General features: G+C 59.3%; 46 protein-coding genes. 26 read left to right on the top strand and 20 right to left on the bottom strand.

Going from position 1 to position 57,671, the window contains the following annotated elements:
• Positions 1 to 159: 159 nt before the first annotated feature.
• Positions 160 to 2,901 carry an aconitate hydratase AcnA gene (gene acnA / locus ACZRKZ_RS22315; protein ID WP_463982762.1) on the bottom strand — a complete coding sequence of 914 codons (2,742 nt, stop codon included), beginning with the start codon at positions 2,899 to 2,901 and terminating at the stop codon, positions 160 to 162.
• 192 nt (positions 2,902 to 3,093) lie between these two features.
• Here acnA and rlmM point away from each other — a divergent pair, with 192 nt between their 5' ends.
• Both rlmM and tusA read left to right on the top strand, forming a co-directional pair.
• Positions 3,094 to 4,167, top strand: coding sequence for a 23S rRNA (cytidine(2498)-2'-O)-methyltransferase RlmM (rlmM, locus tag ACZRKZ_RS22310; protein WP_133101613.1), 1,074 nt, complete (start codon positions 3,094 to 3,096; stop codon positions 4,165 to 4,167).
• 27 nt (positions 4,168 to 4,194) lie between these two features.
• Positions 4,195 to 4,446, top strand: a complete 252-nt coding sequence (gene tusA, locus ACZRKZ_RS22305; protein WP_133101612.1) for a sulfurtransferase TusA — start codon at positions 4,195 to 4,197, stop codon at positions 4,444 to 4,446.
• Here tusA and ACZRKZ_RS22300 read toward each other — a convergent pair.
• Entirely contained in the window at positions 4,443 to 5,843 is a 1,401-nt protein-coding gene (locus tag ACZRKZ_RS22300) for an MATE family efflux transporter (protein WP_463982761.1), read from the bottom strand. The genes tusA and ACZRKZ_RS22300 overlap by 4 nt on opposite strands.
• A 143-nt stretch (positions 5,844 to 5,986) precedes the next feature.
• Between ACZRKZ_RS22300 and pdxB the strand changes: the two genes are divergently transcribed.
• Positions 5,987 to 7,129 (top strand): 4-phosphoerythronate dehydrogenase PdxB, encoded by a 1,143-nt coding sequence (gene pdxB / locus ACZRKZ_RS22295; RefSeq protein WP_463982760.1) that lies wholly within the window; start codon positions 5,987 to 5,989, stop codon positions 7,127 to 7,129.
• A gap of 57 nt (positions 7,130 to 7,186) precedes the next feature.
• On the opposite strand, the gene ACZRKZ_RS22290 is transcribed toward pdxB, so the two are convergent.
• Positions 7,187 to 7,360 (bottom strand): PA1571 family protein, encoded by a 174-nt coding sequence (locus ACZRKZ_RS22290; RefSeq protein ID WP_463969954.1) that lies wholly within the window; start codon positions 7,358 to 7,360, stop codon positions 7,187 to 7,189.
• A gap of 245 nt (positions 7,361 to 7,605) precedes the next feature.
• On the opposite strand from ACZRKZ_RS22290, the gene ACZRKZ_RS22285 reads away from it, so the two are divergent.
• Positions 7,606 to 9,390: an ABC transporter transmembrane domain-containing protein gene (locus tag ACZRKZ_RS22285; protein WP_463982759.1), complete on the top strand. Its 1,785-nt coding sequence runs from the start codon at positions 7,606 to 7,608 to the stop codon at positions 9,388 to 9,390.
• Positions 9,391 to 9,480: 90 nt separating this feature from the next.
• Here ACZRKZ_RS22285 and ACZRKZ_RS22280 read toward each other — a convergent pair whose 3' ends face one another.
• Positions 9,481 to 11,409: a transglycosylase SLT domain-containing protein gene (locus ACZRKZ_RS22280; RefSeq protein WP_463969956.1), complete on the bottom strand. Its 1,929-nt coding sequence runs from the start codon at positions 11,407 to 11,409 to the stop codon at positions 9,481 to 9,483.
• Between the two features lie 212 nt (positions 11,410 to 11,621).
• Between ACZRKZ_RS22280 and ACZRKZ_RS22275 the strand changes: the two genes are divergently transcribed.
• Positions 11,622 to 13,532: an ATP-binding cassette domain-containing protein gene (locus tag ACZRKZ_RS22275; RefSeq protein ID WP_463969957.1), complete on the top strand. Its 1,911-nt coding sequence runs from the start codon at positions 11,622 to 11,624 to the stop codon at positions 13,530 to 13,532.
• Between the two features lie 150 nt (positions 13,533 to 13,682).
• Here ACZRKZ_RS22275 and ACZRKZ_RS22270 read toward each other — a convergent pair whose 3' ends face one another.
• Positions 13,683 to 14,120, bottom strand: coding sequence for a universal stress protein (locus ACZRKZ_RS22270; protein ID WP_149412886.1), 438 nt, complete (start codon positions 14,118 to 14,120; stop codon positions 13,683 to 13,685).
• Positions 14,121 to 14,224: 104 nt separating this feature from the next.
• Between ACZRKZ_RS22270 and ACZRKZ_RS22265 the strand changes: the two genes are divergently transcribed.
• The 7 genes from ACZRKZ_RS22265 (at position 14,225) to ACZRKZ_RS22235 (ending at position 22,630) form a co-directional block, all read left to right on the top strand.
• Positions 14,225 to 14,662, top strand: coding sequence for a hypothetical protein (locus ACZRKZ_RS22265; RefSeq protein ID WP_463969958.1), 438 nt, complete (start codon positions 14,225 to 14,227; stop codon positions 14,660 to 14,662).
• Between the two features lie 528 nt (positions 14,663 to 15,190).
• Positions 15,191 to 17,338 carry a fatty acid oxidation complex subunit alpha FadB gene (fadB, locus tag ACZRKZ_RS22260; protein WP_463982758.1) on the top strand — a complete coding sequence of 716 codons (2,148 nt, stop codon included), beginning with the start codon at positions 15,191 to 15,193 and terminating at the stop codon, positions 17,336 to 17,338.
• A 29-nt stretch (positions 17,339 to 17,367) separates the two neighbouring features.
• Positions 17,368 to 18,543 carry an acetyl-CoA C-acyltransferase FadA gene (gene fadA / locus ACZRKZ_RS22255; RefSeq protein WP_133101602.1) on the top strand — a complete coding sequence of 392 codons (1,176 nt, stop codon included), beginning with the start codon at positions 17,368 to 17,370 and terminating at the stop codon, positions 18,541 to 18,543.
• 98 nt (positions 18,544 to 18,641) lie between these two features.
• Positions 18,642 to 18,875, top strand: a complete 234-nt coding sequence (locus ACZRKZ_RS22250) for a DUF1653 domain-containing protein (protein WP_463982757.1) — start codon at positions 18,642 to 18,644, stop codon at positions 18,873 to 18,875.
• A 117-nt stretch (positions 18,876 to 18,992) separates the two neighbouring features.
• A complete protein-coding gene (gene topA, locus ACZRKZ_RS22245; protein ID WP_463982756.1) occupies positions 18,993 to 21,614 on the top strand; it encodes a type I DNA topoisomerase in 2,622 nt (873 codons plus the stop codon).
• Between the two features lie 128 nt (positions 21,615 to 21,742).
• Entirely contained in the window at positions 21,743 to 22,264 is a 522-nt protein-coding gene (locus ACZRKZ_RS22240; protein WP_463969962.1) for a DUF6586 family protein, read from the top strand.
• A gap of 132 nt (positions 22,265 to 22,396) precedes the next feature.
• Positions 22,397 to 22,630, top strand: a complete 234-nt coding sequence (locus ACZRKZ_RS22235) for a hypothetical protein (RefSeq protein WP_029300092.1) — start codon at positions 22,397 to 22,399, stop codon at positions 22,628 to 22,630.
• Positions 22,631 to 22,790: 160 nt separating this feature from the next.
• Here ACZRKZ_RS22235 and sulA read toward each other — a convergent pair whose 3' ends face one another.
• Positions 22,791 to 23,267 (bottom strand): SOS-induced cell division inhibitor SulA, encoded by a 477-nt coding sequence (gene sulA / locus ACZRKZ_RS22230; protein WP_463982755.1) that lies wholly within the window; start codon positions 23,265 to 23,267, stop codon positions 22,791 to 22,793.
• 10 nt (positions 23,268 to 23,277) lie between these two features.
• Entirely contained in the window at positions 23,278 to 23,886 is a 609-nt protein-coding gene (gene lexA, locus ACZRKZ_RS22225; RefSeq protein ID WP_003172575.1) for a transcriptional repressor LexA, read from the bottom strand.
• A 262-nt stretch (positions 23,887 to 24,148) separates the two neighbouring features.
• Here lexA and ACZRKZ_RS22220 point away from each other — a divergent pair, with 262 nt between their 5' ends.
• The 3 genes from ACZRKZ_RS22220 to ACZRKZ_RS22210 all read left to right on the top strand — a co-directional run bounded on the left by ACZRKZ_RS22220 (position 24,149) and on the right by ACZRKZ_RS22210 (position 29,547).
• The gene (locus ACZRKZ_RS22220) at positions 24,149 to 24,856 is read left to right on the top strand and encodes a TetR family transcriptional regulator (protein WP_133101596.1); all 708 of its coding nucleotides are present in this window, start codon (positions 24,149 to 24,151) and stop codon (positions 24,854 to 24,856) included.
• Between the two features lie 170 nt (positions 24,857 to 25,026).
• The gene (gene nagZ / locus ACZRKZ_RS22215) at positions 25,027 to 26,037 is read left to right on the top strand and encodes a beta-N-acetylhexosaminidase (RefSeq protein WP_149412894.1); all 1,011 of its coding nucleotides are present in this window, start codon (positions 25,027 to 25,029) and stop codon (positions 26,035 to 26,037) included.
• A gap of 213 nt (positions 26,038 to 26,250) precedes the next feature.
• A complete protein-coding gene (locus ACZRKZ_RS22210) occupies positions 26,251 to 29,547 on the top strand; it encodes a DEAD/DEAH box helicase (protein ID WP_463982754.1) in 3,297 nt (1,098 codons plus the stop codon).
• Between the two features lie 33 nt (positions 29,548 to 29,580).
• Here the strand turns inward: ACZRKZ_RS22210 and ACZRKZ_RS22205 are convergent, their stop codons facing one another.
• The 3 genes from ACZRKZ_RS22205 to mfd are packed head-to-tail and all read right to left on the bottom strand — an operon-like array spanning position 29,581 to position 36,313.
• The gene (locus ACZRKZ_RS22205) at positions 29,581 to 32,274 is read right to left on the bottom strand and encodes a DEAD/DEAH box helicase (RefSeq protein WP_463982753.1); all 2,694 of its coding nucleotides are present in this window, start codon (positions 32,272 to 32,274) and stop codon (positions 29,581 to 29,583) included.
• Positions 32,275 to 32,283: 9 nt separating this feature from the next.
• Positions 32,284 to 32,853, bottom strand: coding sequence for a CsiV family protein (locus tag ACZRKZ_RS22200; RefSeq protein ID WP_463969965.1), 570 nt, complete (start codon positions 32,851 to 32,853; stop codon positions 32,284 to 32,286).
• Positions 32,854 to 32,863: 10 nt separating this feature from the next.
• Positions 32,864 to 36,313 (bottom strand): transcription-repair coupling factor, encoded by a 3,450-nt coding sequence (gene mfd, locus ACZRKZ_RS22195; RefSeq protein ID WP_463982752.1) that lies wholly within the window; start codon positions 36,311 to 36,313, stop codon positions 32,864 to 32,866.
• Positions 36,314 to 36,653: 340 nt separating this feature from the next.
• Here mfd and ACZRKZ_RS22190 point away from each other — a divergent pair, with 340 nt between their 5' ends.
• A complete protein-coding gene (locus ACZRKZ_RS22190; RefSeq protein ID WP_463982751.1) occupies positions 36,654 to 38,117 on the top strand; it encodes a glyceraldehyde-3-phosphate dehydrogenase in 1,464 nt (487 codons plus the stop codon).
• Between the two features lie 64 nt (positions 38,118 to 38,181).
• On the opposite strand, the gene tcuC is transcribed toward ACZRKZ_RS22190, so the two are convergent.
• The gene (gene tcuC / locus ACZRKZ_RS22185; protein WP_463982750.1) at positions 38,182 to 39,471 is read right to left on the bottom strand and encodes a tricarballylate/proton symporter TcuC; all 1,290 of its coding nucleotides are present in this window, start codon (positions 39,469 to 39,471) and stop codon (positions 38,182 to 38,184) included.
• Between the two features lie 313 nt (positions 39,472 to 39,784).
• Between tcuC and ACZRKZ_RS22180 the strand changes: the two genes are divergently transcribed.
• Positions 39,785 to 40,756, top strand: a complete 972-nt coding sequence (locus ACZRKZ_RS22180) for an FAD:protein FMN transferase (protein ID WP_463982826.1) — start codon at positions 39,785 to 39,787, stop codon at positions 40,754 to 40,756.
• A 189-nt stretch (positions 40,757 to 40,945) separates the two neighbouring features.
• Positions 40,946 to 42,340, top strand: coding sequence for a Si-specific NAD(P)(+) transhydrogenase (sthA, locus tag ACZRKZ_RS22175; protein ID WP_463969969.1), 1,395 nt, complete (start codon positions 40,946 to 40,948; stop codon positions 42,338 to 42,340).
• Between the two features lie 42 nt (positions 42,341 to 42,382).
• On the opposite strand, the gene ACZRKZ_RS22170 is transcribed toward sthA, so the two are convergent.
• Entirely contained in the window at positions 42,383 to 43,105 is a 723-nt protein-coding gene (locus ACZRKZ_RS22170; protein ID WP_463982749.1) for a glycerophosphodiester phosphodiesterase, read from the bottom strand.
• A 66-nt stretch (positions 43,106 to 43,171) separates the two neighbouring features.
• Positions 43,172 to 43,756, bottom strand: a complete 585-nt coding sequence (locus tag ACZRKZ_RS22165) for a PilZ domain-containing protein (RefSeq protein WP_463969970.1) — start codon at positions 43,754 to 43,756, stop codon at positions 43,172 to 43,174.
• Between the two features lie 94 nt (positions 43,757 to 43,850).
• Here ACZRKZ_RS22165 and ACZRKZ_RS22160 point away from each other — a divergent pair, with 94 nt between their 5' ends.
• The 3 genes from ACZRKZ_RS22160 to ACZRKZ_RS22150 are packed head-to-tail and all read left to right on the top strand — an operon-like array spanning position 43,851 to position 47,096.
• Positions 43,851 to 45,101, top strand: a complete 1,251-nt coding sequence (locus tag ACZRKZ_RS22160) for a lipoprotein-releasing ABC transporter permease subunit (RefSeq protein ID WP_463982748.1) — start codon at positions 43,851 to 43,853, stop codon at positions 45,099 to 45,101.
• A 7-nt stretch (positions 45,102 to 45,108) separates the two neighbouring features.
• Complete coding sequence (lolD, locus tag ACZRKZ_RS22155; RefSeq protein WP_463982747.1) at positions 45,109 to 45,792, top strand: lipoprotein-releasing ABC transporter ATP-binding protein LolD; 684 nt, start codon at positions 45,109 to 45,111, stop codon at positions 45,790 to 45,792.
• Between the two features lie 59 nt (positions 45,793 to 45,851).
• Entirely contained in the window at positions 45,852 to 47,096 is a 1,245-nt protein-coding gene (locus ACZRKZ_RS22150) for a lipoprotein-releasing ABC transporter permease subunit (protein ID WP_350614572.1), read from the top strand.
• An 8-nt stretch (positions 47,097 to 47,104) separates the two neighbouring features.
• Here ACZRKZ_RS22150 and ACZRKZ_RS22145 read toward each other — a convergent pair whose 3' ends face one another.
• Positions 47,105 to 48,466, bottom strand: a complete 1,362-nt coding sequence (locus tag ACZRKZ_RS22145; protein WP_463982746.1) for a heavy metal sensor histidine kinase — start codon at positions 48,464 to 48,466, stop codon at positions 47,105 to 47,107.
• Entirely contained in the window at positions 48,466 to 49,146 is a 681-nt protein-coding gene (locus tag ACZRKZ_RS22140; RefSeq protein ID WP_463982745.1) for a heavy metal response regulator transcription factor, read from the bottom strand. Before ACZRKZ_RS22140 ends, ACZRKZ_RS22145 begins: the two co-directional genes overlap by 1 nt.
• A 157-nt stretch (positions 49,147 to 49,303) precedes the next feature.
• On the opposite strand from ACZRKZ_RS22140, the gene copI reads away from it, so the two are divergent.
• Positions 49,304 to 49,834 (top strand): copper-resistant cuproprotein CopI, encoded by a 531-nt coding sequence (gene copI / locus ACZRKZ_RS22135; protein ID WP_463982744.1) that lies wholly within the window; start codon positions 49,304 to 49,306, stop codon positions 49,832 to 49,834.
• 69 nt (positions 49,835 to 49,903) lie between these two features.
• Positions 49,904 to 50,734, top strand: a complete 831-nt coding sequence (gene queF / locus ACZRKZ_RS22130) for an NADPH-dependent 7-cyano-7-deazaguanine reductase QueF (protein ID WP_463969976.1) — start codon at positions 49,904 to 49,906, stop codon at positions 50,732 to 50,734.
• Between the two features lie 37 nt (positions 50,735 to 50,771).
• On the opposite strand, the gene ACZRKZ_RS22125 is transcribed toward queF, so the two are convergent.
• Together ACZRKZ_RS22125 and ACZRKZ_RS22120 are read right to left on the bottom strand one after the other, a co-directional pair.
• Entirely contained in the window at positions 50,772 to 51,035 is a 264-nt protein-coding gene (locus ACZRKZ_RS22125) for a DUF4404 family protein (protein WP_133101578.1), read from the bottom strand.
• Positions 51,036 to 51,157: 122 nt separating this feature from the next.
• Positions 51,158 to 51,769: an HAD family phosphatase gene (locus ACZRKZ_RS22120; RefSeq protein ID WP_463969977.1), complete on the bottom strand. Its 612-nt coding sequence runs from the start codon at positions 51,767 to 51,769 to the stop codon at positions 51,158 to 51,160.
• Between the two features lie 194 nt (positions 51,770 to 51,963).
• Between ACZRKZ_RS22120 and ACZRKZ_RS22115 the strand changes: the two genes are divergently transcribed.
• Positions 51,964 to 52,650: an MlaA family lipoprotein gene (locus tag ACZRKZ_RS22115; RefSeq protein WP_463969978.1), complete on the top strand. Its 687-nt coding sequence runs from the start codon at positions 51,964 to 51,966 to the stop codon at positions 52,648 to 52,650.
• A 59-nt stretch (positions 52,651 to 52,709) separates the two neighbouring features.
• Here ACZRKZ_RS22115 and ACZRKZ_RS22110 read toward each other — a convergent pair whose 3' ends face one another.
• Positions 52,710 to 53,009 (bottom strand): PilZ domain-containing protein, encoded by a 300-nt coding sequence (locus tag ACZRKZ_RS22110; RefSeq protein ID WP_133101575.1) that lies wholly within the window; start codon positions 53,007 to 53,009, stop codon positions 52,710 to 52,712.
• Positions 53,010 to 53,287: 278 nt separating this feature from the next.
• On the opposite strand from ACZRKZ_RS22110, the gene rssB reads away from it, so the two are divergent.
• Together rssB and rssC are read left to right on the top strand one after the other, a co-directional pair.
• Positions 53,288 to 54,469: a two-component system response regulator RssB gene (gene rssB, locus ACZRKZ_RS22105; protein ID WP_149412914.1), complete on the top strand. Its 1,182-nt coding sequence runs from the start codon at positions 53,288 to 53,290 to the stop codon at positions 54,467 to 54,469.
• Positions 54,469 to 54,951 (top strand): anti-sigma factor antagonist RssC, encoded by a 483-nt coding sequence (rssC, locus tag ACZRKZ_RS22100; RefSeq protein ID WP_133101573.1) that lies wholly within the window; start codon positions 54,469 to 54,471, stop codon positions 54,949 to 54,951. The genes rssB and rssC overlap by 1 nt, the downstream gene beginning before the upstream one ends.
• A 66-nt stretch (positions 54,952 to 55,017) precedes the next feature.
• Here rssC and tal read toward each other — a convergent pair whose 3' ends face one another.
• Both tal and dusA read right to left on the bottom strand, forming a co-directional pair.
• Positions 55,018 to 55,944 (bottom strand): transaldolase, encoded by a 927-nt coding sequence (gene tal, locus ACZRKZ_RS22095; protein WP_133101572.1) that lies wholly within the window; start codon positions 55,942 to 55,944, stop codon positions 55,018 to 55,020.
• Positions 55,945 to 56,270: 326 nt separating this feature from the next.
• Positions 56,271 to 57,257: a tRNA dihydrouridine(20/20a) synthase DusA gene (dusA, locus tag ACZRKZ_RS22090; protein ID WP_463982743.1), complete on the bottom strand. Its 987-nt coding sequence runs from the start codon at positions 57,255 to 57,257 to the stop codon at positions 56,271 to 56,273.
• Positions 57,258 to 57,671 lie beyond the last annotated feature (414 nt).

The raw sequence follows: 57,671 nt of genomic DNA, 5'->3' as shown, positions 1-57,671 counted from the left end.
CAGCCAGCAAGCATCGGATAGGCAAATAGTCCGAAATACAGCGGATTCAAGCCAAAAAGCGTGGCAATCGCCGCGCTATCCAGGCTTGAACCGACCGCCACTCACGGTAAAAGTGAAAACACCGCCTAAAAAGGCGGTGTTGTGTATAGAGCGTGTCAGTTACGAGGCAATCAACTGCCGCAACACATAGTGCAGAATCCCGCCCGCCTTGAAGTACTCGACTTCATTGAGGGTGTCGATCCGGCACAGCACGTCGACCTTCTCGCGGCTGCCATCTTCTCGGGTAATGACCAGCGTCAGGTTCATTCGTGGCTCAATCTGGGCATTGGTCAGCCCGAGAATGTCGATCTTCTCCTTACCGGTCAGCTTTAGCGCCTTACGGTTCTGGTCCAGCTTGAACTGCAACGGCAGCACGCCCATGCCCACCAGATTGGAACGGTGAATTCGTTCGAAACTCTCGGCAATCACCGCTTTGACCCCCAGCAGGTTGGTGCCCTTGGCTGCCCAGTCGCGGCTCGACCCAGTGCCGTATTCCTGACCGGCGATGACCACCAACGGCGTGCTGGAGGCCTGGTATTTCATGGCCGCATCGTAGATCGGCATTTTCTCCCCGGTAGGGATATAGATCGTATTGCCGCCTTCCTCCCCGCCGAGCATTTCGTTGCGGATGCGGATATTGGCGAAGGTGCCGCGCATCATCACTTCATGATTGCCCCGGCGGGAGCCGTAGGAGTTGAAGTCCCTGGGCTCGACGCCTTGCTCACGCAGGTAATCCCCGGCGGGGCTGTCGGTCTTGATATTACCGGCGGGGGAGATGTGGTCAGTGGTCACCGAGTCCCCGAGCAAGGCCAGGACGTTGGCGCCCTGGACGTCCTTGATCACCGGAAGCGGGCCGGCAATGTTGTCAAAGAACGGTGGATGCTGGATATAGGTGGAGTCCTTCTGCCACACGTAAGTCGCGGCTTGCGGCACTTCAATAGCTTGCCATTGTTCGTCACCGGCAAACACATCGGCGTATTCCTTGTGGAACATGCTTGTGCTGACCTGTGCCACGGCATCGGCAATTTCCTGGCTACTGGGCCAGATGTCCCGCAGGTACACCGGCTTGCCGTCTTTGCCTTCACCCAGCGGCTCACTGCTGATGTCAATCCGCACGCTGCCGGCCAGGGCGTAAGCAACTACTAAGGGCGGGGAGGCCAGCCAGTTGGTTTTTACCAGCGGGTGAACCCGGCCTTCGAAGTTACGGTTGCCCGAGAGTACCGAGGCCACGGTGAGGTCGGCTTTCTGGATGGCTTTTTCAATCGGTTCCGGCAACGGCCCGGAGTTGCCGATACAGGTGGTGCAACCGTAGCCCACCAAGGAAAAGCCCAGTTTGTCGAGGTACTGGGTCAAGCCGGCAGCGTTGTAGTAGTCGGTGACCACTTTGGAGCCTGGCGCCAGGGAACTTTTCACCCACGGTTTGCGTTTGAGACCTCTCTCGACTGCCTTTTTCGCCACCAGCCCGGCAGCCATCATCACGCTGGGGTTGGAGGTGTTGGTGCAGGAGGTAATCGCAGCGATCACCACCGCGCCGTTTTTCAGGCGATAGGTCTGGCCTTCGAAGTCGTAGTCTGTTTCACCGATCATATCGGCATTGCCTACGGCAACACCGCCGCCGCCTTCGCTTTCCAGGCGGCCTTCTTCCTTGTTCGTCGGTTTGAATTGCAGGTCGAGGAAGTCGCTGAAGGCTTGGCCGACATCAGGTAGCGATACCCTGTCCTGTGGGCGTTTCGGCCCGGCGAGGCTGGCTTCGACGCTGCCCATGTCCAGGGCCAGGCTGTCGGTGAACACGGGTTCCTGGCCGGCGATACGCCACAGGCCCTGGACCTTGCTGTAGGCCTCCACCAGTTTCACGGTTTCGGCGGGGCGACCGGACAGGCGCAAGTAGTCCAGGGTCACGTCGTCCACCGGGAAGAAGCCACAGGTGGCGCCATACTCCGGGGCCATGTTGGCGATGGTGGCACGGTCGGCCAGTGGCAGGTCGGCGAGGCCGTCACCATAGAACTCGACGAATTTACCCACTACGCCTTTCTTGCGCAGCATTTGCGTGACCGTCAGCACCAGGTCGGTGGCGGTGATGCCTTCCTTGAGCTTGCCGGTTAATTTGAAACCGATCACTTCCGGGATCAGCATCGACACCGGCTGGCCGAGCATCGCCGCTTCCGCTTCGATACCGCCCACGCCCCAGCCCAAAACGCCGAGGCCGTTGATCATGGTGGTGTGGGAGTCGGTGCCTACCAGAGTGTCGGGGAAGGCGTAGGTGCGGCCGTCCTCATCCTTGGTCCATACGGTGCGGCCGAGGTATTCCAGGTTGACCTGGTGGCAAATGCCAGTGCCCGGCGGGACGACCCTGAAGTTGTCGAAGGCACTTTGGCCCCAGCGCAGGAAGGCATAGCGCTCGCCGTTGCGCTGCATTTCAATGTCGACGTTCTGTTCAAAGGCGCTGGCACTGCCAAACTTGTCGACCATCACTGAGTGGTCGATCACCAGGTCCACCGGCGACAGCGGGTTGATGCGCTGCGGGTCACCGCCAGCCTTGGCCACGGCGGCGCGCATGGCGGCCAGGTCGACCACGGCGGGTACGCCGGTGAAGTCTTGCATCAGTACCCGTGCCGGGCGGTATTGAATCTCGCGGTCGGAGCGGCGCTCCTTGAGCCAGGCGGCCAGGGCCTTGAGGTCCGCCCCGGTGACGGTTTTTCCATCCTCCCAGCGCAGCAGGTTTTCCAGCAGCACTTTGAGGGACATAGGCAACTTGTCCAGATCACCCAGGCTCTTGGCGGCTTCGGGCAGGCTGAAGTAGTGGTAGGTCTTGTCGTCGATCTTTAAGGTTTTAAGGGTTTTCAGGCTATCAAGAGATGACATTGAAATGACTCCTTATGGTCCGCACGGCTACGGACCTGACGGGACGGGCAGAGCTTCTAACCTAGCCCTGTTTTAAGTAGCTGGCTAATTACTGGACTCTATTGAGAAGTCCAAGGTTCCGAAGTCGGCTATCATGCGCGCGTTTTCATGACAGGCATTGCGATAGCGCAAGCCGGTGATCCAGGAGAGTTGATGAACACCCTTTTTATGCACTGCCGGCCGGGATTTGAAGGCGAAGTCTGTTCCGAAATCTCGGAACACGCCGCGCGCCTGAACGTCTCGGGCTACGCCAAGGCCAAGACCGGCAGCGCCTGCGCCGAATTTGTCTGCACCGAAGAAGATGGCGCCAAGCGCCTGATGCACGGCCAGCGCTTTGCCGAGCTGATCTTCCCAAGGCAGTGGGCGCGCGGGGTGTTCATCGACCTGCCAGAAACCGATCGCATCAGCGTAATCCTTGCTCACATGCAAGGCTTCCCGTTGTGCGGCAGCCTGTGGCTGGAGATGGTCGATACCAATGATGGCAAGGAACTGTCGAACTTCTGTAAAAAATTCGAAGGCCACCTGCGCAAGGCGCTGATGGCCGCTGGCAAGCTGGTGGAAGACGCCAGCAAGCCGCGTTTGCTGCTGACCTTCAAGAGCGGCCGTGAAGTGTTCATGGGGTTGGCAGAGTCGAACAATTCGGCAATGTGGCCCATGGGTATTCCCCGCCTGAAGTTTCCCCGGGACGCGCCAAGCCGCTCGACCTTGAAGCTGGAAGAGGCTTGGCACCACTTTATCCCCCGGGATCAGTGGGACGAGCGCCTGCACAGCGACATGACCGGCGTCGACCTGGGCGCCGCGCCCGGCGGCTGGACCTGGCAACTGGTCAACCGCGGCATGCTGGTGACCGCCATCGACAACGGCCCTATGGCCGAAAGCCTGATGGACACCGGCCTGGTGCAGCATTTGATGGCCGACGGCTTCATCTACACGCCCAAGCAGCCGGTGGACTGGATGGTCTGCGATATCGTCGAGAAACCGGCGCGTAACGCAGCCTTGCTGGAAACCTGGATTGGCGAGGGGCATTGCCGTGAAGCGGTGGTCAACCTGAAGCTGCCGATGAAACAGCGTTATGCCGAAGTGAAGCGCTTGCTTGAACGCATCGAGGAAGGCTTCAAGGCACGCGGCATTCGCGTGGAGATCGGCTGCAAGCAGCTGTACCACGACCGTGAAGAAGTGACCTGCCATTTGCGCCGGTTGGATGTGAAGAAACCCAAGGCCCGGTAAACTGGCGGCCAGTTTCAGGAGTGAGTGATGAGCGACATTTTTGACACCGCCGTCGACGGTATCCTCGACGCCACCGGCCTCCACTGCCCGGAACCGGTAATGATGCTGCACCAGCACATCCGCGACCTGGCGCCTGGTGGTTTGCTCAAGGTCATCGCGACCGATCCCTCGACCCGTCGCGATATCCCCAAGTTCTGCGTGTTCCTCGACCATGAACTGGTGGACCAGCAGGAGCAGGCAGGCACCTACCTGTACTGGATTCGCAAGAAGTCCGTTTAAGCCCTGGCCTGCTCAAAACGAATCCGCTTGCGCGCACTGCGTGTCAGGCGGATCACCAGCATCACTGCGGCACAGCTCAACCCCACGATCAGCCCTTGCCACAAGCCGCTTGGACCACGGGCCTCGCCCAGCCAGTCCGTTAGCCCCAGCACGTAACCCACCGGCAGGCCTACGGCCCAATAAGCGAACAGGGTCAGGATCATGGTCACCCGTGTGTCCTGATAACCGCGCAAGGCGCCGGCGGCCGTGACCTGGATCGCATCGGAAAACTGGAACAGCGCAGAAAACACAATCAGCATCGCTGCTATCTGGATCACCATGGGGTCCGAGGTGTAGATGGTTGCGATCTGCTCGCGAAACAGCAACATCAGGCTGCAAGACACGCAGGCGTAGGCCAGTGCCGTGCCCATCCCCACGCCGGCGGCAAAGCGCGCTTCACGAGGCTCGCCACGGCCCAGGGCCTGGCCGACCCGTACGGTGACAGCCATGCTCAGGGAGTAGGGAATCATGAACACCAGGGAGCTGAAGTTCAGGGCGATCTGGTGCCCGGCCACCACTGTGGCGCCGAGACTGCCGATCAGCAGGGCGATCACCGCGAAGATGCTCGATTCGGCAAAAATCGCAATGCCAATGGGCAAGCCGATGTTCAGTACCCGCTTGATCACCGCCCATTGCGGCCAATCGAAGCGCTTGAACAACTCGCTCGACTGATAGACCGGCGCCCAGCGCGTCCAGGCGGCGAGGCCGAGCATCATCACCCACATCACGATCGCCGTGGCCCAGCCGCAACCGATGCCGCCCATTGCCGGTACGCCGAAATGCCCGTAGATGAACACATAGTTCAGTGGAATATTCAGCGCCAGCCCGCACAGGCCCATGACCATGCTCGGCCGCGTTCGTCCTAGGCCATCACTGAAGCAGCGCAGCACGTAATACAGTGCAATCGCTGGCATGCCCGAGGCGATACCGTGCAGGTAGCCCATGCTCGGTGTGATCAGTTCGGGGTCGACCTTCATGGCATGCAGGATCGGCTCGGCGCTGATCAGTAATAACAGTGCCGTGATCCCGACCACCAGCGCCAGCCACAGCGACTGACGCACCAGCGGCCCGATCTCGCGGTGATTGCCGGCGCCAAAGCGCTGGGCGACCTTCGGCGTGGTGGCCAGCAGGGTGCCGGTCATCAGCAGGTACACCGGAATCCAGATCGAGTTGCCCAAGGCCACCGCCGCCAGGTCTCTTGAGCTGACACGCCCGGCCATTACCGCATCGACAAAGCCCATGGCGGTAGTCGCCAGTTGCCCGATTATGATCGGTAGGGCCAGGGCCAGCAGGTTGCGCACTTCCAGGCGCACGCGGGCGGGACGGGTGAGGGCGGGGGTATCAGCGGCAGTGTTCACGTACGTAGTCCAGAAAGGGGGGGAGCGCAGGACGGCGCATTCTACGCCTTGACGCATCGGTCAGGAAAAAACCTGTGTTGTGGATTTGTAAACGGTCTACCTTCCCACCCCTGTACACTGCTGATCCGCGAAAGGAGCCTGCCATGCTGATTGTTGCCGACGAAAATATCCCGCTGCTCGACGCCTTCTTCGAAGCGTTTGGCGAGATCCGACGGGTGCCCGGCCGTTCCATTGACCGCGCCACCCTTGAGCAAGCGGATGTGCTGTTGGTGCGTTCGGTCACTAACGTCAACCGCGCGTTGCTACAAGGCACGCCGGTGCGCTTTGTCGGGACGTGCACCATTGGCACCGACCACCTGGACCTCGACTACTTCCAGCGGGCCGGCATCCAGTGGTCCAGCGCGCCGGGCTGCAATGCCCGTGGCGTGGTCGACTATGTGCTGGGCAGCCTGCTGACCTTGGCCGAGATCGAAGGAGTGGATCTGGCTCAACGCACCTACGGCGTAGTGGGTGCAGGTGAGGTTGGTGGGCGACTGGTCAAGGTTCTCAAGGGCCTGGGCTGGAATGTGCTGGTCTGCGACCCGCCACGGCAAATCGCCGAAGACGGTGATTTCGTCAGCCTGGAACAGATTGTCGAGCAGTGCGACGTCATCAGTCTGCACACGCCGCTGAGCAAGTCCGGCAATGGCTCCACTTGGCACCTGTTTGATCGTCAGCGTCTAAACCAACTCAAAACCGGCACTTGGCTGATCAATGCCAGCCGTGGTCCGGTGGTGGATAACGCGGCCCTCAAGGACGTGCTGCTGGAGCGCGAAGACCTGCAAGCGGTGCTGGATGTCTGGGAAGGCGAGCCACAGGTGGATGCCGAACTGGCCGACTTGTGTGTGTTGGCGACTCCGCACATTGCCGGTTATAGCCTCGATGGCAAGCAGCGCGGCACGGCCCAGATCTATCACGCGTTTTGTAAACATCTTGGGCAAGCACCGAGCATTCAGTTAAGCAACTTGCTGCCTGAGCCTTGGTTGGCTGAAGTCAGCCTCAATGCCAGCACCGATCCAACCCGGGCCTTGGCCATGTTGTGCCGCAGTGTCTACGACCCGCGCCGCGACGACGCGGATTTCCGTCGCAGCCTTGTGGGAACCGTGGAAGAGCAGCGCAAAGCGTTTGATCTGCTGCGCAAGCACTATCCTGAGCGTCGGGAGATTGATGGGTTGAAGGTGCGGATCAACGGGGAGTCGGCGCAGTTGGATGCTATCGTCACGGCACTCGGTGCGACGCTCTCCTGATATTCACGGCCATAAAAAACCGGCCCTATAGGCCGGTTCTGAAAGGGTGCGGGCGTATCAGCCTTGCTCGGCAGGCTTGACCAATTTTTGTTCCAGTTCTCGGCAAGCGTCCTGGATCATGTCTTCGGTAATCTGCACCTCGCGGCCTTGAGCGTCGATATACGAGCAAGGCAAATGCTGCGGTTGGCGGATCACTTCAATGTTGGTATCGCTGCTATTTTGCAAGGACATGGCCTGTCTCCTCATCAGGTTGTGTACCTACTCTAAGACCCCCGCATGACCGAGCTGTTACAGCGCCTTACAAGATCGGCGGTTCGAGTCCATAGTCCAGCAGAAGCCGCTACAGATTTCCAGCCGGACTTTAGACCGATAGCCTCTAGAAGCTATCGTTGATGAGCATAATTAACCTGACTCATTGTGATTTAGCCAAATTCCATTGAATTGCGGTGTAGGCTTGAGGCTGTATCCATCAGGTGATGTTCTCCATGCTCTCAGCCCGTCAACGCCGCGCCATTCGCCTGGCCAGCCGCTTTATCGCGCCTTATCGATGGCAGGCACTGGGTGCCTTGCTGGCGCTGGTTGTCACCGCTGGCATCACCTTATCCATGGGGCAGGGTATCCGCCTGTTGGTAGACCAGGGGTTCATGACCCAATCGCCCCATTTGCTCAACCAGTCCATCGGCTTGTTTATGATTCTGGTAGTGGGCCTGGCAGTGGGTACCTTTGCCCGCTTCTACCTGGTGTCATGGATCGGCGAGCGTTGCGTGGCGGACATTCGCCGACAGGTGTTCAACCACTTGATCTACCTGCATCCAGGCTTCTATGAAAACAATCGCAGCTCGGAAATCCAGTCGCGCCTGACCGCTGATACCACGTTGCTGCAATCGGTGATCGGTTCGTCGCTGTCCCTGTTCCTGCGCAATGCCTTAATGGTGATCGGTGGGATCGTGCTGCTGTTCATCACCAACCCCAAGCTCACCAGCATCGTGGTGGTGGCGCTGCCGTTGGTGCTGGCGCCGATTCTGATTTTCGGCCGCCGGGTGCGTAGCCTGTCGCGGTTGAGCCAGGACCGCATCGCTGATGTCGGCAGCTACGTGTCGGAAACCCTTGGGCAGATCAAAACCGTTCAGGCCTACAACCACCAGCGCCAGGACGAACAGCGCTTCGCCGTGACCGTGGAAGAGGCCTTCGATACCGCGCGCAAGCGCATTGTCCAGCGCGCCTGGCTCATCACCCTGGTGATCGTGCTGGTACTGGGCGCCGTGGGCGTGATGCTCTGGGTTGGTGGTATGGACGTGATCGCCGGGCGCATATCAGGCGGCGAGCTGGCGGCCTTTGTGTTTTACAGCCTGATTGTTGGTAGCGCCTTCGGCACCCTGAGCGAAGTGATCGGCGAGCTGCAACGGGCGGCCGGCGCGGCAGAGCGTATTGCCGAGTTGTTGCAGTCGAGCAATGAAATCCAGGCGCCCGCCAATGGCACCGTCAAACTGCCTGAGCGGGTAAGCGGTAGCCTGGCGTTGCAAGACCTGAGCTTTTCCTACCCGTCACGTCCAGATCGCTTTGCCATCGATGGCCTGAATCTGACCATCAATGCAGGTGAAACCCTGGCATTGGTAGGACCGTCCGGTGCCGGCAAATCAACCCTCTTCGACCTGCTGCTACGCTTCTACGATCCACAACAAGGTCGCGTTCTGCTGGAAGGCCACCCCCTTACCGAACTGGACCCGCTGGACCTGCGCCGCTGCTTCGCCCTGGTCTCCCAGAGCCCGGCGCTGTTCTTCGGCAGCGTCGAAGAAAACATCCGCTACGGCAACCCCTCTGCCACGTTTGCCCAAGTCGAAGAAGCTGCTCGTATCGCCCACGCCCACGACTTCATCCTGCAAATGCCTGATGGCTACCAGACTCATCTGGGCGACGGCGGCATGGGCCTTTCCGGCGGCCAGCGCCAACGTCTGGCTATCGCCCGCGCGCTGCTGGTGGACGCGCCTATCCTGCTGCTGGACGAAGCCACCAGCGCCCTTGATGCCCAGAGCGAACACTTGATCCAGCAAGCTTTGCCTCAATTGATGCAGGGTCGTACCACGCTGGTGATTGCTCATCGACTGGCCACCGTGAAAAACGCTGACCGGATTGCGGTGATGGATCAGGGCAAGTTGGTGGCGGTGGGGACGCATCAACAATTAATTGCCAGTAACCCTCTGTATGCGCGGTTGGCGGCGTTGCAGTTCAGTGATGGGGGCAGGGAGCCGCATACAGGTTAAATCGTCGGCCATAAAAAATGCCCGCATCTCTCAATGCGGGCATTTTCATTTCAGCTTGAAGTTCAAGGCTTGCTGCTTGCCGTTGCCTTCTTACTGATCATCAAAATACCGCTCATGCCAATCCACCAAAGGCTGTGGCGCATTGAGCTTTTGCCCGTAGATAACCGAATAAGACAGCACGTTCTGCACATACTGGCGGGTTTCGTCGAATGGAATGCTTTCCACCCACACGTCGAAACTCAGGTGGTCAGCGCCGCGCAGCCATTGGCGCACACGGCCGGGGCCTGCGTTGTAGGCGGCAGAAGCGAGGACGCGGTTGCCATTGAATTGGCTGTGAACCTGGCTGAGGTACGCAGCGCCGAGCTGGATGTTCTTGTCCGGGTCCAGCACTTGCTGCGGTGAGGCTAGCGGGATGCTGAACTTGCGCGCGGTTTCCTTGGCGGTGGCGGGCATCAGTTGCATCAGGCCGCTGGCGCCGACGCCGGAGCGGGCGTCGTCCATGAAGGCGCTTTCCTGGCGGGTGATGGCGAACACCCAGCTTGAGTGCAGCCCACGGACCTTGGCTTCACGCACCAGGGTGTCGCGGTGGGCCATGGGGAAGCGGATGTCCAGGTCGTCCCAGTATTGCGCCTGGCTGATGGTGCGGATCGCCGGGAAGTACCACTTCATGTCGTAAGCCAGTTTGGCCTGGGCGACCATTTCGTCACGGTTGAAGTGGCGGCTGACGTGGTACCACTCGCGGCGCCCATCGACGATCTGCCCGCGAGCGTAGAACTCCAGGGCGCGCCTCACTCCGGGGGTGTTACGGACCTTGTTGGCCAGCGCCTGGCTCATCACCAGCGGTTTGTTGTTCAGCTGATAGGGGGCTTGGGAGCGATCTGCCGCGAGGAAACCATAGAAGTCACGCTCGCGCGCCAGGCCTTTGTACAGCACCAGGGCTTGCGGGTTTTTCGGTTCGGCCAGCTCCAGGGCGCGGGCTTGCCAGTAGCGCCAGCGGTTGGTGGTGGCCAGGTCCTGGGGCAGTTTGCGAGTCAATTGATAAGCGTCTTCCCAGCGAGCGAGGCGCAACAGCAGCCGCAGGCGCCATTCGGAAACGGTGTTGTCCCGCAACTCCGGGTCGTATTTGGTCATCACGTCCAGGGCGCGAGGGTCGTAGCGTCGCGCTAGGGTCAAGCCGATTTCCCGGGCGATGGACACTTTTTCGTCACGGGAGAAATGCATGCTGGTGGCATACCCATCGAGCAAGGCCAAGGCCTTTTCGGGGTCCTGGCGTGCCAGGCGGCGAAGACCCAGGCCGACCGCGTCGGACATTGCCTCGGTCGTCGGCAGGAAGCGTGATGGGTTGCTGAGCAAATCAGGCTTTTGCGCGACGTCCACCATCAGTCGGCCTTGGGCGCCGAGGGTGGGCAGAGTTTTCACCAAGCTGTTGGCCAGCGCGTAGTTGCGCGCTTCGGCGGCCAGTTTGGTGCGGCTCCAGATTTTCTGTTCGGTCAGTTGGCCGTCAGCGGCCCATTGTCCAAACGTCGCATCGCAGGCGGCGGGTTGGGATTTGCCGGTGAGCCACAGTTTCTCGGCGGTTTTATAGCCTTCGGCCTTGAGGTTGTGGCTTAGCTGGAACTGGCCATGGAGGCAGTCCAGTTCGGTGAAATTGAGCTTGGCGTCGTAGTACTTTTCAAAGGTCTGCCAGTCACCCCGTTCGGCCAGCCAGCGTAACCAGCGCAGTTTCATCCAGTTGGCCTGGGGCAGGTCGCCGTTTTTTGCCAGGAATTGTTCGATCTCCTGGTTGCTGGCGGATTTCAGTCGGGCGGTCAGTTCGTCGTAGGCCAGGTACGGCGTCAGCGGATAATCCGCCAGGGCCTGGCTGTATTGCATGTAAGGGCCGGTATCGCCTTTGGCCAATGCCCGCTTGGCTTGATCGTAATATTGGCGTTGGGTGGTCAAGTCCACAGCCTGGGCGGTTTGAGCGGCAGTGGCGGAAAGAAGTAGGCAAGATAAAAAATTGAAAAGGCGACTGCGCATGAGACGTCCGTGCAGAGAAATCACGACTAGTGCCGACGCTGCCGACACTGATTACCTCTAGCTTAGCCTTTTGCCTGCAACCGGTGAAAGCTTTGCCGGCTGCTTCGTTCAAGTTCGCTGGAAATCTTCTGCAGAACATGTCGGCGGCGAAAATGCCGGCCGCCTCAGGCCCTAAGTCAGGTAGAATACGCGCCCAGTTTTTGGAGAAGCTCATGACCCTGCTCAAATTCAGCGATGTGTCCCTTGCTTTCGGCGCTATGCCGTTGTTGGACAAGGTGTCCTGGCAGATCGCCCGTGGTGAGCGGGTGTGTATCATCGGCCGCAACGGCACCGGCAAGTCCAGCATGATGAAGCTGGTAAAAGGCGACCAGAAGCCCGATGAAGGCTCTGTCTGGCGCGCCCCGGGCCTCAAGATTGGCGAATTGCCGCAAGAATTGCCGGTGGCCGACGAACGGACTGTGTTCGACGTGGTTGCCGAAGGCCTGGACGGTGTCGGTGAGTTGCTTGCGCAATACCACCACTTGAGCCAGAACATCGTCACCGCCGCGGACCTGGACAAGCTGATGCACGTCCAGCACGACCTCGAAGCCCGTGACGGCTGGCGCCTGCAGCAATTGGTCGACAGCACCCTCAGCCGCCTGCAACTGCCTGCCGACAAGACCCTCGCCGAATTGTCCGGCGGCTGGCGTCGTCGCGTCCTGCTGGCCCAGGCCCTGGTTTCCGAACCGGACCTGCTGCTGCTCGACGAACCGACTAACCACCTGGATATCGGCGCAATTGCCTGGCTGGAAGAAGCCCTCAAGGACTTCCAGGGCGCTGTGCTGTTTATCACGCACGACCGTTCCTTCCTGCAAAACCTCGCGACCCGCATCCTGGAACTGGATCGCGGTGGCCTGATCGACTGGAACGGCGACTACGCCAGCTTCCTGGTACACAAAGAGGCGGCTCTGTCGGCTGAAGATACCGCCAACGCGCTGTTCGACAAGAAACTGGCCCAGGAAGAAGTCTGGATCCGGCAGGGCATCAAGGCGCGTCGCACCCGTAACGAAGGTCGCGTACGCGCCCTGAAGGCCCTGCGCAACGAGCGTAGCGAGCGTCGTGAGCGCACCGGCAAGGCCAATATTCAGCTGGATACCGCCGACAAGTCGGGTAAGCAGGTAATGGTCCTGGACAACGTGAGCTTCGCTCACCCGGGCGGCCCGTTCCTGATCAAGGACTTCTCGATGGTCCTGCAGCGCGGCGACCGCATTGGTTTGCTCGGCGCCAACGGTACCGGCAAGACCACCTTGCTCAAGCTGATGCTCAGCGGCCTGCAACCGACCAGCGGTAAAGTGGAAGAGGGCACGCGCATCGACGTAGCCTACTTCGACCAGTTGCGTCACCAGTTGGACCTGGAGAAAACCGTGATCGACAACGTCGCCGAAGGTCGCGACTTTATCGATATCGACGGCCAGAGCCGCCACGTGCTGAGCTACCTGGGCGACTTCCTGTTTAGCCCGCAACGTGCACGTACGCCGGTCAAAGCATTGTCTGGCGGTGAGCGTGCGCGCCTGCTGTTGGCCAAGCTGTTCAGCAAACCGGCCAACCTGCTGGTGCTCGATGAACCGACCAACGACCTGGACGTGGAAACCCTGGAGCTGCTGGAAGAGGTCTTGTTGACTTTCAACGGCACCGTGCTGATGGTCAGTCACGACCGGGCATTCCTCGACAACGTGGTCACCAGCACCCTGGTCTTTGAAGGTGAAGGCAAGGTTCGCGAATACGTCGGTGGTTATCAAGACTGGCTGCGTCAGGGCGGCTCGCCGCGTCTGCTGGGCGTGACCGAAAGCAAATCCGGCAAGGCTGACCTGGCTTCGGCCGTGGTGACGCCGGCTGCCGCTGCTCCTGCAGAAGCACCGGTGGCAAAGAAGAAGCTCAGCTACAAGCTGCAGCGCGAGCTGGAAGCGTTGCCGGGTGATATCGACGCCAAGGAAAAGCAGATTGCTGGTGTTGAGGCCGAAATGGCTGACGCGAGTTTCTATCAGCGTCCTGCGGCTGAAACCGCCAAGGTCATTGCTTCCCTTGAGCAGTTGCAGGCTGAGTTGGACGTATTGGTTGAGCGTTGGGCCGAGCTGGATGCCTGATTGATTCTGCGGCAATAAAAAACCCGGCGTGCACTTAGGTGAACGCCGGGTTTTTTGTAGGAGCTAGCTTGCTCGCGATGCTCGTTAACGATAACGCGGGGTGCCTGACACGGTGAGGTGCTCTCAGGTTTTTCGCGAGCAAGCTCGCTCCTACACTGCTTTGATCAGTCTCACTGCCAGCACATCACATGGCGCGCCATGCAGCACATCATTGGCGGTGGAGCCCAGGAGCAAGGCCAAGCCGTGACGGCCATGGCTGCCGACCACAATCAGGTCACAGCCTTGTTCCTTGGCCAGGTGATGGATTTCCTGGCGCGGCTGGCCGTAGGTCAAGTGGCTCTGATCTTTTTTCAGTGCCGGATACTTGGCAATCAATCGCTCAAGCCGTTCCTTGGCTTGATCGAACTGTTGTTGTTGCAGCTGTGAAAGGTCCATCGGTACATCGCCGCCAAAGGCCATGGCCATGGGTTCGACGATATGCACCAGGGACAGCTTGACGGTGTCGCCGGCAAGTTCAACGGCGCGCTTGATCACTGGATCGCACTCTTCGGTCAGATCCACAGCGACCAGAATATGTTGGTAGGGCATGAAGAGTTCCTCCAAAGGAAAGCGATAAGTTCAGTATGGCTGGTTTCAAGCGGATGGGCTTGCGTCAGGTCAAATCCGCTCATCAAGAATTCGGGAGTACACATATGACGGTCTGGATAGTGGTGTCAATCCTTGCGGTGGTTTTGAGCCCTCTGGCATGGCTGCGTCCATCGCGTCATTCGAGTGGGCGCATGGCTCTGCGCATGGAGGCACGCCGCATTGGCCTGGCCATGCAACTGGTGCCTCAGGAGTGGCCGCACTGGCTCAAGCAGGAGCCGCCGAGCCCGTGTGCGCAGTATCACCGGCCACGGCGCGGCAGCCGGCCTTCGATCTGGAGTTATTGGCAGCTGGAGCCGGGTGTGTGGGTCAATCAGTGGCAGGAAGTCTGCGTTGACGAGAAATTGTTGCCACATTTTGCGACGCTGCCCGACAACGTCTACAAGGTGGAGGCGGATGCGCAGATGATCACTTTGTACTGGGGTGAGAAGGGTGAAATGAGTGTTTTGCAGGACATTACTGCGCTGCTTAAGGCACTGGCCTGATTGGTTCCTGGAGGAACGGTATGTTTTCGCGGGCAATAAAAAGCCCGATATCAACATCGGGCGGGGTTGGCCAGGCAGGCCGGAAACTCTTCAGTGCTGGCTTTCATTTCACGCCGGATATTCGTCCAAGCGTTCATGTGATCTTGCTAAGGTTGTCGCTAGCGTAGCTGCTGACGCCAGTCTGTACAGGCCTTCGCACGTATTTTCTTATTATTGATTGCGTGAATGGTTCGCCATCCATCCGGCTGCAACTTGCCCTCATGGTTCTGAAATGACTGAAAAGTCGCGTTTTTCAGGCCCTTTCGGGCGATTGACAATTGTCGGGATTTGGATGAAGGTGGTGTACCCAAATCAAACGGGCGTATGAATTGAGCGTTTGTATTAGCGAGCGCTCCTACAGAATCCCGACTATCGCGTTGGCGGGTGTGCCTGGCGAATTGGCGTTAGCATCGACGGTAACGTCAATGCTGAAGCTTGTGCCTGCGTCCGACGTGTACTGTTCAGCTTCCATATCGTGGAGATCAGTTGATGATTTACGAAGGTAAAGCCATCACGGTTAAGGCTCTTGAAAGTGGCATCGTCGAATTGAAATTCGACCTCAAGGGTGAGTCCGTCAACAAGTTCAACCGTCTAACCCTGAACGAACTGCGTCAGGCCGTAGACGCCATCAAAGCAGATGCTTCGGTCAAGGGCGTGATCGTTTCCAGCGGCAAGGACGTGTTTATCGTCGGCGCTGACATCACCGAATTCGTCGAGAGCTTCAAGCTGTCCGATGCCGAGCTTGTAGCTGGCAACCTCGAAGCCAACAAGATTTTCAGCGATTTCGAAGACCTCAACGTACCGACCGTTGCCGCGATCAATGGCATCGCCCTGGGCGGCGGTTTGGAAATGTGCCTGGCTGCGGACTACCGCGTCATGGTCACGACCGCGAAAATCGGTCTGCCGGAAGTCAAGCTGGGCATCTACCCAGGCTTTGGCGGTACCGTGCGCCTGCCGCGCATCATCGGTGCCGACAACGCCATCGAATGGATCGCCGCCGGCAAGGAAAACCGTGCTGAGGACGCGCTGAAAGTCGGCGCCGTCGATGCCGTGGTTGCTCCCGAGAAGCTGGCCGAGGCCGCACTGAACCTGATCAAAGGCGCCATCAGCGGCGAATTTGACTACAAGGCCAAGCGTCAGCCGAAGCTGGAAAAACTCAAGCTCAACGCCATCGAACAAATGATGTCGTTCGAGACCGCCAAGGGTTTCGTCGCTGGTCAAGCCGGCCCGAACTACCCGGCGCCGGTTGAAGCCATCAAGACCATCCAGAAAGCCGCGAACTTCGGTCGCGACAAGGCGCTGGAAATCGAAGCCGCAGGTTTCGTCAAACTGGCCAAGACCTCTGCCGCGCAGAGCTTGATCGGTCTGTTCCTGAACGATCAGGAGCTGAAGAAAAAGGCCAAGGCCTACGACGAAATCGCCAAGGACGTGAAACAGGCTGCCGTACTCGGCGCCGGTATCATGGGTGGCGGTATCGCCTATCAGTCGGCGTCCAAAGGCACGCCGATCCTGATGAAAGACATCAACGAGCACGGTATCGAGCAGGGTCTGGCAGAAGCCGCGAAACTGCTGGTGGGCCGCGTTGATAAAGGTCGCATGACTGCAGCCAAGATGGCCGAAGTGCTCAACGGCATTCGTCCGACCCTGTCCTACGGTGATTTCGGCCACGTCGACCTGGTGGTCGAAGCGGTTGTCGAGAATCCGAAGGTCAAGCAGGCGGTACTGGCTGAAGTCGAGGCCCATGTCGGTGAAGACACCATCCTGGCTTCCAACACCTCGACCATTTCCATCACCTTGCTGGCCAAGGCCCTCAAGCGTCCGGAAAACTTCGTCGGCATGCACTTCTTCAACCCGGTGCACATGATGCCGCTGGTGGAAGTGATCCGTGGCGAGAAGTCCAGTGAGCTGGCCGTTGCCACCACCGTGGCCTACGCCAAGAAAATGGGCAAGAACCCGATCGTCGTCAACGACTGCCCGGGCTTTTTGGTCAACCGTGTGCTGTTCCCGTACTTCGGCGGTTTCGCCAAGTTGGTCAGCGCTGGTGTGGACTTCGTCCGTATCGACAAGGTCATGGAAAAATTCGGCTGGCCAATGGGCCCGGCGTACCTGATGGACGTGGTCGGTATCGACACCGGCCACCACGGTCGCGACGTAATGGCGGAAGGCTTCCCGGACCGCATGAAAGACGACCGTCGTTCGGCCATCGATGCGCTCTACGAAGCCAAGCGCCTGGGCCAGAAGAATGGCAAGGGCTTCTACGCCTACGAGACCGACAAGCGCGGCAAGCAGAAGAAAGTCGCCGATCCGTCGGTGCTGGAAGTGCTCAAGCCGATCGTCTACGAGCAGCGTGAAGTGTCCGACGAGGACATCATCAACTGGATGATGATCGCTCTGTGCCTGGAAACCGTGCGCTGCCTGGAAGACGGCATTGTCGAAACCGCTGCCGAAGCCGACATGGGTCTGGTCTACGGTATTGGTTTCCCTCCATTCCGTGGCGGTGCGCTGCGCTACATCGATTCGATCGGTGTGGCCGAGTTCGTTGCCCTGGCTGATCAGTACGCTGATTTGGGCCCGCTGTACCACCCGACTGCGAAGCTGCGTGAGATGGCCAAAAACGGCCAGAGCTTCTTCGGTTAAGCGCCCAAACGACTAGAGCGAGAATATTTATGAGCTTGAATCCAAGAGACGTCGTGATTGTCGACTTCGGTCGCACTCCAATGGGCCGCTCCAAGGGCGGCATGCACCGCAACACCCGCGCCGAAGACATGTCGGCGCACCTGATCAGCAAATTGCTGGAACGCAACGTCAAGGTCGATCCGAGCGAAGTCGAAGACGTGATCTGGGGTTGTGTGAACCAGACCCTGGAGCAGGGCTGGAACATCGCGCGGATGGTGTCGCTGATGACACCGATCCCGCACACCGCTGCTGCCCAGACCGTCAGCCGCCTGTGTGGCTCGTCCATGAGTGCCCTGCACACTGCCGCGCAAGCGATCATGACCGGCAACGGTGATGTATTTGTGGTGGGTGGCGTCGAGCACATGGGCCACGTCAGCATGATGCACGGTGTCGATCCGAACCCGCACATGTCCCTCTACGCGGCGAAAGCCTCGGGCATGATGGGCTTGACCGCAGAAATGCTCGGCAAGATGCACGGCATCACCCGTGAGGCCCAGGACGCATTCGGCGTGCGCTCCCACCAGCTCGCCCACAAGGCGACCCTGGAAGGCAAGTTCAAGGATGAAATCATCCCGATGAACGGCTACGACGAGAACGGTTTCCTGAAACTGTTCGACTACGACGAAACCATTCGTCCGGACACCACCCTGGAAAGCCTGGCGGCCCTCAAGCCTGCCTTCAATCCCAAGGGCGGCACCGTGACAGCCGGTACTTCGTCGCAGATTACTGACGGTGCTTCGTGCATGATCGTGATGTCGGCCCAGCGTGCCCAGGACCTGGGTATTCAGCCGATGGCAGTGATTCGTTCGATGGCAGTGGCAGGTGTGGACCCGGCGATCATGGGCTATGGTCCAGTACCGGCCACACAAAAAGCACTGAAGCGCGCGGGCCTGACTATCTCCGACATCGACTTCTTCGAACTCAACGAAGCTTTCGCCGCACAGGCCCTGCCAGTGCTGAAAGATTTGAAAGTGCTCGACAAGATGAACGAGAAGGTTAACCTGCACGGCGGCGCGATTGCCCTGGGTCACCCATTCGGTTGCTCTGGTGCGCGAATCTCCGGCACGTTGCTTAACGTGATGAAGCAAAATGGCGGCAACCTCGGGGTAGCCACCATGTGCATTGGTCTCGGCCAAGGCATCTCCACCGTCTTCGAACGTATCTAAACGTTGTGTTGACGGAAGCCGGGGCCAAGTGCCCCGGTTTTTTGTTTTTTGGAAGTTTTTGTATTTTTTTTTAACAAATTTTGTAAGAGCGCCAGAGCATGAAAGTCGAACCCGGGCTCTACCAGCATTATAAAGGTCCGCAGTACCGCGTTTTTAATGTTGCGCGGCATTCTGAGACCGAAGAGGAAGTGGTGTTTTACCAAGCACTGTATGGCGATTACGGCTTTTGGGTGCGTCCCTTGAGCATGTTCCTGGAGACCCTCGAAGTTGACGGCGAGCAGGTCCCGCGCTTTGCTTTGATCCAGGTCGAACCGAGCCTTTTTTCAGCGTAATAAAGGCAGGCCGCGCGCAATGCTGCGCTTGACCTCACCTTGTTGCCACTATATATAGCGTTGCCGCGTCAGGCGCCAACCGCCTTTCACTTCTCGAATTCAGGAATTTTCCGATCCATGGGCAAATCGCTGGTCATTGTGGAATCCCCGGCTAAGGCCAAGACCATCAACAAGTACTTGGGTAACGAGTACGTGGTGAAGTCGAGTATCGGCCATATCCGAGACCTGCCCACCAGCGGTTCGGCTAGCGCCAGCAAGGAGCCTGCCGCCAAGCGCGGCAAGGCGGCTGCGGGCGAAGGTCCGGTGCTCACGCCTAAAGAGAAAGCGCGCAAGCAGCTGGTCTCGCGCATGGGTGTCGATCCCGACCATGGCTGGAAAGCCCAGTACGAGATCCTCCCGGGCAAGGAAAAGGTCATCGAAGAGCTGCGCCGGCTCGCCAAGGATGCTGACATCATCTATCTCGCAACCGACTTGGATCGCGAGGGGGAAGCCATTGCCTGGCACCTGCGCGAAGCCATCGGTGGTGATGACAGCCGCTACAAGCGCGTGGTGTTCAACGAAATCACCAAGAAAGCGATTCAGGAGGCCTTCTCCAAGCCGGGCGAACTGGACATCGATCGGGTTAACGCTCAACAGGCCCGTCGTTTCCTCGACCGCGTAGTGGGTTACATGGTCTCGCCACTGCTGTGGGCGAAGATCGCCCGTGGTCTGTCCGCCGGCCGTGTGCAATCGGTAGCGGTGAAGCTGGTGGTGGAGCGTGAGCGCGAGATTCGTGCGTTCAACCCTGAAGAATACTGGGAAATCCATGCTGATCTCGGCAGCACCAAGGGCGCAACCGTGCGCTTTGACGTGGCCCGCGAGAAAGGCGAGGCCTTCAAGCCGCTCAACGAAGCCCAGGCCATGGCCGCGCTGGAGAAGCTCAAGGCTTCCAGCTACAGCATCGTCAAGCGTGAAGACAAACCCACCAGCAGCAAGCCGTCGGCGCCGTTCATCACCTCCACCCTGCAGCAGGCCGCGAGCAACCGCCTGGGCTTCGGCGTGAAGAAGACGATGATGATGGCCCAGCGTCTGTATGAAGCGGGCTACATCACCTATATGCGTACCGACTCCACCAACCTGTCGTTGGATGCAGTCGCGATGGCGCGTACTTATATTGAAGGCGAGTTCGGCAAGAAGTACCTGCCGGAAAACCCGAACGTCTACAGCAGCAAGGAAGGCGCACAAGAGGCTCACGAAGCGATTCGTCCGTCTGACGCCAACACCGAGCCAAGCAAGCTGACTGGCATGGAACGTGACGCTGAGCGCCTCTACGAGTTGATCTGGCGCCAGTTCCTGGCCTGCCAGATGCTGCCGGCGCAATACCTGTCGACCACCGTCAGCGTCGCCGCTGGGGACTTCGAGTTGCGGGCCAAGGGCCGCATCCTCAAGTTTGATGGCTACACCCGCGTCATGCCGCAAATCGCCAAGCCGGGCGACGACGACGTGCTGCCGGACATGGCTCAGGGCGACGTGATGAAGCTGATCAAGCTTGATCCGACCCAGCACTTCACCAAGCCGCCGGCCCGTTATTCGGAAGCCAGCCTGGTGAAAGAGATGGAAAAACGCGGTATCGGTCGTCCTTCGACCTACGCGGCGATCATCTCCACCATCCAGGACCGTGGCTACGTGGCCCTGCATAACCGTCGTTTCTATTCGGAAAAGATGGGCGACATCGTCACCGAGCGTCTATCCGAGAGCTTCTCCAACCTGATGGACTACGGCTTCACCGCCGGTATGGAAGAGAACCTCGACGACGTCGCCCAGGGCGAACGGGACTGGAAAAACGTACTCGACGAGTTCTACGGTGACTTCAAGAAGAAACTGGAAGTCGCCGAAAGCGCTGAGAATGGCATGCGCGCCAACCAGCCGGTGATGACGGACATTGCGTGCCTCACCTGTGGGCGGCCGATGCAGATTCGTACTGCGTCCACCGGTGTATTCCTCGGTTGCTCGGGCTACAGCCTGCCGCCGAAGGAGCGTTGCAAGGCCACCGTCAACCTGGTGCCGGGTGACGAGATCGCTGCCGATGACGAGGGTGAATCTGAATCCCTGGTACTGCGCGGCAAGCACCGTTGCCCGATCTGCAGCACGGCGATGGACGCCTACCTGCTGGACGAGAAGCACAAGCTGCATATCTGCGGTAACAACCCGGATTGCAACGGCTACGAGATCGAGGAAGGCAGCTACCGTATCAAGGGCTACGAAGGCCCGAGCCTGGAATGCGACAAGTGCGGCAGCGAGATGCAGCTCAAGACGGGCCGTTTCGGCAAGTTCTTCGGTTGCACCAACCCGACCTGCAAGAACACCCGCAAACTGCTCAAAAGCGGTGATGCGGCGCCGCCGAAGATGGACCCGGTGAAGATGCCTGAACTCAAGTGCCAGAAGGTCAACGACACCTACATCCTGCGCGACGGGGCTTCGGGTTTGTTCCTGGCAGCCAGCCAGTTCCCGAAAAACCGTGAGACTCGCGCGCCACTGGTGATCGAGATCGTGCCCCACAAGGACGAGATTGATCCGAAGTACCACTTTCTCTGTGAAGCGCCGAAGAAAGATCCCGACGGTCGTCCGGCTGTGATCCGCTACAGCCGCAAGACCAAGGAGCAGTACGTACAGACCGAAGTCGAGGGCAAGCCTACCGGCTGGAAAGCGTTCTACGACGGTGGCAAGTGGAAGGTCGAGGACAAGCGTCAAGGCGCTTGATTCGATTGTCCGTTTGACACAAAGGCCGCCTTCACAGGCGGCCTTTGTTTTGGGCTTGCAGTGCACTTGTCTCATCCGTGACACTGCCCAGCCAGTATTACGCCTTATTCGTTGTGGAGACTGCCTTCATGGCCAACGAACTCTATACCCGTACCAACCAGAAAATTTACTTCGCGGGTTTGTCCCTGGAAGCCCTTGGCCGTGCGGAGGAGGGAAAGGAGATGAACGCTATCGCGCTGGTGCAGGCGGGGCGTGAATCGGCGTTGTTCCACCTTTATGGTGCGTTGCTGGGCTTGTGCCATGAAATCGCTGGGTTCTACCGCTTGCCTCAAGCTGCTGCGCCACGGGCCGAGATGATCCTGACCCGCGAAGTGCTGGAGTCCATGGCGATCCCAGAGTTGGCCGAACTGGTGGAAATGGCACAGAGCCCGGACAGTTGGCTGGCGCGTTTGTTGGTGGCCCATGCGGCGATGTTCCAGCCGCCACGGGCGCCGCACAAGCCCAAGGGTGATGTGACCCAGCCGCTGATCGTGGCGGTGAGCCTGGAGGAGGAGGGCCCGGCGCCGCTGAGCAGGGTAGAGCTGGAAAGCTGGCGCCAGGAACTGAAGAAACTGGCCATTCGGTTTCGGGATGGGCTTAACGAGTGCTAAGTCGCGTGCTCTCGATAGATCAATGATCACCAAATGTGAAAGCTGACTTGATGTGACGAGCCCGCTCGCCACAACAAGCCCGCTTGCCACAAGACTGATATAATCCCGGCCTTTCGTGGAGAACAGACTTTTATGCCAACTTCCTTTCTGGAAATTGTTGAATTGCCCGACGGCCGAATTGAGCTGCGCAGGGCTGAGGACGAGGGTTCTCTGGTAACTTTGGACTTCTCCGAGGACGCCAAGGCGTTCCTGCAAGGCCAGCACGTGGAAGTGGCAAAAGCCATGCTGAGCGTCGGTGTGCAGATGGCGGGACGCCTGGCTGAAGGCGAGCCGGAGAAAGACGACGGCCCACGGATTCTTCACTGAGTCCGTCTGTCGGTTTTTTTGGTGTGAGTCAAAGTTACAGATCGGCTTCTCAATCCTGGAGAAGCCTGGTGTCCATCGCAGGCACTGGCTGAAAGTCAGAGCTGCAATCGGACGGTCTTTCGTGCTTGCAGCGGTAACGCTTTGCGCGTTAGCACCGGCTTTATCCCAGTCGAATATTCAAACTCTGTGCGTCGCCCGTGCGTGCTGCACTGATCAACTGTTGCCTGGCTGTTGTGCTCAGCGGGTTCAACCAACTGACCACGGTGTGGCTTCGCCCCAGGCGTAAAGCTTCGCAAGTTAATTGCTGGGCGCTTTGAGTGCCCCGTGGTTGCAGCAGCAGGATACGCTCGCGATTCAGGCCGGCGTCCCGTAACCAGGCCTGGGTCAGGCTTGAGGGCGGGGCGATCAAGGTCAGCCAACGGGCGTCCTGTTCCTCGCTCAGTTCGCGAAGAATGGGGGCCAGCAGGCTCAGGCAGTTCCCGGCAGCGCCGCGCAACGACAATTCACTGAATGCCTCGGGTTCGGTGATCCAGGGTGACTCGATCGCTTCCTTGAGGATCGGCGCAAGGGGCTGGGCCATCATGAAGGCCTCAAACAACGGCAGTTGTGTGTGTTGCGGTGCGTGTGGAAACTGCATGATGCCTCCGTTAGCGGCGAATAACGCCGACACTCAAGCCTTCGATCACCAGGTCCTGGTCCTTGAGGTTCACTTCAATGGGGGCGAACTCAGGGTTTTCGGCCAGGAGCCAGACCTTGCTGCCTTCACGCTTGAAGCGTTTTACCGTGACTTCATCACCGATGCGGGCGACGACGATCTGGCCATTACGGGCTTCGCGAGTGGTATGGACGGCCAACAAGTCACCGTCAAAAATACCGACATCCTTCATGCTCATGCCATGAACCCGCAGCAGGTAGTCAGCGCGAGGGTGGAAGAACGTCGGGTTGATGTTGCAGGATTCTTCGACGTGCTGTTGAGCCAGGATCGGCGCACCGGCAGCAACACGGCCAATGATCGGCAGCGTCGATTCGTCGGCCTTGGCCTCGAAGCCAGGGATGCGGATGCCTCTTGAAGCGCCTGGCGTCATCTCGATCGCGCCTTTGCGGGCGAGGGCCTTCAGGTGTTCTTCAGCGGCATTGGGTGACTTGAATCCCAGCTCCAGCGCAATTTCAGCCCGGGTCGGCGGATAACCGTTATCGTCGAGGCAGCGCTTGATAAAAGCCAGAATCTCAGCTTGGCGTGGCGTCAGTTTTAGCATGTTGATCGCTCTGTCTTTTTATACAGTGACTGGGATTATATACAGTGAACTGCGCTTGGCAATCATCGTTTTTATTAACTCCGCTGGACGGTCATCCATTAGCCTTATAACGCTCCAGCGACAGCGCTGCCTACAGGCCCCGCCAGATGTGATTAAATAGTGATGAAATAGCTGACTGCTCAGCCGGAAAGCGGACCCGCAGCTTGACAATACATAAGGTGAAACGTATGTTTCAAACAAGTGTTTGTCAGGCGGAGTAACCATGGCCCAGTCGGAAACCGTTGAACGCATTCTCGATGCTGCCGAGCAGTTGTTCGCGGAAAAAGGATTTGCTGAAACCTCATTGCGGCTGATCACCAGCAAGGCCGGGGTCAACCTGGCGGCAGTGAACTATCATTTCGGCTCGAAAAAAGCCCTGATCCAGGCGGTGTTCTCGCGGTTCCTGGGGCCGTTCTGCGCCAGCCTTGATCGTGAACTGGAGCGCCGCCAGGCCAAGGCAGATCACAAGCCAAGCCTGGAAGACCTGCTGGAAATCCTCGTCGAGCAAGCGCTGGTGGTCCAGCCACGCAGCGGCAACGACCTGTCGATCTTCATGCGCCTGCTGGGCCTGGCATTCAGCCAGAGCCAGGGGCATTTGCGTCGTTACCTGGAAGACATGTACGGCAAGGTGTTCCGCCGCTATATGCTGCTGGTCAACGAAGCCGCACCTCGCATCCCTCCTATCGAATTGTTTTGGCGCGTGCATTTCATGCTCGGCGCTGCAGCGTTCAGCATGTCCGGAATCAAGGCCTTGCGGGCGATTGCCGAAACCGACTTTGGCGTCAACACCTCCATCGAGCAGGTGATGCGCCTGATGGTGCCGTTCCTCGCGGCCGGCATGCGCGCCGAAACCGGCGTCACTGACCAGGCCATGGCCGCCGCCCAGTTGCGCCCGCGCAGCAAGTCGGTGCCGGCCGCCGCCAAGGTTTAACCGCTCTTGGGTGTGCGTGGCGGCTTGCATCCGCTAAGCTAGCCGCCCATGCCGATTACAGCTATTTATCCACAACCCGTTGCTCTCGCTGAGCGTTCATTGCCAGGTTCAATCCTGGCGATGCGACCTCGCGAGGGCTTCGGTTTGCGCGCGTTATTTAAGGAAGGTTTATGACTGCTGCCCTGCAAGGTTCATTGATGGTGGACGTCGCCGGTACCTGGCTGACGGCTGAAGATCGCCACTTGTTGCGTCAGCCTGAGGTAGGCGGCCTGATCATTTTTGCGCGCAATATCGAGCATCCACGGCAGGTGCGTGAGTTGAGCGCGGCGATTCGTGCCGTGCGCCCGGACGTGTTGTTGGCGGTCGATCAGGAAGGCGGTCGCGTTCAGCGTCTGCGCCAAGGTTTTGTGCGCCTGCCAGCCATGCGTGCCCTGGCCGATAATCCCAACGCCGAATACCTCGCTGAGCAATGCGGTTGGATCATGGCCACCGAAGTGCTGGCAGTTGGTCTGGACCTGAGCTTCGCCCCGGTGCTGGACCTGGATTACCAGCGCAGCGCCGTTGTCGGCAGCCGTTCATTCGAAGGCGATCCCGAGCGTGCCGCCTTGCTGGCTGGCGCCTTTATCCGCGGCATGAACAGCGCCGGCATGGCTGCTACCGGCAAGCACTTCCCCGGTCACGGTTGGGCTGAAGCCGATTCCCACGTTGCGATTCCCAATGATGAGCGCAGCCTGGAACAGATTCGGGCCAATGATCTGGTGCCTTTCGCACGGCTGAGCAAGCAGTTGGCCGCAGTGATGCCGGCCCATGTCATTTACCCACAAGTCGATGCACAACCCGCCGGCTTCTCTCGCCGCTGGCTGCAGGACATCCTGCGAGGTGAGTTGCAGTTCGACGGGGTGATTTTCAGTGATGACCTGTCCATGGCCGGTGCCCATGTAGTGGGTGACGCCGCCAGTCGTATCGAGGCTGCGTTGACCGCCGGTTGCGACATGGGTCTGGTATGCAACGACCGCGCCGCTGCCGAGTTGGCCCTGAGCGCCGCCCAGCGCATGAAGGTCACACCGTCGGCCCGTATTGCCCGGATGCGCGGGCAGGGCATTGCCTCTATCGAATACAAGCAGGACCCACGCTGGCTGGCTGCTCTGGGCGCCCTCAGAGAAGCTCAACTGATCGATTAGGTGTCGATTATCGGCGGCATCACTAGCGGACGCCTGCGCCTGGAGGTGGCAGATGAAATCACCCTGCTGGCAAGAGTATTGAATGGCTGATGGGTGCGTATTTACTCACTCCTTTTGGTGTCAGATAAGTCAGTCTTGAAGTGTGGTTTTTTCATACTCATCTGTGAGAAAACCATATTGAAGAAATTTCCGGCTGCGATAACATCCCAGCCCATGACGATACTTCTTGACCGAATTCTAGAACTGGACTGGGCTGAGCTTTTTGATCAGGGTACTTTTGATCGCGCCATCAAATACGCAAAGGATGACCGGGTCCAGATAGTGGATATGGGTTCGAACATCCTTCATGCGCAGTGTCGAGGGTCAGGTACAAACCTCTACCAGCAGATCATTTCACTGGAAGAATATTCAGGTTCGCCCAGGCTTGATTGTGAGTGCTCCTGCCCGATGGTCAGTGACTGCAAACACTGCGCTGCGGTCCTTATCTATCTTGAAACGACTTATTTCAAGCAGTCGGCTGCCAATACTAATTCCCGTCTGAGCCCTGACCTTGAACGTTGGCTCAACAGCATTCCTGCCCCCGTCCCGGAGGTAGAGACTTACGCCAAGGGCGCCAATACCCGGGTGTTGTACAAGTTCCAGGCAAGTCGGGTTGCAGGTCAGTGGTCATTGGCAGTGTACAAGGCACGTCAGCTGAAAAATGGCGGTCTGAGTGACATCAAGTCGCTCTATTCGTTGGACGAAACGTTGATACGTTCGCCTGGTTATCTCCTTGAGGTGGACAAGCGGATCGCGCGTTTGCTGCTGCTCGGCCAAACGTACGGTCGGTACAGCAGCAGTTATCCACTTGAGGGAGAGGCTGGTGCGCAAATCCTTGAACTGGCGCTGAAGACCGGGAGATTGTTTTACGACTTCGATCCGGTGCAGTTGCTCAATTCGGGCCCCAGCCAAGTCGCCCATTTCAGATGGGTCGAGCAGCGCAATGGTGACTACCGCCCGCAGTGGCACAGTGCTGAGCAACCGCTGACTGATGTCCTGGCCCTCAAGCCGCTCTATTACCTCGACCGCACGCGTATGGAGCTTGGGCCGCTGGAACACGATCTGGATGCAACCCTGGCCTGCCATATGTGCCAGTTGCCCGAGATTCCCGCACGCGACGTTGCCCTGTTCAGCCATCGCATCAGCGCGGTGGCTTCGGCTATTCCTCCACCGCAGAAGCTGACTGAGCGAGTCATCGACGATATTGAACCACGCGCGTGCCTGACCTTGGGCAGTCATGAATCTCATTCCTACAATGCTGCTTACCACCGCCAGATGCCATCCATTGAGCATCGCGCAGCGTTGGCCTATCGCTATGGAGCGAGTCTTGGAAGTGATAAGGCCTCCACGGAAATCCTGCTGCTGACGGGCACCGAAACCCAGCGTATCCAGCGCAAGCCTGCCGCCGAAAAAGCCCTGCGCAAGGCGCTTGCAGGGTTGGGTTTTGCCAAGGTAACCCGCAAGACCCAGGCGTTGCCCGAGAGTGCGGGAGAAATGTTTGACCTGCCCAGCGATGAGGCCTGGTTGAACTTCGTTGACGCCGGTTTACCCGCACTGCGTGAGTCCGGTTGGGAAGTGATCATCACCCCCGGCTTTTACTACGACGTGGAGGCGGTGGACCACTGGTACGCCGACATCGAGGAGTCCCCCGGGCGGGAGTGGTTTGATCTGGAGCTGGGTATTGAGGTCAATGGCGAGCGCCACAGCCTGCTGCCTATCGTTCTGAATTTGATGCGCCGTCAGCCGCAGTTGCTTCTACCTGCTTATCTGGCAGATCGCGACGATGACGAGCGCTTGCTGGTCGCTCTAGGTGCAGGTCAGAAAACCAAGGTTGCGCTGCCTTACGGACGAATCAAACCGTTGATGGCGACCCTTGGCGAACTCTATTTGCGTGAGCCCGAGGGGGCCTCGCTGCGTCTGAATGCACCGGACGCTGCACGGCTGAGCGATCTGGATGGTATTCCCCTGGTCTGGCAAGGCGGTGAGCGCCTGCGCAACTTTGCCAAACGCTTGAAGGACTCCACCCATGCCCATGTGCCCGCCCCCCAAGGGCTGAACGCAGAACTTCGCGGCTACCAGCTCGAAGGCTTGAACTGGATGCAGACCCTGCGTGAACTGGAAGTCGGCGGCATCCTGGGCGATGACATGGGCCTGGGCAAAACCCTGCAAGCTCTTGCGCATCTACTCTGCGAAAAACAGGCCGGTCGCTTGCTTACCCCTGCGCTGGCCGTCATGCCAACCAGTCTGATCCCCAACTGGCAGGATGAGGCCGCCCGCTTCACCCCGCAACTCAAGGTGCTGGCACTGCATGGTGCTCAACGCCAGGAAGGTTTCACGCGCTTGACCGATTACGACGTGGTACTCACCACCTATGCGCTGTTGCCCCGGGACCTCGAAGTCTTGCAGGCGCAACGCTGGAGTGTGTTGATCCTGGACGAGGCGCAAAACATCAAGAATCCCAACAGCAAGGCCGCCCAGGCCGCACGGCAACTGGAAGCCGATCAACGCTTGTGCCTTTCAGGAACGCCGCTGGAAAACCACTTGGGTGAGCTCTGGTCGCTGTTCCATTTCCTGTTGCCGGGTTGGCTGGGCGATAGCAAAACCTTCAATCGTGATTACCGCACGCCCATCGAAAAACACGGTAACGCGCAGCGGATGCAGCACCTCACTGCCCGTATAAAACCCTTCCTGTTGCGCCGCAAAAAGGAACAGGTGGCGACCGAATTGCCGCCCAAGACCGAAATTGTCCACTGGGTGGATTTGAGCGACGCGCAACGGGATGTCTATGAGGCCGTACGCGTGGCCATGGATAAAAAGGTGCGTGACGAGATCAGTCGCCATGGTGTGGCGCGCAGCCAGATCATCATTCTGGAAGCGCTGCTAAAGTTGCGGCAAGTGTGTTGTGACTTGCGCCTGGTCAAGTCGGCACCGGTCTCCAAAGTCGCTCGCGCAGGCGCGGGCAAGCTGGGCAGTTTGATGGAGATGGTGGAGGAGCTGCTCAGCGAGGGTCGGCGTATTTTGCTGTTCTCGCAATTCACTTCGATGCTGGCGCTGATTGAAGAAGAGTTGAAGCAGCGTCAGGTCGATTATTCGATCCTGACCGGTGAAACCCTTGATCGACGTACACCGGTCAAGAACTTCCAGGACGGCAAGACGCCGTTGTTCCTGATCAGTTTGACGGCGGGCGGTACGGGCTTGAACCTGACGGCTGCCGATACGGTGATCCACTACGACCCGTGGTGGAACCCAGCGGTGGAAAACCAGGCGACGGATCGTGCTTACCGTATCGGGCAGGATAAGCCGGTGTTCGTCTACAAGATGATCGCCAGGGGTACCGTGGAGGAGAAAATTCAGGCGTTGCAGCAGGAGAAAGCTGCTCTGGCCAGCGGCGTGCTTGAAGGCGGCGCCAGTGCGGGCTGGAAGCTGGAGCCGCGGGACATCGAGGCGCTGTTTGCTCCGTTGCCTGGCTGAAGAGCGATGGCGGTTTAAGAGTCACCGCAAAAGTCAGCGTTTTTCCTGCTTATGGGGCAACGGCGCAAACAGCGCTTCAATATCCTCATTGCCTAATTTCCAATCCCCGGTCGTCCGGCCATCCAGCACACCTGCAGCCAGATCAGCTTTCTCCTGCTGTAGCGCCTGAATCTTTTCCTCCACGGTGCCGCGGGCGATCATCTTGTAGACGAACACCGGCTTCTCCTGGCCAATACGATATGCGCGGTCGGTGGCCTGGTTTTCCGTGGCGGGGTTCCACCACGGGTCGTAGTGGATCACCGTATCGGCTTCCGTCAGGTTAAGGCCAACGCCGCCAGCCTTGAGGCTGATCAGGAAGATCTGCAACTTGCCGCTCTGGAAGTCTTTCACCGGCGTGCGTCGATCCCGGGTCTGGCCGGTGAGCAGTGCATAGGCGATGCCGCGTTTTTTCAGTTCGACTTCGATCAGGCTAAGCATCGAGGTGAATTGGGAAAACAGTAGAACTCTGCGCCCTTCGGCAAACAGTTCCTCCAGCATTTCCATCAGGCTGTCGAGCTTGCCGGAGCTGCTGCCGCGAGCGGGCAGGGTAGCGTCATTCACCAGCCGCAAATCGCAACACACCTGACGCAACTTCAGCAGCGCTTCCAAAATGATGATTTGACTGCGGGCCACGCCCTTGCGGGTAATCTCATCGCGGACTTTCTTGTCCATCGCCAAACGCATGGTTTCATACACATCACGCTGAGCCTCATTGAGTTCGACCCAGTGGATGATCTCTGTCTTGGGCGGCAGCTCTGTGGCCACCTGTTCCTTGGTACGGCGCAGCAGGAAAGGTTTAATCCGGCCGTTGAGGTGCTGCAATCGCACCTCACTGGCGCGCTTTTCGATGGGCACGCGGTAGTCGCGGTTGAAGCTTTTCACGTCACCGAGCCAGCCCGGCAGCAGGAAGTGGAACAGCGACCAGAGTTCGCCCAAGTGGTTTTCCAGCGGCGTGCCGCTCAGGCACAGGCGCTGGCGGGCATTCAGCTCGCGGGCGGCCTGGGCAGCCTTGCTGTTGGGGTTCTTGATGTACTGCGCTTCGTCGAGGATCAATACGTGCAGGGGCTGGGCGGCCAGTTGCTCGATGTCCTTGGGCAGCAGGGCGTAGGTCGTCAGCAGCAGGTCATAGTCCTGCAGTTGCGGGAAATGTTTCTTGCGCCCGGCACCGTACAGCGCGAGCACCTTGAGCTGCGGGGTGAAGTGCGCCGCTTCATCGAGCCAGTTGGGGATCAGGCTAGTGGGCATCACCACCATGCACGGCCGGTCCAGGCGCCCGGCGATTTTCTCGATGAGAATATGCGCCAGGGTTTGCAGGGTTTTACCCAGGCCCATGTCATCCGCAAGAATCCCGCCCACTTCCAGTTGCCGTAGCGACTGCATCCAGCTCAGGCCTTCCAGCTGATAGGGGCGCAAGGTTGCGTTCAAGCCCTGCGGCGCGACAACGGCAAAATCCTTGATGTCCCGCAGCCGCTGGGCGAAGTTGCGGATCTGATCGCCGCCTTCCCATTGCAGTGGCAGGTCTTCCAGTGGGTTGAGGCGAATCGCGTCGGCTTTGGCCAGGCGCAAGGTGGTGGCGCCGGGCTCTTGCAGGTAAAACTCGCCAAGGGTGGCCAGCACCGGTTTCAGCCGGCCATAGGGCAGCGCCACTTGCAGCGGGCCGTGACCGCCATTGGGTAGGCCGGGAATGTTGACCAGAATCAGCTCGTCATCGCGCCTGCGGGCAAGTTTTTCCGGGTTGAGGATTTCGGTGTGGGAACGCATCAAGTTCAACAGGATTGGCAGCAGGCTCAGCCGTTCGCCGTTAACGATGATCCCCAGCTCCAGGTCGAACCAGTCGCGCTCCGGCACTTCGTCGACGGTGGCGTACCAGTCGTCCACGGTGCTGAGGTCGAAGCCGAAATCCTCATCGATCTGCAACTCCCAACCCTGGGCCCGTAATCCGGGTGAAGCATTAAGGGTGAAATTCAGCCAAGCGCTGTCGTTGACCATCTCGAACAGTTCGCCTGCACTTTCCGGCAGGGCCTTGCTCTGGCGGGTGGCGATCTTGAAGCCGAGCAGGCGCAGTTGTTCGCGAAATTGCTGTTCGACCTCGGGGTGGCGCTTGATTCGCAGGCTTTGCGTTTCCTGGCGGACAATGATGTCGGCGTTCTTCTGGCCGCTGGCGTAGTTGCCCTGGTAGTTGAAGGACAGCGCCGCGCGATGCTGGATATAACGCTGCATCTTGCCGTTGCGCGGCTCGAAGGCGCTGAACTCGATACTGGCCAGCCACAATCGCGGGATGGGCTGCACGTTATCCAGCACCACTTGCGGCAGCACCACGCGGTTATCCAGCACTGCCTGGAGCTTCTCCAGCAACTCGGCATCCTGCGCCGCTGCCGGGTAGGCCAGGGTTTCCTGGACTTTAAGCAGCACCGCCGCAATGTGTTTGCAGTTGGTATGCACAGGGCAGGTGCAGCGGCTGTCCACCAGGATCAGCATGCCCTTGGCGGATTCGCGCAACGAGATGGTCTGGCGATAGACATTGCCGCCGGAGCCTTCGCAACTGGCGATGACGGTGCTGTCGCCGGATTCGACGATGCGCACGCGGTTTTCCAGGGCGTAGCGCCGGCCACGCTCCAGGCTTTGCTCTTTGAAACGGTTGGCCCACGAAGGGGCCAGGGGTTTGGTCAGCGACGGCGTCAGGGGCATGGTGCTGGATCAGTCCTGAACATCGGGCGGTGCAGCGCTGGGCGGCTTGGCGGTCAGTGAAGTGATCTTGATCAGCAGCGCCAGCTGGCCGTTATCCAGGTAGTTGAGCTGGTTGTTCTTGGTGTGGCTGGTTTGCTTGAGGTGTTCGCTGGCGGTTACGTTGCCATTGTTGTCGAACTGGTTGATCCAGAAACTCGCGTCCACGTCGGTAAAGCGCCCAAGTTGCAGCTTCAGGGTGCCCTGGAGGGGAAACTGGCCGAACTGCTCAGCACCGTCGCTGATGGCGATATTGACCGGCTGCTCGCCGAGGCTCTGTTCCCAGGCCTTGTGCAGCAGCACGGTGTAGTTGCTGTCGGCGTTGAGCTTGTCGACGATGTTGTTCAGGCGCGGCGGGCTCATTTTGTCACTGCCCAGGCGTGGCGCCCCGGCGTCCCAGTCTTCCGGCGCCGCCCGGCTGCCGATCACCGGCTCGGCATTCTGGCGGACCAGGATCATTTCCACCTGATACAAACTATCGGCAAATGCCGCAGGTGCACACACCACTACCAACAACAGGCTCAGGATACGGAACAGGCGCATGGGGCGTCCTTCAAGCAGATTTCGGGATGAGTCGCTCAAACAGCGCCTCCAATGTATTAAAGCGCTCTTCGGCGCGTTCCATCGGCACCATGAACTTGAACAGCGTAGCCCCTTCGAACTTGTAGCGGTTGGGCTGGCCCTGAATCAGCTTGATCAGTACCAGCGGGTCCACCGGGGTTTGCGCCTCAAACTCGATGCGCCCGCCCTGAGGGCCGGCGTCGACCTTCTTGATCCCCAACTGCTCGGCCTGCAATTTGAGCAGGGTCAGGCGCACCAGGTTCTTGGTCGGTTCCGGCAACAGGCCGAAGCGGTCGATCATTTCCACTTGCAGGTCTTTTAGGCCTTCTTCGTCGGTCGCCGAGGCAATGCGTTTGTACAGGATCAGCCGTGCATGGACATCCGGCAGGTAGTCTTCGGGAATCAACGCCGGTAAGCGCAGGTTGATTTCCGGGCCGCCACCGAGGGGTTGATCGAGGTTCGGCTGCTCGCCCTTGCGGATGGCTTTCACCGCTCGTTCGAGCATTTCCATATAAAGGGTGAAACCCACGGCCTGGATTTGCCCGCTCTGGCCGTCGCCCAGCAACTCGCCGGCGCCACGAATTTCCAGGTCGTTGGTGGCCAGTACAAAGCCGGCCCCCAGGTCCTGGGTATTGGCGATGGCTTCCAGGCGCTTCTGTGCGTCGGAGGTGATTTGCTGGCGCGGTGGCGTCAGCAAATAGGCGTAGGCCTGGTGGTGACTGCGCCCGACCCGGCCGCGCAACTGGTGCAACTGCGCCAGGCCGAACTTGTCGGCGCGCTCGATGATGATGGTGTTGGCGCTCGGTACGTCGATGCCGGTCTCGATGATGGTCGAGGCGATCAGCACGTTGAAGCGCTTGTGGTAGAAGTCGCTCATCACCTGTTCGAGTTCGCGCTCGCGCATCTGCCCGTGGCCGATGGCGATCCTCGCTTCCGGCACCAATTCGGCAAGGTCGGCGGCGCATTTCTCGATGGTTTTTACGTCGTTGTGCAGGTAGTAGACCTGGCCGCCACGGAGCAACTCGCGCAGCAGGGCTTCCTTGACCGTGCTTTTGTTCTGTTCCATGACGAAGGTGCGCACCGACAAGCGCCGCGCTGGCGGCGTGGCGATAATCGAGAGGTCGCGCATGCCCGACACGGCCATGTTCAGCGTTCGCGGGATTGGCGTGGCGGTGAGAGTCAGGATGTCGACCTCACTGCGCAGGGCCTTGAGCTGTTCCTTCTGACGGACACCGAAGCGGTGTTCTTCGTCGATGATCACCAGGCCCAGGTTCTTGATCTTCACATCGTCCGACAGCAGCTTGTGGGTGCCGATGACGATGTCGATCTTGCCTTCGGCCAGATTGGCAATGGCCGCATTCACTTCCTTGGTCGACTTGAAGCGACTCATCACTTCCACGGTCACCGGCCAGTCGGCAAAACGGTCGCGAAAGCTGTTGTAGTGCTGCTGAGCGAGCAGGGTAGTGGGTACCAGGATCGCCACCTGGCGACCGCCATGCACGGCAATAAAGGCGGCGCGCATCGCCACCTCGGTCTTGCCGAAACCCACGTCGCCGCAGACCAGGCGGTCCATCGGCTTGGGCGCGAGCATGTCGGCGCGCACGGCGTCGATGGTGGTTTGCTGGTCTGGAGTTTCTTCGAAGGCGAAGCCGGCGCTGAAGGTCGCATAGTCGGCTTTTGGATCGGCGAAGGCATAGCCTTCGCGGGCCGCACGGCGGGCGTAGATATCCAGCAGCTCGACGGCGACGTCGCGCACTTGTTCGGCGGCCTTGCGCTTGGCTTTCTGCCAGGTTTCGGAGCCCAGGCGGTGCAACGGCGCCAGGGCGTCGTCGCTGCCGGTGTAGCGGGCAATGAGGTGCAGGTTGGCGACCGGCACGTAGAGCTTGGCGCCCTCGGCATATTCCATGGTGAGGAATTCGGCGACCTGGTTGTCGATTTCCAGGGTCTGCAGGCCCAGGTAGCGGCCGACACCGTGATCGATATGCACCACCGGCGCGCCTTCGCGTAGCTCGGTGAGGTTTTTAATCACCGCGTCATTATTGCCGTCAGCACGTTTTTCCCGACGGCGACGCTGCATCACCCGCTGACCGAACAGCGGGCTTTCGGCAATCAGCGCCAGGGCCGGATCATCCAGCAGCAAACCTTCGTCCAGCGGGGCGATGGTGATCGCCAGGCGCTCTTTACCGGCAATGAAATCCGGCCAGCTGTCGACGGTTTTCGGCCGCAGCTTCAAGCGTTCCAGCAGCTCCAGCAGAACTTCACGCCGGCCAGCGGATTCGGCGGTAAACAGCACGCGGCCGGGGAAGTCAGCGAGGAAATTGGACAGGGCTTCCAGTGGCTGGTTGGCCTTGGCTTCGATGGCCAGGTTCGGCAAGGCTTGCGCCGGGAAGCGTTCGCGGCCGACGCCGGTATCCACATCCTGCTGGCTGGCGACCACTCGCGGCCAATTTTTCAGCCGGGCGAAGCAGTCTTCCACCGGCAGGAACAGCTCGGCGGGTGGCAATAAAGGCCGGGAGGGATCGACGCGGCGTTCTTCATAACGGTTGCGCACGTCACTCCAGAAGTTCTCCGCGGCCTGTTCGATGCCCGGCAGGGAGAACACCTGGGTGTCCTGGGGCAGGTAGTCGAAGAGGGTGGAGGTTTCGTCGAAGAACAGCGGCAGGTAGTACTCGATACCGGCAGGGGTAATCCCGCTGCTCAAGTCCTGGAAAATCGGGCAGCGGCGGAAGTCCACGTCAAAGCGCTCGCGAAAACGCGCCTTGAAGCGGGTGACGGCGTCTTTTTGCAGTGGGAATTCCCGAGCCGGCAGCAGCTTGATCGACTGCACCTTATCGATGGACCGCTGGTTTTCCGGGTCGAAGGTGCGCAGGGTTTCGATTTCGTCGTCGAACAGGTCGATCCGGTACGGCAGTTTGCTGCCCATCGGGAACAGGTCGATCAACGCTCCGCGTACCGCGAATTCGCCATGCTCGTACACCGTGTCGACGCAGCGATAGCCGCTGGCCTCAAGCCGTGTGCGCATTTGCTCGACGTCGAGCTTCTGGCCGATATCCAGCACCAGGCTGCTGCCCAGCAGGAACTTGGTCGGTGCCAGGCGGTGCAGGGCAGTGGTGATTGGCACCACCAGCACGCCATGAGCCAGTTCCGGCAGCCGGTACAGGCTGGCGATACGCTGGGAGATGATGTCCTGGTGCGGCGAGAACAGATCGTAGGGCAGGGTTTCCCAGTCGGGAAAGTGCAGCACCGGCAAGTCCGGGGCGAAGAAACTCAGCTCCTGTTCCAGCCGTTCGGCGCTTTGGCTGTCGGCGGTCAGCAGCAAGGTGAAGCGCTTGGCAGCGCTGGCAGCCTCGGCAATCGCCAGGCTCAGGGCTGCACCAGGGAGATTGCCCCAGTGCTGTTTACCTGCCGCGGCAGGGAGTAGCGGTAGACGCAGAACGGGCACGGAAGGTTGAGCTCCAAGCGTTGCGACAAAGTCGGTAATTGTAACGGCCTCGGGTGCCGCCTGTCAGTTGTAGACTGTGCCTAATACGTATTGAGGGAAATGTAGTGGCTAAGACAAACAATGGGGTCATTTAGCTCAATATGTAGTGCCGGATTAGCCATATGTTTCGGAGGGTTACGGACAAGTGGCCAAGGGCTCTCGCTTTGGGGGTGTCCTGAAAGCCGCGTATTTACTGGGCTGGCGCGGGGTGTGTGTTTTTCGCAAAGGGTTTTGTTGTGGCGCGCGCATTGCTCAGAGGGCGACTGGGCGGCATAATGTAGCCCCTTTTTTCAGCCCCTACATGTGGAAGGTTCCCGTGACTCAGAAGCCCGACCAGTGTCTTGGTGAATGGATCGACCGTGAAGCACTTGCGGAAGCGATGATTCCACTTATCGGTCAGCTATACCGCAATAACGGCGTGGTTAGCTCGATCTATGGCCGCAGCCTGATCAACCAGTCAGTCATCGCGATTCTCAAGGCTCATCGCTTTGCTCGCCACCGTCAGTCTGACGATGTCGAACTTTCCGTCCACGAAACATTCCCTCTGCTTAAAGCCATGAGCGAGCTCAAGCTCGGCGCGGCTTCGGTGGATCTCGGTAAATTGGCCGTCAAGTTCAAGGCCCAGGGCAATGGCCGAACTGCCGAGCAGTTCGTCCGTGAAGAAATGGCCGATGTGGTTGGCCAGCAGGGCGCTTGCGCCCGTAAAGGCACCGACGTTGTCCTGTACGGTTTCGGTCGTATCGGCCGCCTGCTGGCGCGCATCCTGATCGAAAAAACCGGTGGCGGCGACGGCCTGCGCCTGCGTGCCATTGTTGTGCGTAAAGGTGCCGACAACGACCTGACCAAGCGCGCAAGCCTCTTGCGTCGCGATTCGGTACACGGTTCGTTCAACGGCACCATTACCATCGACGAAGAAAACAACACCATCACCGCCAACGGTAACCTGATCCAGGTGATCTACGCGAAGAACCCGACCGAGGTGGATTACACCCAGTACGGCATCAAGAACGCACTGCTGGTGGACAACACCGGTGTGTGGCGTGATGCCGAGGGCTTGGGTCAGCACTTGGCCTGCCCGGGTATCGACCGCGTTGTTCTGACCGCGCCTGGCAAAGGCAAGCTGAAGAACATCGTTCACGGTATCAACCACGCTGAAATCACCGCTGACGACAAGATCGTGTCTGCCGCTTCCTGCACCACCAACGCCATCGTGCCGGTGCTCAAGGCTGTGAATGACAAGTTCGGCATCCTCAACGGTCACGTCGAAACCGTTCACTCGTACACCAACGACCAGAACCTGATCGACAACTTCCACAAGGGCGATCGCCGTGGCCGTAGCGCCGCGCTGAACATGGTGATCACTGAGACCGGTGCTGCCACTGCCGCTGCCAAGGCCCTGCCTGAGCTGGCTGGCAAGCTGACCGGTAACGCGATCCGTGTGCCGACGCCAAACGTGTCGATGGCTATCCTCAACCTCAACCTTGAGAAGCCAGCCACCCGTGAAGAGATGAACGAGTACCTGCGCTACATGGCGCTGCACTCTGATCTGCATAAGCAAATCGACTTCGTCAATTCCCAGGAAGTGGTCTCCACCGACTTCGTTGGCTCGCGCCATGCTGGCGTGGTGGACGCTGAAGCGACCATCTGCCAAGGCAACCGCGCTGTTCTGTACGTCTGGTACGACAACGAGTTCGGTTACAGCTGCCAGGTGGTTCGCGTGATGGAAGACATGGCCGGGGTCAACCCGCCAGCGTTCCCGCGCTAAGCATCAGCGGTAAATGAAAACGCCCCGATTAGTCGGGGCGTTTTTTTATCTGCGATTTAACCCCTTAGCGAGCTATAGCGGCCTCTGCGGTGCGCACTTCATGGCGATTACCCTTGAACAGCACCAGAGTTGCAACCAGCCCCAACACCGCCGCACCACTGAGCCAGATCCCCGGTGCTGCTTTGTTGTCCAGCACATGGATCAGGTAGGTACAGGCCGCCGGGGTAAAGCCGCCGAAGGTCGCGGTCGCCAGGCTGTAGGCCAGGGAGAAGCCGGTTGTACGCACTTCTACCGGCATGATTTCGGTCAGTGCTACGACCATGGCGCCGTTGTATGAGCCGTACAGGAACGACAGCCACAACAAGACAATCAGCAGGTGCGTAAAGCTCGGGTTGGCTACCAGCCAGGACAGCGCCGGGTAAGCGGTGAGGATTGCCAGAATGGTCGCGCCCAGCAGCAGCGGTTTACGGCCGATCTTGTCGGACACCGCACCCATCACCGGCAGCCAGATGAAGTTGGAGATGCCGACGCACACGGTTACCAGCAGCGCGTCGAAGTCCGACAAGTGCAATTCGGCCTTGCCGAAGGTCGGGGTGTAGGCGGTGATCAGGTAGAACGACACGGTAGTCATCACCACCAGCGCCATGCCAGCGAGCACAATGCCGAAGTTCTGGCCGATGGATCGGACGATTTCCCGCAGGGTAGGGCGGTGTTTGCGGGCCTGGAATTCCGGTGTTTCTTCCAGGGAACGACGAATCACGAAAATCACTGGCACGATCAGGCAACCGATCAGGAACGGCACGCGCCAGCCCCAGTCACCCATTTCTTCCGGGCTTAGCCAGTGGTTCAGGCCGACGCCCAAGAGGCCAGCGAATACCACTGCGGCTTGCTGGCTAGCGGACTGCCAACTGACAAAGAAGCCCTTGCGGCCGGGTGTGGCGATTTCCGCCAGGTACACCGACACACCTCCCAGCTCGACACCGGCAGAGAAGCCTTGAAGCAGGCGGCCAAACAGCACGATCAACGGCGCGGCCACTCCCAGGGTGGCGTAGCCTGGAACGCAGGCAGTCAGCACCGTACCGGCAGCCATCATTGCCAGGGTGATCACCAGGCCTTTTTTACGGCCGTGACGGTCGATGTAGGCACCGAGGAAAATCGCCCCCAGCGGGCGCATCAGGAACCCGGCACCAAAGGTGGCCAAAGACAGCATCAATGAAGCGAAGGCGCTGTCGGTAGGGAAGAAGGTCTTGGCAATGGCTGTGGCGTAGAAGCCGTAGACCATGAAGTCGAACATTTCAAGGAAGTTGCCGCTGACAACGCGAAAGATCGCCTTGCCTTTGCCCGTGGTGGACATGTCGTTTACTCAACTGGCTATCTTGTTGGAAATCCCTGGTTGCTACTCGTCCTGGCTGCAAAGTCTTGGCGCGAGGCTGCTCTGAACAGTTTTGTAACGATATGTGTATCTCGCGGCACGGGCAACAGAAACCGTTAGCAAGCTGGCTAATTACCGCTGCTGTTGTTTTTTCTGGAGCGATATCGCGGGCGGCTGAATGCCGCATAATGGCCAGTCCTGAAGCTGTGTTTGAGTACAGGCTCAGTCAGTTCGATAGAGATAAGGTTTGATGCCCATGGGCGGTTTACGCGATGTAGTGGTTGTTTGTTTGGTAATGCTTACGGGTTGTAACGCTGCCCAGACCCTGGAAGGTTTTGGCGGCCCAACCATGGGCAGCACCTATTCGATCAAGTACGTCCGCGGCCCCGGTACGCCGGAACCAGCCGAGGTCCAGCGGCAGGTGGAAGCTATTCTCGGCGAGGTCGACCGGCAGATGTCGACCTACCGCAGTGATTCCGACATCGAGCGTTTCAACGACCTGCCGGCCAACAGCTGCCAGCGGATGCCGGAGCCGATCCTGCATCTGGTGCGCACGGGCGAGCAATTGTCCCAGGCCAGCGATGGTGCTTTCGATCTGACGGTCGAGCCGTTGATGAGCCTCTGGGGCTTCGGCCCCCAGGCTCGGGAGATAAAAATCCCGGACGCCACGACCCTTGCCGATGCCCGCCAACGTGTCGGCCACCAGCATTTGCGCATCGATGGCAATCAACTGTGCAAGGACGCCGCCGTTGAGGTGGACTTCAACAGTATCGCCGCCGGTTACGCGGTAGACCGTATCGCCGAGCGGCTGAACCAGTTGGGCGTCCGCGACTACCTTGCCGAAGCCACCGGCGAACTCAAGGCTGCTGGCCGCAAGCCCGACGGATCAACCTGGCGCGTGGGCCTGGAAGAGCCCCGCGACGACCAGCAAATCGCCGAGCGCATCATCGCCGTGGATGGCTTCGGTGTGTCGACATCGGGTGACTATCGCAATTATTTCCAGCAGGATGGTCGCCGGTATTCCCATACCCTGGATGCCCGTACTGGCGCGCCGATCTCCCATCAGTTGGCGTCGGTCACGGTGCTGCAACCGTCGGCGTTGATGGCCGATGGCCTGTCGACAGTGTTACTGGTACTGGGGCCTGAACAAGGCTGGGAATACGCAGAAAAACACCAGATTGCGGCATTTTTTGTGATGCGCGAGGGGACTGGTTTCGTCACACGCAGCAACAAGGCCTTTGAGCTATTGACGGCGCCCAAGCCATAACAAGCATTGTGTAGTAAAGGCAAAACTGGCCTACGACGCGACCAAGGGTTAATGTGCGCGGCGCTGAGGCTTATATAGACTGTGCCCTGGTTCACACACCTGAGCCACATTGATCCTTCATGACCGCTGGCCGCGGCATGATTTAGCCAGGCGCCCAACCGTGCGCCTGGCCTGTTCTGAGGAGTACGCATGGCTGTCTACAACTACGACGTGGTGGTACTGGGTTCCGGCCCAGCTGGAGAAGGTGCGGCGATGAACGCCGTGAAAGCAGGGCGCAAGGTGGCGATGGTCGATAGCCGTCGCCAGGTTGGCGGTAACTGCACCCACCTGGGTACCATCCCGTCCAAGGCCTTGCGTCACTCGGTGCGCCAGATCATGCAGTTCAACACCAACCCGATGTTCCGGGCCATTGGTGAGCCGCGCTGGTTCTCGTTCCCGGACGTGCTCAAGAGCGCTGAAAAAGTCATCGCCAAACAAGTCGCCTCGCGTACCGGCTACTACGCCCGCAATCGCGTCGATCTGTTCTTCGGCACCGGCAGCTTCGCCGATGAGCAAACCATCGAAGTGGTCTGCGCCAATGGCGTGGTCGAAACACTGGTGGCCAAGCACATCATCATCGCCACTGGCTCGCGTCCGTACCGCCCGGTCGATATCGATTTCCACCACCCGCGTATCTACGATAGCGACACCATTCTTAGCCTGGGCCACACCCCGCGCAAACTGATCATCTATGGCGCCGGCGTGATTGGCTGTGAATACGCCTCGATTTTCAGCGGCCTGGGTGTACTGGTGGAGCTGGTGGACAACCGTGACCAGTTGCTGAGCTTCCTCGACTCGGAAATTTCCCAGGCGTTGAGCTATCACTTCAGCAACAACAACATCACCGTGCGCCACAACGAGGAATACGACCGCGTTGAAGGCCTGGATAACGGTGTGATTCTGCATTTGAAGTCCGGCAAGAAGATCAAGGCCGACGCCTTGCTCTGGTGCAACGGCCGTACCGGCAACACCGACAAGCTGGGCATGGAGAACGTCGGGGTCAAGGTCAACAGCCGTGGCCAGATCGAGGTGGACGAGAACTATCGCACCTGCGTGACCAATATTTACGGTGCCGGTGACGTGATCGGCTGGCCGAGCCTGGCCAGTGCCGCCCACGACCAGGGCCGCTCGGCCGCTGGCAGTATTGTCGACAACGGCAGTTGGCGTTACGTCAACGATGTGCCGACCGGGATCTACACCATTCCCGAGATCAGCTCCATCGGCAAGAACGAGCACGAGCTGACCAAGGCCAAGGTGCCTTACGAAGTGGGCAAGGCGTTCTTCAAGAGCATGGCTCGCGCACAGATCGCCGGTGAGCCCCAGGGCATGCTGAAGATACTGTTTCACCGCGAGACTCTGGAAGTCCTTGGCGTGCATTGCTTCGGCTACCAGGCCTCGGAGATCGTGCACATCGGCCAGGCGATCATGAACCAGCCGGGTGAGCAAAATACCCTCAAGTATTTCGTCAACACCACGTTCAACTACCCGACCATGGCTGAAGCCTATCGAGTAGCGGCTTACGACGGCCTCAACCGGCTTTTTTGAGCGGCTCCGGCCGGTGGCCTGAGCCGGCCGGGGAGACCGATTTCAGTAATTCCCGAGGGTGGCAGTGGCCAAACCGGGAAAGTCTGTAATCAGGCTATCTACGCCGAAGTCGGCGAGCCTGCGCATCAGCGCCGGTTCGTTGACTGTCCACACGGACACGTGCAGCCCTTGGCGCTGGGCTTTGGCCAGGCGCTCAGGGGTGCACAACGTCCAGTTCAACGCCAGAATCTCACAGCCATAGCTTTGCGCGACCTTCAATGGGTCGAGCCAGGCGTATTCGGCGACCAGCCCGCGAGACAGGTCTGGGGTTAGGTCCAGCGCCGCTTTCAATACTTCCCGCGAGCTTGAGGTCACCGTGACCTTGTCCATCAAGCCAAAGCGCTGAGTCATTTCCCTGATCGCCAACACTGTGGTGGCGGCGCGGGTGCGTGAGGCGCTTTTGACTTCCAGTTGCCAGTGGTCGAAATCGCACTGTTCGAAGAGTTCTTCCAGGCGCGGAATCGGGCACGGATTGACCCAGCCAGGGCCGCCCTTGCGTGCGTCGATCTTCACAAGGTCAGCCGCCGAATACTCAACCACTTTGCCGCGTCGCTCGGCAGTGCGCTTGAGGGTGGGGTCGTGGATGACCATCAACTCGCCGTCCATGGACAGGTGCAAGTCCAGTTCGCAGCGTCGAACGCCGTGCTTGAGGCATTCCTGAAAGCTGGTCAGGGTGTTTTCCGGTGCTTCGCCTTTGGCACCGCGGTGGCCATAAATCAGGGTCACAATTGCTCCTTTACGCCAGGCGTCCTGGCGGGATGAATGGCACAGCGTGCCAGACGGTATTCGAATTCAGGTGTCTTGGGCTTCGCTTTGTTCCCGTGCCAGGCGTCGCTCCTGGGCCTGCTTCTGCAGGATATAGCGCGCCAGTAGCTGGCGTTGGGCGTCGGTCATGGCTTCGAATTCGGTGCCAACGTCAAAACGGTCCCCCCTGGCATCGCAATGGGTGACTTTGGCCCGCAGCAGCAGGCCCAGCGCCTGGGGCATCAGCACCAGCTTGACCGCCACATGACTGTCGGGTGCCAGCGCCGTGGGGTGCTGGAACTCGATGCCACCTTCGGAGATGACCACCGGCTGCGGTGCGCCGATCTCGCCCAGCAGGCTCTGCGCCATGACCTGGCTGAGCAGGTCCATGCGTTTGTTCTGCACTTTGAGGAACGCGGCCAGGGTGCGGTCGCGCTCGCCGATCTGGCGCAGCAGGTGCTGGGATTCGAATTCACTCAGGTGCAATTCGCTGAGCAGATTGAACAGTTGGGAATCATCCAGCAACATTTCCTTGCTCTGCGCTTGAGCGGCAGACAGGCTGCTGATTTGGAGTGCGATCATGTCGTCGATACGGTAGTATTCGCGGCGATCTTCTTCATCTAATGTCGACATGGCGAACCCAAGGTAGCGGTGATGGTCTGAGTGTAAAGCTGCTTACCTGACCCCGCCACAAGGACGTCTTCTTTTCCTTCGAACAAGCCCCGACATGTTCAGACCTCTCTTCGTATTTATTGGCACGCGTTATACCCGTGCAAAGCGTCGCAATCATTTTGTGTCGTTCATTTCCTTGACCTCGATGATCGGACTCGCCCTTGGCGTGGTCGTGATGATCGTGGTGCTTTCGGTGATGAACGGCTTCGATCATGAGATGCGCACCCGCGTACTGGGCATGGTGCCCCACGCGACCATCGAAACCGGTGAACCCATCAGTGACTGGCAAAGCCTGGCCGACAAGGTCAAGCAGAACCCGAAAGTGCTGGCGGTTGCGCCCTTTACCCAGATGCAGGGCCTGTTGACCAACGACGGCAAGGTGCAGAAAGTCCTGCTCAATGCCATCGATCCGACCCAGGAACGCAACGTTTCGATCATCGATAACTTCATGCAACAGGGCAAACTGGACGACTTGTCGCCCGGCAGCTTCGGCATTGTTATCGGCGACAGGGCCGCGGCCAAGCTCGGCGTGGGTATCGGCGACAAACTGACCTTTGTCGCCCCGGAAGTTACCGTGACCCCGGCCGGCATGTTCCCGCGCATGAAGCGTTTCACCGTGGTCGGCGTGTTTCACGTCGGTGCCGGCGAGATCGACGGCTTCCTCGGCCTGACCAACCTCACCGACCTGGCACGCCTGCACCGCTGGAAGCCTGACCAGGTCCAGGGCCTGCGCCTGAAATTCAACGACCTGTTCGACGCGCCGCGCACTTCATGGGAAATCGCCCAGCACTTGGGCGAAAGCCAGTTCTACGCCCGCGACTGGACCCGTACCCACGGCAACCTCTACCAGGCCATCCGCATGGAAAAAGCCATGATCGGCCTGCTGTTGCTGCTGATCGTCGCGGTTGCCGCCTTCAACATCATCTCCACCCTGGTGATGGTGGTGAACGACAAGAAGGGCGATATCGCCATCCTGCGCACCCTTGGCGCCACGCCGGGCCAGATCATGGCGATCTTCATGGTCCAGGGCACGGTGATTGGCGTGGTCGGTACCTTGATCGGTACGGCAGTGGGGATTTTTGCCGCATTGAACGTCAGCGCCGCCATCGCCGCCCTGGAAACACTGATCGGCCACAAGTTCCTCAACGCCGACGTCTACTTCATCGACTACTTGCCGTCCCAGGTGCAGAGCCAGGACGTGTTGATGGTTGGCGCCGCCGCGTTGGTCCTGAGTTTCCTTGCCACCCTGTATCCAGCCTGGCGCGCGGCACGTACCCAGCCAGCGCAGGCTTTACGTTATGAGTGAATCGGGCATGAGTGAAAAAGCAATCCTGAGCTGCCGCAACCTGGGCAAATCCTACGAGGAAGGCCCGGAATCCGTGGTGGTGCTGTCCAACCTGCAACTTGAACTGCATCCGGGCGAGCGCGTCGCGATCGTCGGCAGTTCAGGGTCCGGCAAAAGCACCTTGCTCAACCTGTTGGGCGGTCTTGATACACCATCCCAGGGCAGCGTCTGGCTGGCCGGTGAAGAGCTGTCTGCCTTGAACGAGAAGGCGCGCGGCCAGTTGCGCAATCGGTCGCTGGGTTTTGTGTACCAGTTCCACCACTTGCTGCCAGAGTTCACCGCCCTGGAAAACGTCTGCATGCCGCTGTTGATCGGCAAGACCGCTATTCCTGAAGCTCGTCAGCGGGCCACGGCGTTGCTGGAGCGGGTTGGCCTGGGTCATCGTCTGGAGCACAAACCGTCGGAACTGTCCGGCGGCGAGCGCCAGCGTGTGGCGATTGCCCGCGCCCTGGTCAACAACCCAGGCCTGGTGATGCTCGATGAGCCCACCGGTAACCTCGACTCCCACACCGCCCAGGGTGTCAAGGACTTGATGCTGGAACTGAGCACCCAGATGCGCACAGCGTTCCTGGTGGTGACCCATGACATGAGCATGGCCCGGCAGATGGACCGCGTGTTGCACCTGCAGGAAGGTCATCTGGTCGCCATCTGACCTGTGTCAAACCCGGGCGCCCGCGCCCGAGTTCTCTATTTTTTCAACGGTGCCCGCGAATGTTCAGACCGTTATCGATTTTCATCGGCACGCGCTATACCCGCGCCAAGCGCCGCAACCGTTTTGTTTCGTTTATCTCGATGACCTCGATGATCGGCCTCGCCCTGGGCGTGCTGGCGATGATCGTGGTGTTGTCGGTAATGAACGGCTTCCAGCGCGAAATGAGCACGCGCATCCTCGGCATGGTGCCTCATGCCACCATCGTTGGCGTCAATCCGATCAGCGATTGGCAGCCGGTGGCCGCTGCCGCGATGAAAAACCCCGAAGTGACCGCCGCCGTGCCGTTCACCGAAATGGAAGGCATGCTGTCCTATAAGGGGTCGATGCAGCCGATCCAGATCAGCGGAGTTGATCCGGCTCAGGAAGGCAAGGTCTCCATCGTTGCCCAGCATATTGTCCAGGGCCGTCTTGATGATCTGAAGCCTGGCGAGTTCGGTGTAGTGATCGGCGAGATCACTGCCCGGCGCTTTCGACTGAATGTCGGCGACAAACTGACGCTGATCGTCCCGGAAATCAGCAGCGCTCCCGGTGGCATCACCCCGCGCATGCAGCGTTTGAATGTGGTCGGTGTGTTCAAGGTAGGTGCCGAGCTGGATGGCTCCATGGCCTTGATCCACGTCGCCGATGCCGCGCAGATGCAGCATTGGGAACCGAACCAGGTGCAAAGCGTGCGCCTTGCCGTGAAAGATCTGTATGCGGCGCCCAAGGTTTCGGCGGACATCGCTGCCAGCCTCGGCGCAGACTACAAGGCGGACGACTGGACGCACACCCAGGGCAGCCTGTTCAGCGCGATGAAGATGGAAAAGACGATGATCGGCCTGCTGTTGCTGATGATCGTCGCCGTTGCCGCCTTCAACATCATCGCCACCTTGATCATGGTGGTGAACGACAAGGGCGCAGACATCGCGATCCTGCGTACCATCGGCGCCACGCCCCGGCAGATCATGGCGATCTTCATGGTCCAGGGCACGGTGATCGGTATTGTCGGTACCTTGATCGGCGGAGTACTCGGTGTAATTGCGGCGCTGAATGTCAGTGAGCTGGTGGGTTGGATGGAGCGGGTGACGGGGCAGCACATCTTCAGTTCCGATGTGTATTTCGTCAGCAACCTGCCTTCGGAGCTGCAAGGTGGCGATGTGCTGCTGATTTGCGGTGCCGGATTTGTGTTGAGTTTCCTTGCGACGATTTATCCGGCGTATCGAGCGGCGAAGATTGAGCCGGCGCATGCGCTGAGGTATTCCTGACTTGATCGTTAGGCTGTCTTGGGCAGCTCAATGACAAACCTTGTCCACCCGGTGCCTGATTCACACCGAATCTGCCCGCCATGGGCCCGCACAATTGACTGGGTAATTGCCAGTCCAAGCCCGGCATGTTCACTGCTCCCCTCATGCCGGGCCGGGTCCGCCCGGTAGAACCGATCAAACAACCTCGGCAGCAATGTCTGGGGAATGCCTTGCCCGGTATTTTCCACACTCAGTGTCACACCTTGGGTGGCCTCGTTCATCCTGACCCTGACCTCGCCACCCTGCGGGGTAAAGCGCAGCGCGTTATCCAGCAGGTTGGACAGTGCACGGCGCAGCATGCTTCGATCGCCCGCCGTGCTGGCGGTACCGTCCCGAAGCAAACTTATTTGAGTGTCCTCCGCCAGCGGCGCAAAAAACTCCAGCAACGCATCGACTTCATCGCCCAACACCAAGGGTTCGCGCTTGGGAACCAGCAACCCATGGTCCGCCTTGGCCAGGTACAACATGTCATTGACCAACTGTGCCATCCACTGCAGTTCTTCCAGGTTGCTGTGCAGCGCCTCGCGGTAGTCCTCCAGAAGCCGGGGCTGGGTGAGGATGACCTGAGTGTGGGTCAGCAGGTTCGACAGCGGCGTGCGCAGTTCATGGGCGATGTCGGCGGAGAACGCCGAGAGTCGCTGGAAGGCATCGTCCAGGCGACGGAGCATGGCGTTGAAGGCCTGGGCCAGTTCCGCCAGTTCTACGGGCATTTGTTCATGAGGCAGGCGCTGGGCCAGGGAGTGTGCGGACACGCGGCCTGCCACTTCGCTCATCTGGCGCAAGGGGCGCAACCCACTGCGGGCTGCCCAGGCGCCGAGCAGGGCGGTGGCCAGGGCCGAGAGCCCGACGGTCAGCCAAATCAGGTGCTGCATACGTTGCAGGAAGTGTTGGTGGTGGGTGATGTCGAGCATTAGGGTCAATTGTGGGGAGCCAGCGTTGCCAGGCACTAACGTTGCGTTATACACGCGGTAGTCCGTTCCAGCGTTTTGCAGGCTGTGCAGGCCGGGGGCTGCTGGCAAGTCGAGGGGAATCGCCGGCGAACTGTCGAACCAGCGCTGCCCATCGGCGGCGTTGATCCGCAGGGACAGGTCGGGTTGGTGGCTGAGTTCCTCTCGAAGTGCAGTTTCCCGTTGGGCAAATAGCTCAGGCGTGTCGGCGCCTTGCAGCCCGCTGCGCAGGGCCACCAGCTTGCCGTCGAGCAACTGCTGATCCAGTTCGATAAAGTGCGTCTCACTGGCATGGTTGAACAGCACGCCCGCCAACAGTGACACCACGGCCGTACACGCCGCAAAGAGCAGCGCCAGGCGGCTGGCCAGGGAAATTCGCTTCATCAATTGACCCGCTCCTCAAGCACATACCCCATGCCGCGCACGGTATGAATCAGCTTGTTGGGGAAACTATCGTCGACTTTCAGGCGCAGCCGGCGGATAGCTACTTCGATGATGTTGGTGTCGCTGTCGAAATTCATGTCCCAGACCTGGGAAGCAATCAGCGACTTGGGCAACACCTCGCCTTGGCGTCGCAAGAGCAGTTCCAGCAGGGAAAACTCCTTGGCCGTCAGGTCGATGCGCTGGCCATCCCGCTCTACCCGACGGCGAATCAGGTCCAGGCGCAGGTCGGCCAGTTGCAGGCTGGTTTCCTGGGGCGCGCTGCTGCCACGGCGCAACAGGCTGCGCACCCGTGCCAGTAGCTCGGAGAAGGCGAAGGGCTTGACCAGGTAATCGTCGGCACCCAACTCCAGGCCGCGGACCCGGTCGTCCACGGCGTCTCGTGCGGTGAGGAACAGCACTGGGATGTCGAGCCCGGCGCTGCGCACTGCCTGGAGGATTTGCCAGCCATCACGGCCCGGCAACATCACATCGAGGATCAACAGGTCGTAGTCGCCGGTCAGTGCCAGGTGCTGGCCGGTGGTGCCGTCGGCCACCAACTCGGTGTTGAACCCAGCTTCGGCGAGGCCCTGGCGCAGGTAGTGACCGGTTTTCGGTTGGTCTTCGACGATCAGTAGTTTCATGGGTGGCTCATGGCAACGGGTAACAGCAGGCTTTATACCGTGAGCGCCACGGAGCAGGCGCAACCTGACAAAGTTGTAATCTAACAGTCAGCTGGCTGGCAGCGGCGCATCCGTAGAGTTTTCCATAGGCTAATTCCAAACTTTCTGGAGAATGAACATGTTTTTACGTAAATCCTGGCTGTTAGCGGGCTGCTTGCTGGTGTTGAGTGCTCCAGTCCTGGCATCCGGGGCTCACACCTATGCTTTCGGCGCGGCTGCGCCTGCCACCAAGGCCACGCGTACGGTGGAGGTGGTGCTACAGGACAATTCCTTTTCGCCCAAGTCCCTCGATGTAAAGGCCGGTGAGACCGTGCGCTTCGTACTGGTCAATAAAGGCCAGTTGCTTCATGAATTCAATCTCGGCGACGCGGCCATGCACGCCAGTCATCAGAAGGAGATGCTGGAGATGCAGGCCAGCGGTATGTTGACGGCGACGGGCGTGAAGATGGGCAATATGGACCACAGCACCATGGGCCATGGCAACATGGGCGGCATGAAACACGACGACCCCAATAGCGTGCTGGTGGAACCAGGCAAAACCGCGGAGCTGACCTGGATTTTCAGCAAGGCTGGTGCCTTGGAGTTTGCCTGTAACATCCCCGGGCACTATCAGGCGGGCATGGTGGGCAAGCTCACCGTCAGCCAGTAAGCACCTGGCGTTCAAAGGCGGGAGCAAAGGCTGGTAGACTGGCGGGGTTTATTTAGCCAGGTTTCCGCCATGCATCCCGCAGCCGAACATTCGCCGCTGGGCAAGTCCAGTGAATACATTTCTACCTATACCCCTTCATTGCTGTTCCCAATTCCCCGTGCCGCCAAGTGGGCCGAGCTCGGCCTGAGCGCCGACACGCTACCTTACAAGGGTGTGGATTTCTGGAACTGCTTTGAGTTGTCCTGGCTGTTGCCGTCCGGCAAGCCGGTGGTGGCTATCGGTGAATTCAGCATCCCGGCCGATTCGCCGAACATCATCGAGTCGAAATCGTTCAAGCTCTACCTCAACTCGCTGAATCAGACGGCGTTTGTCGATACGCAAAGCCTTGAGGCTACCTTGCGTACGGACTTGGGCACCGCCGCCGGAAAACCGGTTGGCGTGCGAATCCGAAGCCTTGGCGATGTGGAAGCCGAAGGCGTGGGCAGTCTGCCAGGCGTGTGCATTGATGATCTGGATATCAGCGTCAGCAACTACGAGCATCCGCGTCCGGAACTGTTGCGTTGTGATGAGTCGCGCATTGTGGAGGAGAGCGTTCACAGTCATCTGCTCAAATCCAACTGCCCGGTGACCAGCCAGCCTGATTGGGGCAGCGTGGCGGTGGAGTATCGCGGCGCGGCGTTGGATCACGCCAGCCTGCTGGAATACCTGGTGAGCTTTCGCCAGCATTCGGACTTTCATGAACAGTGTGTGGAACGGATCTTCCTGGATTTGCAGCGCTTGCTGAAACCGGAGAAATTGACGGTGTATGCACGGTATGTACGTCGGGGTGGGTTGGATATCAATCCGTACCGCAGTACCGAGGCGGTGGAGTTCCAGAACTTGCGTCTGGCCCGCCAGTAACACTGGAAAGCCCCGCTTGATCGCGGGGCTTTTTGTGTCAGATCCCGATATTGCCCAGGGTCAACACGATGTTGCGCAAGGTCCCTGCAATGGCTGGGTGTTCCAGTTCAAAACGTTCTACCGCGAGGTTCACGCCGTCGGCGAGGCTGGGATTCTGGGTGGTATTTTCGAGGTTCAGTTCCAGCTCAATCTGAGCCATCAACTCTTGCAGATTTTCACGCTCGGCTTCCGACAGCGGCGGATTCTGCTCCAATTGCTCGCGCAGGGTATTGAGCTGTTCTTGCAGTTCGCGGGCAGGCATGGCGTTCTTCCTTTTATCGATAGGCATTGGCATAGACCGCGGCACGCCGATAAAGGTCTATGGTCTGGCCTGTAGATTAATCCACTCCCGCGTGCAGTGCATGATCTTGATCAATCTGCCGCTCAGGGTTTCTCGCCCTTGAGCAGCCGCAGGCTGATATCCGCGAGGCAAGTACCCAACTCGCCCAAGTGATCGATTACCGAGTGCACCCCCAGTCCGTAAAGCGCCATCGTTGCCTTGGCGCGTTTGTGCTCGCGCTCCTGCTCGCTCAGCGCCTGCCATTGTGCAGGGGAGAGCCCGCACAGGGAGCCACACGACGCCAGGCCTATGGTCCAGAGCCCGGCGTTGAGCCCCGACTGCAGCAGGCGTGGTTCGCCGCTGACCAGAACGCAACCTTCCAGGCGTTCGATGTTCAAGTCCATCAAGGCTTGCCAGCAGGCGTGGGGTGCGGGCCAGCGGGTGGTAGCGGGCGTCGCTCCTTTAATCCAGCGAGGCAGCACGCCGGCCAGGGGCGTGGCGACGGCTACCGGTAGTTCATCCAGCCAGGCGCAGGGGATGCCTTGTTCTTCTAGGGATTGCAGGATCTTCAAGGCGCCGGGGGTGGCGTGGGTTTCGGTGCCGGGAGCGATGTCGGCGCGGGCCAGGGAACCAAAGTCCACCAGGCAGCCACTCAGGCCAAACAGTACGGCGGTCAAGGACGGGGCGCTGGCGACAACAATCTCGGCGTGGGGCATATCGACGTCCCTGAAATAGCAGTGACGCTATCGGACGTGGGTGACAGGCAGGTTACATCAATTCCAATTGTAGGGATTTTGTACATTTTATGAATGACATTTCCCTAAGGCTGCCTAATCTAACACTTCCGTCATATACTGACGCCTAATTCAGGGCATAGCGCCCGTGACAGATCATTCAAGGAGTTCAAGCTATGCGCTGGAGCCATTGTCTAGCTCAGCTATCCGTGTGTGCCAGTGTCCTGCTGGTTCCTTTTGCCGCCCAGGCCGCGGAAGACGATCCATGGGAAAGCGTCAACCGCCCGATCTTCACCTTCAACGACACCATTGATACTTATGCCCTCAAGCCTTTGGCTCAAGGCTATCAGTGGATCACCCCGCAGTTTGTTGAAGACGGTGTCCACAACTTCTTCCGCAATATCGGCGACGTCGGCAACCTTGCCAACAATGTGCTGCAACTCAAACCCCACGCCGCTGGCGTCGATACCGCCCGTTTGCTGGTGAACACCACGTTCGGCGTGCTGGGCGTCATCGATGTAGGCACTAAAATGGGGTTGCAGCGCAATGACGAAGACTTCGGTCAGACCCTCGGCTACTGGGGCGTCGGCAGCGGTCCGTATGTAATGCTGCCGCTACTGGGCCCAAGCACCCTGCGTGACGCGCCGTCCAAGTATGTGGACAGCTTCACCGAACCGTACCGCTACATGAATGACATTGGGTGGCGCAACAGCACCATGGGGCTCGACATCGTCGACACCCGTGCCAGCCTGCTGTCTGCTGAAAAGCTTATCAACGGCGACAAATACACTTTCATCCGCAATGCCTACCTGCAGAACCGCGAGTTCAAGGTAAAAGATGGCAAGGTTGTGGACGATTTTTAAGGTTTAAGCCTTAAATGAAAAAGGCGGCCTTCGGGTCGCCTTTTTTGTATGTGCTGATTTCAGTCCATCTTCAGGATCGACAGGCCGAGCTTCTGTTGGCCATCATCCAGTTTCTGTACCCACACCACTTCGGTGTCAGCCTCCAGGCCTTTGAGTGCGGCATGCTCGGAGTCGATGCGTACGCTTACCTTGTCCCCGATCTTGAATAGCTGTGGCGCCTGCACCTGCATTCCCGAGCTGGAAAGGTCCACGCACGTGGCGGCAATGACTTGCCCTGCATGGATAAGAGATACCTCAGCATCCACCCGCATGCGAATGAAATCACGCTTCTCAGCGTAGTCACGCTCGTTTCCGCTCATAGGTTTCATCCTTCCATTGCATTGTGGTTTTGTCTGTTCTTATAACTCCCGGTGATTTGCGATGTAAAGACGTCTGGCGACCATCGGCATGAGCTTGAAACCCCTGGCGGATGGGAGTACCGTCTGCGCCTTAGAAGGGCACCTCTGCTTTACCTTTGTGCGTGGGTTAAAAACTCATGTTTTTGTAGGACAGAGAGGCTAGAAAGCGAATCCAGTAGTGTGAGCCAGGCCAAAGCCTGTCTGCCTACGCCAACCTAATTCTGGCGCCGTTTGCCCACATGCAGAAAACCAGTGCCACGCTGCTGATAATCGATGACGACGAAGTAGTGCGTGCGAGCCTCGCGGCCTATTTGGAAGACAGTGGCTTCAGCGTCCTGCAGGCCAGCAATGGCCTCCAGGGTCTTCAGGTGTTCGGGCGCGACAAGCCCGACCTTGTGATCTGCGACCTGCGCATGCCTCAGGTGGGCGGTCTCGAACTGATCCGCCAAGTCACCGACCTTTCCCCGCAGACGCCGGTCATTGTCGTGTCGGGTGCTGGCGTGATGAACGATGCTGTTGAGGCCTTGCGCCTGGGCGCCGCCGATTACCTGATCAAACCCCTGGAAGACCTGGCGGTGCTGGAGCACTCGGTGCGCCGTGCCCTTGATCGTTCGCGCCTGCTGCTGGAAAACCAGCGCTACCGCGAAAAGCTGGAAACCGCCAACCGAGAACTCGAAGCCAGCCTGAACCTGCTCCAGGAAGACCAGAACGCCGGTCGCCAGGTGCAGATGAACATGCTGCCGGTCAGCCCGTGGACCATCGACGAGTTCCAGTTTGCCCACCAGATCATCCCGTCGCTGTATCTGTCGGGTGATTTTGTCGACTACTTCCGCGTTGATGAGCGGCGTGTCGCGTTCTACCTGGCTGATGTTTCTGGCCATGGTGCATCTTCTGCGTTCGTGACCGTGTTGTTGAAATTCATGACCACACGGCTGTTGTTCGAATCCAAGCGCAACGGTACCTTGCCAGAGTTCACTCCTTCGCAAGTGCTGGGCCACATCAACCGAGGCCTGATCAGCTGCAAGCTGGGCAAGCACGTGACGATGGTGGGCGGCGTGATTGATGAAGAAACGGGTCTTCTGACCTACAGCATTGGCGGTCACCTGCCATTGCCGGTTTTGTATACTCCGGACAGTGTTCGTTATCTGGAAGGGCGTGGTTTGCCAGTGGGCTTGTTCAATGAAGCCACCTACGAAGACCACGTATTGGAACTGCCGCCGACCTTCAGCTTGACGCTGATGTCCGATGGCATTCTGGACCTTTTGCCAGAGCCTACACTCAAAGAGAAAGAAGCCGCCTTGCCTCAACGGGTCAGGTCGGCGGGCGGCAGCCTGGATGGCCTGCGGCAGGTTTTTGGATTGGCCACGCTGGGGGAGATGCCGGATGATATCGCCCTACTGGTGTTGAGCAGGAATCTTTGATGAGTACCGGAAGAATCCAGTTCGCCGAGCAAGACGGGACCTTTGTCCTGAAATTTGTCGGTGAAGTGCGTCTGACCTTGTGTTCGGCGCTGGATGCGACGATTGAGCGGATTTTCACTGCCCTGAACTTCTCGGCGATCGTGATCGATCTGACCGAAACCCGCAGCATCGATAGCACCACCCTTGGGCTGTTGGCCAAGTTGTCCATTCTGTCTCGGCAGAAGGTCGGACTGCTGCCGACCGTCGTCACCACCCACGAAGACATCACCCGGCTCTTGCAGTCCATGGGCTTCGATCAAGTGTTCAACATTGTTGATCGCCCGATCCCGTGCACGGAATGCCTCACCGACCTGCCGTCCCAGGATCAATCCGAGGAAGTGGTACGGATCAAGGTGCTGGAAGCTCACAAGATCCTGATGGGCTTGAACGACTCCAATCGCGAGGCGTTCCACGACCTGGTGAATGCGCTGGAGCGGCATTGATCTTATAGAATTGCAGCCACGAAAAAGGGCGGGCCCGCGAGGGTGCCGCCCTTTTTGCCGTCGGTTTTACAGCTTTGCGGTCAACAGCACTTCGAGTTTTTCCTGGTCACGAGCAAACTGACGGATGCCCTCGGCCAGCTTCTCGGTGGCCATCGCATCTTCGTTGGATTCCCAACGGAACTGCGCTTCGGTCATATGCACACGAGCTTCACCGGCATGGCCCGGCGCCAGTTTGCGCTCCAGTTTGCCATTGTCGGCTGCCAGCTTCTCCAGCAGGTCGGGGCTGATGGTCAGGCGATCACAACCGGCCAACTCCTCGATCTGGCTCAGGTTGCGAAAGCTCGCACCCATCACCACGGTCTTGTAACCATTTGCCTTGTAGTAGTTGTAGATGCGCGTTACTGACTGCACTCCCGGATCATCGGTACCGGTGTAGTCGTTGCCATTAGCCTTTTTGTACCAGTCGTAAATACGGCCCACGAATGGCGAAATCAGGAATACGCCCGCTTCAGCACAAGCCACGGCTTGGGCGAAGGAGAACAGCAGAGTCAGGTTGGTCTGGATGCCTTCTTTTTCCAGCTGTTCGGCGGCGCGGATGCCTTCCCAAGTGGACGCGATCTTGATCAGCACGCGGTCACGGCCAATGCCGGCCTTTTCGTACAGGTCAATCAAGCGATGTGCGCGCTTGAGCACCGCATCGGTATCGAACGACAGGCGCGCATCCACCTCGGTGGAAATACGGCCGGGTACTACTTTCAGAATCTCTTGGCCGACGGCTACTGCAAAACGGTCGCTGGCCAGGCCGACGTCGCCATTGCAGTCAGCAACGCACTCGTCCAGCAACTTGGCATAACCCGCAATGGACGCCGCCTTAAGCAGCAGCGAAGGGTTGGTGGTGGCATCCACCGGCTTGACGCGAGCGATAGCTTCGAAGTCGCCGGTATCGGCAACCACAGTGGTCATTTGCTTGAGTTGTTCCAGCTTGGAAGTCATGGGCGTGCTCTGTCCTATGGGTCTGATGACATTACCCGAGCGCCGACAGCCGCTCAAGGGCGCGAATGCGTTCAACGGCCCACAGCGGCAACAACCTGAAAACGGTTGTTTGAATGGCGGGCCTTGCTGGTAAATAGGAGGGCAAAAGGCGGGACAGGTTCAACCCAACGACGATTAGCTTAAAGGAGTGATTAGCCAGGGATGGCCATGACTCCCCACACAATATCGGCCAACCCAGCCCTTGTGGCGAGGGAGCTTACTCCCGCTGGGGTGCGAAGCGCCCCCAATTGAGCGACTGCGCTCCGTCAGGCTTCCGGGCTGTTCAGTTACCGCCCCTCCAGCAGCTCCGCCGCCTGATCCAACAAGGCCAGCGGATCGCTGGCCTTGTGAATATCCACCGACAACAACTGCCGAAACTTCCGCGCCCCCGGGAAGCCCGTGCCCAACCCCAGCACGTGACGGGTAATGTGATGCATCGAGCCCCCTATCGCCAGATGCTCTGCTATATAAGGCCGCAACTGCGCCAACGCCTCGGCCCGACTGATCACCGGCGCTGTAGCCCCAAACAGCCGCTGATCCACTTCGGCCAGCACATATGGGTTGTGATAGGCCTCGCGGCCCAGCATCACCCCGTCAAACGTCTGCAAATGCTCCTCACACTCTTCCAGCGTCTTGATCCCACCGTTGAGGATAATCTCAAGCTCAGCAAAATCGCGTTTCAATTGCGCCGCCACGTCATAACGCAACGGTGGGATGTCCCGATTCTCCTTGGGCGACAACCCCTCCAGAATCGCAATCCGCGCATGCACGGTAAAACTGGTGCAGCCCGCGTCCTTCACTTGCCCGACAAAATCACACAGCTCAGGATAACTGTCCCGGCCATTGATCCCGATCCGATGCTTCACAGTCACCGGGATCGATACCGCATCACGCATCGCTTTCACGCAATCTGCTACCAGAGCCGGGTGAGCCATGAGGCAGGCGCCGATCATGTTGTTTTGTACGCGGTCGCTGGGGCAGCCGACGTTGAGGTTGACCTCATCGTAACCAGCGGCCTGGGCCATGCGAGCGCAGGCCGCTAGGTCCGCCGGGACGCTACCGCCCAGCTGCAAGGCGAGCGGGTGTTCGGCATCGTTATGGCGCAGGAAACGCTCGTGGTCGCCGTGGAGGATGGCGCCGGTAGTGACCATCTCGGTGTAGAGGAGGGCGTGTTTGGAGAGTAGGCGTAGGAAGAAGCGGCAGTGGTGGTCGGTCCAATCCATCATTGGGGCGACGGAGAAGCGACGGGAGAGTGAAGCAGTTTGTAGGGACATTGGGGGATCTGAATCAGAAAGGCGAAGGATCGCAGTTTATCAGGGATGAGGTGGTGGTGTTGGGAGGCGGCTATTGTTCTGGTCCGGTGCATTCTCGGTCCGCTGTTCCGCCAGCGTCATCACCTGGAGCGCGGGCGGCGCTGCGCGGGCTCATGTATAGGGGCGAGCCTCTCGGTACGAGAGTGCTGAAAGGCCGCTAACTTGTAGCTGTATTACAAGTCAATTCGGGTCCGAAGCGTGCGGTTTGTAGGCGGAGTGGCTCGATGCAAAAAAAGATTGAGGAGGGTGGTTGACCGCAGGATTTAATCCTGTATTATTCGCCTCCCGCTAACGAGAGATCGGAAGCGCAAGTGGTTGAAGTTGCAGAGGAAACTTTGAAAACTTCTTAAAATAACCGCTTGACAGCAACAGAGG

This window comes from Pseudomonas sp. c313 (genome assembly GCF_055407145.1).
The sequence above is the reverse complement of the archived record's forward strand: the minus strand, read 5'-3'. Positions and strand labels throughout refer to the sequence as shown.

Coding starts and splice junctions, on each gene's coding strand:
- dusA (WP_463982743.1), bottom strand. CDS start 57,257: ATGTCCCTACAAACTGCTTCACTCTCCCGTCGCTTCTCCGTCGCCCCA.
- ACZRKZ_RS22250 (WP_463982757.1), top strand. CDS start 18,642: ATGAAAGTCGAACCCGGGCTCTACCAGCATTATAAAGGTCCGCAGTAC.
- ACZRKZ_RS22165 (WP_463969970.1), bottom strand. CDS start 43,756: ATGTCGACATTAGATGAAGAAGATCGCCGCGAATACTACCGTATCGAC.
- ACZRKZ_RS22275 (WP_463969957.1), top strand. CDS start 11,622: ATGACCCTGCTCAAATTCAGCGATGTGTCCCTTGCTTTCGGCGCTATG.
- rssC (WP_133101573.1), top strand. CDS start 54,469: ATGAGTACCGGAAGAATCCAGTTCGCCGAGCAAGACGGGACCTTTGTC.
- pdxB (WP_463982760.1), top strand. CDS start 5,987: ATGCTGATTGTTGCCGACGAAAATATCCCGCTGCTCGACGCCTTCTTC.
- ACZRKZ_RS22265 (WP_463969958.1), top strand. CDS start 14,225: ATGACGGTCTGGATAGTGGTGTCAATCCTTGCGGTGGTTTTGAGCCCT.
- ACZRKZ_RS22220 (WP_133101596.1), top strand. CDS start 24,149: ATGGCCCAGTCGGAAACCGTTGAACGCATTCTCGATGCTGCCGAGCAG.
- queF (WP_463969976.1), top strand. CDS start 49,904: ATGCATCCCGCAGCCGAACATTCGCCGCTGGGCAAGTCCAGTGAATAC.
- ACZRKZ_RS22180 (WP_463982826.1), top strand. CDS start 39,785: ATGCTTACGGGTTGTAACGCTGCCCAGACCCTGGAAGGTTTTGGCGGC.
- nagZ (WP_149412894.1), top strand. CDS start 25,027: ATGACTGCTGCCCTGCAAGGTTCATTGATGGTGGACGTCGCCGGTACC.
- lexA (WP_003172575.1), bottom strand. CDS start 23,886: ATGCTAAAACTGACGCCACGCCAAGCTGAGATTCTGGCTTTTATCAAG.
- ACZRKZ_RS22285 (WP_463982759.1), top strand. CDS start 7,606: ATGTTCTCCATGCTCTCAGCCCGTCAACGCCGCGCCATTCGCCTGGCC.
- ACZRKZ_RS22240 (WP_463969962.1), top strand. CDS start 21,743: ATGGCCAACGAACTCTATACCCGTACCAACCAGAAAATTTACTTCGCG.
- ACZRKZ_RS22270 (WP_149412886.1), bottom strand. CDS start 14,120: ATGCCCTACCAACATATTCTGGTCGCTGTGGATCTGACCGAAGAGTGC.
- ACZRKZ_RS22120 (WP_463969977.1), bottom strand. CDS start 51,769: ATGCCCCACGCCGAGATTGTTGTCGCCAGCGCCCCGTCCTTGACCGCC.
- ACZRKZ_RS22205 (WP_463982753.1), bottom strand. CDS start 32,274: ATGCCCCTGACGCCGTCGCTGACCAAACCCCTGGCCCCTTCGTGGGCC.
- ACZRKZ_RS22190 (WP_463982751.1), top strand. CDS start 36,654: ATGTGGAAGGTTCCCGTGACTCAGAAGCCCGACCAGTGTCTTGGTGAA.
- ACZRKZ_RS22125 (WP_133101578.1), bottom strand. CDS start 51,035: ATGCCTGCCCGCGAACTGCAAGAACAGCTCAATACCCTGCGCGAGCAA.
- tcuC (WP_463982750.1), bottom strand. CDS start 39,471: ATGTCCACCACGGGCAAAGGCAAGGCGATCTTTCGCGTTGTCAGCGGC.
- ACZRKZ_RS22160 (WP_463982748.1), top strand. CDS start 43,851: ATGTTCAGACCTCTCTTCGTATTTATTGGCACGCGTTATACCCGTGCA.
- ACZRKZ_RS22210 (WP_463982754.1), top strand. CDS start 26,251: ATGACGATACTTCTTGACCGAATTCTAGAACTGGACTGGGCTGAGCTT.
- ACZRKZ_RS22115 (WP_463969978.1), top strand. CDS start 51,964: ATGCGCTGGAGCCATTGTCTAGCTCAGCTATCCGTGTGTGCCAGTGTC.
- tal (WP_133101572.1), bottom strand. CDS start 55,944: ATGACTTCCAAGCTGGAACAACTCAAGCAAATGACCACTGTGGTTGCC.
- fadA (WP_133101602.1), top strand. CDS start 17,368: ATGAGCTTGAATCCAAGAGACGTCGTGATTGTCGACTTCGGTCGCACT.
- fadB (WP_463982758.1), top strand. CDS start 15,191: ATGATTTACGAAGGTAAAGCCATCACGGTTAAGGCTCTTGAAAGTGGC.
- ACZRKZ_RS22145 (WP_463982746.1), bottom strand. CDS start 48,466: ATGAAGCGAATTTCCCTGGCCAGCCGCCTGGCGCTGCTCTTTGCGGCG.
- copI (WP_463982744.1), top strand. CDS start 49,304: ATGTTTTTACGTAAATCCTGGCTGTTAGCGGGCTGCTTGCTGGTGTTG.
- tusA (WP_133101612.1), top strand. CDS start 4,195: ATGAGCGACATTTTTGACACCGCCGTCGACGGTATCCTCGACGCCACC.
- sulA (WP_463982755.1), bottom strand. CDS start 23,267: ATGCAGTTTCCACACGCACCGCAACACACACAACTGCCGTTGTTTGAG.
- ACZRKZ_RS22150 (WP_350614572.1), top strand. CDS start 45,852: ATGTTCAGACCGTTATCGATTTTCATCGGCACGCGCTATACCCGCGCC.
- ACZRKZ_RS22290 (WP_463969954.1), bottom strand. CDS start 7,360: ATGTCCTTGCAAAATAGCAGCGATACCAACATTGAAGTGATCCGCCAA.
- topA (WP_463982756.1), top strand. CDS start 18,993: ATGGGCAAATCGCTGGTCATTGTGGAATCCCCGGCTAAGGCCAAGACC.
- ACZRKZ_RS22235 (WP_029300092.1), top strand. CDS start 22,397: ATGCCAACTTCCTTTCTGGAAATTGTTGAATTGCCCGACGGCCGAATT.
- acnA (WP_463982762.1), bottom strand. CDS start 2,901: ATGTCATCTCTTGATAGCCTGAAAACCCTTAAAACCTTAAAGATCGAC.
- ACZRKZ_RS22280 (WP_463969956.1), bottom strand. CDS start 11,409: ATGCGCAGTCGCCTTTTCAATTTTTTATCTTGCCTACTTCTTTCCGCC.
- ACZRKZ_RS22200 (WP_463969965.1), bottom strand. CDS start 32,853: ATGCGCCTGTTCCGTATCCTGAGCCTGTTGTTGGTAGTGGTGTGTGCA.
- rlmM (WP_133101613.1), top strand. CDS start 3,094: ATGAACACCCTTTTTATGCACTGCCGGCCGGGATTTGAAGGCGAAGTC.
- rssB (WP_149412914.1), top strand. CDS start 53,288: ATGCAGAAAACCAGTGCCACGCTGCTGATAATCGATGACGACGAAGTA.
- ACZRKZ_RS22110 (WP_133101575.1), bottom strand. CDS start 53,009: ATGAGCGGAAACGAGCGTGACTACGCTGAGAAGCGTGATTTCATTCGC.
- sthA (WP_463969969.1), top strand. CDS start 40,946: ATGGCTGTCTACAACTACGACGTGGTGGTACTGGGTTCCGGCCCAGCT.
- lolD (WP_463982747.1), top strand. CDS start 45,109: ATGAGTGAAAAAGCAATCCTGAGCTGCCGCAACCTGGGCAAATCCTAC.
- ACZRKZ_RS22140 (WP_463982745.1), bottom strand. CDS start 49,146: ATGAAACTACTGATCGTCGAAGACCAACCGAAAACCGGTCACTACCTG.